The sequence below is a fragment of the Epilithonimonas bovis DSM 19482 genome (assembly GCF_900108115.1).
Lineage (GTDB): Bacteria > Bacteroidota > Bacteroidia > Flavobacteriales > Weeksellaceae > Epilithonimonas > Epilithonimonas bovis.
Window position 1 is genome coordinate 57,672 of record NZ_FTPU01000010.1, and the last position, 46,263, is coordinate 103,934.

Genomic DNA, 46,263 nt, shown 5'->3' on the forward strand with positions numbered 1-46,263 from the left:
TCACTTCGTTGATAATCCTGCTGGAAACGGTGTCCAGAAACTCATAAGGCAGTCGGCTCCAGGTTGCAGTCATAAAGTCGATCGTATTGGCAGAACGTACCACCGCAGTATATTCATAGGTTCTCTCATCACCCATTACACCGACAGATTTTACCGGCAATAGTACGACAAAAGCCTGAGAGACTTTCTCATAAAGACCATTTTTATACAACTCCTGGATGAAGATATCGTCCGCTTCCTGCAATATTCTCACTTTTTCTGCGTCTACGGCTCCTAAAATACGGATACCCAATCCCGGGCCCGGAAAAGGATGCCTGTACACCAAATGATGCGGAATACCTAGCTCCTCGCCCACTTTTCTTACTTCATCTTTGAACAATTCTCTTAGAGGTTCCAGTAATTCAAACTCCATTTCTTCAGGAAGTCCGCCTACGTTATGATGCGATTTGATAACAGCAGAAGGCCCGTTAACAGACTGCGATTCGATAACATCAGGATAGATTGTTCCCTGTGCCAGGAATTTTGCGCCTTCTATTTTGTGAGATTCTTCATCAAAAACATGTACAAACTCATTACCGATGATTTTACGTTTCTGTTCGGGATCATCTATACCAGCCAGTTTTGAAAGAAAGCGCTCCGAAGCGTCAATCAGTTTGATATTAAGATGAAAATGTTCGCCATAATTCTCCATGACTTTCTGCGCTTCATCTTTTCTCAAAAGCCCGGTATCTACAAAGATACAAGTCAGCTGATCACCAATAGCTTTATGAATCAATACAGCAGCAACAGAAGAATCTACACCGCCGGAAAGCCCAAGAATCACTTTTTGGCTACCCACTTTTTCTTTGATCTCGGCAACTGTTTTTTCTATATAATTGGTTAGTTTCCAGTTTTTATCGGCTTTACAAATCCCGAAAACGAAATTCTCCAGCATTTTCCCTCCTTCTTCGGAATGAGAAACTTCCGGATGAAACTGGACACCATAGATCTTCTTATCAGGATTAGAAATGGCTGCGATGACACCCGATTTGGCATTCAGTTCAAAACCTTGCGGCAATGCTGCAACCTCGTCAAAATGGCTCATCCAAATAATAGAGTTCTGGCTAACGCCTTTTAACAAATGGTTTTCTTTGATAATGTCCAGATGGGCTTTGCCATATTCGCCTTTTTCGCCTTTTGCCACTTTTCCGCCTAAAAGGTGGGCTGTCAACTGCATCCCATAGCAGATCCCAAGAACAGGAATCCCCTGTTCGTACAATTCTTTTTCTACGAGATGAGCATTTTCTGCGTTGACAGAGCTTGGCCCTCCGGAAAGTATAATTCCTTTTGGCTTTTTTGCCAATATATCCGATAGTGGTGTATTGAATGGCAATATCTCCGAATAGACCTCCATCTCACGGATTCTTCTCCCTATTAACTGATTGTATTGTGAACCGAAGTCTAAAATGATAATTCCGTTTTGCATATTTATAATTGATAGTTGATAGTTGATAGTTGATAGTTGATAGTTGATAGTTGATAGTTGATAGCGAAATTAATTCTTAATTCTTAATTCTTAATTCTTAATTCTTAATTCTTAATTCTTAATTCTTAATTCTTAATTCTTAATTTAATATATGAATTGCCAACTAGCCCCGATAGAAGCGGCATCCTTTTTTTGCGAGGCGGCGGAGCGTAGCGGAGCTGACCGAGTAAAAAAAGATATAGCGGATAGCGGGAAATAGCTCCAAAAATAAAAAAGACGCTGGTTGCCCAACATCTTTTTATATTTAGAATTTTGCAATATCATCGCGGTAAAAGGCGTAGTCAAAATCGACTGGCACAACATCTTCGTAAACTTTTTTCCGAGCCTCCTCGAAGGTATCGCCCAGAGCAACGAGGTTCAGGACGCGGCCACCCGAAGAAACAATTGTGTCTCCTCTGTAATCTGCACCGGCATACAGCAACATGCTGTTTTTCACCTTATCAGCGCCGGTAATCTCGAAGCCTGTTTCAAAGTTTTTGGGATAACCACCAGAGCAAACAACCAGGCATACTGCTTTTTTATTTTTGAATTTAAGTTCCAGTTCACGGCCATTGAGGCAGTCATCTATAAGATCCAAAAGATTGTTTTCTAAAAGCGGTAACAGTACCTGAGTCTCGGGATCACCTAATCTCATATTGTACTCCAGAAGATAAGTCCCGTTTTTGGTAACCATTAATCCAAAGAAAATAAAACCTTTAAAGTTGAGGGCTTCTTTTTTAAGTCCTTCTACTGTTGGATTCATAATATTCTGAACAAAATCCTTGTAGTTCTCGTCCGAAAACTCCGGGCTTGGCGCAGCAGAACCCATACCACCTGTGTTAGGGCCTTTGTCGCCGTTTCCGGCTTTTTTATAATCTTTTACAGGAATACACGGGAACAGCTTTTCACCGTTGGAGAAAGCAATGATTGAGGCCTCAAATCCATGAAGGAATTCTTCTATAACGACCTTGATCCCGGCATCTCCATAGATTCTTCTGATCATAAAATCGTGGATGGTGCTCTCAGCTTCTTCCAGGTTTTCGGCAATCACCACGCCTTTTCCACCGGCAAGCCCGCTGGCTTTGATAACCACAGGATAATTGTGGTGTTGCAGGTGATCTTTGGCTTCTGCATAAGAATCAAAAACAATAGCCTTAGCCGTTTTGATATTATTATCCAACATAAATTTTTTGGAAAAAGCCTTGCTGCCTTCCAAAGACGCTGCTTTTTTGGACGGGCCAAAAACTTTGAGATCTACTTTTTTGAACTCGTCTACAATACCGTCTACAAGCGTAGCTTCGGGACCAACAATGGTAAGATCAACTTTGTTTTTAAGCGCAAACTCTTTAAGTGCCACAATATCTGTCTCACTGATATTTTCTCCCAACTTCTGGGTAGTGGCATTTCCGGGAGCAAAAAACATCTTTGTAACTCTGCTGTCCTCGCTTAGTTTTATAGCCAAAGCCGATGCTCGGCCGCCATTTCCAACAATAAGTAATCTCATTTGTTAATATTTAAAGTTTTGTCCTTTGGCCAATATATGCTTCTATTTTGGCATCCGGTAATATTTATGTTTATTTTGAAGTTCCAAATTTAAGTTTTTTTGCGGACAAATCTAACACCCTTTTTATGGAAATTTCTTAAAAAAAATATAAAATTAATGCTTTAAGAAGGCAACTTCATAGGAACTTCCATTAATAAGATTTCAGAATTTTCTTCAGCTTCCAGTACAAAACTTTCTGTATCCCAAATACCTAAACCGTCTCTCTCATCCAGTATTTGGTTGGCTATTTTCGCTTTTCCTTTGATTACAAAAACGTATACGCCATTACCGGATTTATGCATTGCATATTCTTTAGAAAAACCTTTGTCAAACCTTGCCAGATTAAACCAAGCATCCTGATGAATCCACACGCCGGCATCATCCGGATTTGGGGACATAATCTGCTGAAAATCGTTCTGAACCGCATTTTCTTCGATATTGATTTGGTCGTATCTTGGCGTAACATCGGTTTTGTTAGGGATAATCCAGATTTGTAAGAATTTGACAGGTTTTTCATTCGCATTTTCCTCGCTGTGCATAATACCTGTTCCGGCAGACATCACCTGGATATCGCCTTCTTTGATCACTCCGGAATTACCCATATTATCGCCGTGTCTCAACTCGCCCTCTAACGGAATCGAAATAATCTCCATATCGCGGTGTGGATGTCTCCCGAACACCATTCCGCCTTCTACATAATCATCATTCAGGACTCGTAGAACTCCAAAATGCATTCTGTCTGGATTGTGGTAATTGGCAAAACTGAATGTGTGATGGCTTTTTAACCAACCGTGATTGGCGTAACCTCTGCTCTCTGATTTGTGATATACTGTTTTCATTTTAAATTGATTTAATTGTTAGACTTTTTGTTAATACAAATTTCCAGCTTTTAACATCTTTGCGCATTGATGTACGGTAAGAACGAAAAAACTCCGATGCTTGTCGGAGTTTTGTATTGTTAACGCAGAGCTTTTACTAACTGATCTGTCTGTTTTAAGGCGAAAGATTTTTCTTTGTTAAAATTAAACAAGCATATTCAGAACATCCGGATTGTCATTAAGGTAAGATTCAAAGTAACCAAGTTTTTGCATTCTTTGTTTAAGGCCTTCAAAATCATTTGGGTTAGAAAGTTCGATTCCAACAATGGCCAGCGCCGTTTCTCGCGAGTTTTTCTTGGTATATTCAAAATGAGTGATATCATCATCAGAGCCCAGCACGTTTAGCACAAAATCTTTCAGAGAACCCGGGCGCTGCGGGAATTTCACCAGGAAATAATGCTTCAAACCCTTGTAGAGCAATGCGCGTTCTTTGATCTCCTCCATCCTGGTAATATCATTGTTGCTCCCGCTAACGATGCAGACTACAGTTTTGCCTTTAATCTGCTCCCTGTACTGCTCCAATGCCGAAATAGACAAAGCTCCGGCCGGTTCCAAAACGATCGCGTCTTTATTATACATCTGCAGGATGACATCGCAAACTTTGCCTTCATCAACCGAAATACAGTCCGCCAGCGCATTTTTACAGATTTCAAAAGTCAGGTCCCCAACTTTTTTTACCGCAGCACCATCCACAAAACCGTCGATTTCCGGTAATTCTGTATTGAGATTATGATCAATGGACGTTTTCATCGAAGGTGCACCTTTTGGTTCCACGCCAATCAGTTTTGTATCTTTTGAAAGCTCTTTAAAAACCGTTGAAATGCCCGAAGCTAAACCACCGCCGCCAATCGGGATGAAAACAAAATCAATATTTTCTTTGTTCTGTTCCAGAATTTCCAAAGCCAAAGTGGCCTGTCCTTCAATAATCTGAACATCATCAAAAGGATGGATAAACGCCGCTCCCGTAGATTTGGCAAAATCCAAAGCCGCATTTTTGGAGGCATCAAAAGTATCTCCAACTAATTTGATTTCGGCAAAATTTCCACCGAACATTTCGACCTGTTCCAGTTTTTGCTTCGGCGTGGTCACCGGCATAAAAATCGTCCCTTTAATTTGAAGTTGTTTACACGAAAAAGCGACGCCCTGAGCGTGATTTCCGGCACTGGCACAGACAATTCCGTCCGAAATTCCGCCTTCATTAAAAAGGCTTTTGATTTTATTGTAAGCACCCCGCAATTTGTACGACCTTACCGGCTGCAGGTCTTCCCTTTTGAGGAAAATATTAGCTCCAAACTTTTCTGACAACCGGGCGTTGTATTGCAGAGGTGTGTAATTCACGACATTTTCTATGCTTTCCCGGGCTTCTTTTACTGCTTCCAGGGTTGGAAATATGAGCGTTCCGTTCATCTTCATTTATAATTTTTATTTTTTAAAACCACAAAAGTCACAAAAGATATTATTTTTATTAAAGTTCAAGTAATTGAAAATAAAAAGTTCACAAAACGTTCATCATTTTCACATTCTTTTTTGTAAACTTTAAGAACATGTTTTTAAAGCTTAAAAAACTTTTATGTCTTTTGTGGTTAAATGATTTTCATTTCGTTAATTTTTGTTTTTCCTTTTTCCAGAACAAGTTTGTGACTGAGTTTTTTGGGTAATTGAGATTCAAAATGGCCTACATAAATCAACGATTGCCCCTGATTGGCCAAATCATCAATCACCTGATTAAAATATTGCGTCTGTTCGTTATCCATTCCCTGACAAGGCTCGTCGAGAATCAGGAGTTTTGGTTTTTTAATCAATGTTCTGGCGAGTAAAGCCAGGCGCTGTTTTCCAAGTGGTAAAGTGTTTAATTTCCTGTTTTTATCTTCTTTCAAATCGAAAAAATAAAGAATCTGCTCCAGCTGTTGCTGCTGGTCAAAACTGAGTTTCTGATACAAACTCATCGAATCAAAAAAACCGGAAGCGATGGTTTGGCCGACAGTCGCATTCATATCAAAATACCAATGCAGTTCGGGCGAAATCATCCCGATTTTTTCTTTGATGTCCCAGATACTTTCGCCACTTCCCCGCTTTTGCCCAAAAAGATAAATTTCATTGGCATAAGCCTGCGGGTGATCACCATTCAGCAGACTCAACAAGGTTGATTTCCCCGAGCCGTTGTGACCCTGCAACAGCCATTGCTCCCCGGAATTCACTTCCCAGTCGATATTTTTCAGGACCTGTTTTTCGCCATAGGAAACATTGATATTCTTTAACCGGATGAGGCTTTCCTTTTCACTTTCCTGATTATTCTGAAGGAAAAAAGGCAACGGTTTTGGTGTTCTTTCTTCGCCTTTGGAAAAGTCTTTTGGCGAATTACGATGAAACAATTTCCCGTTTTTTATTTCTACAAAATACTGAACGCTTTCGGGATATTCATCATCATTATTAATCAAAATCAAGGTGACATTTTCTTTAACTAAATCATCAAATGCCTGATTCAGAAACTGTCTCGATCTGACATCCAATCCTGTGTACGGCTGGTCGATTATGAGAATTTGAGGTTTCAGCCAGAGCGCTTTTAACAGCTGTAACTTCTTGTGCTCGCCACTCGACAATTCTATGAGTTGCTGATTCTTAAAATTCTCAAATCCAAATGGTTCTAAAAAGTATTCTAATATTTCAAAATCCAGATTTTCTTCTTTCCCGAAATGATTCAGTTCCGCAAAAACCGTGGCCGTCTCATTTTTTGCCAGCTGATTATAACGCTGCTGGTAATAAAAATTACGGTCGCCTTCCAGATTACTGAACTGGAACCAGTTGGAAACATAAAGAACTTTCTTCGGCAACTCTGAATTTTCATCAAAATTGACCACAACTTTTCCTTCGAAGTTTTTTATTTCTCCGGAAATAATTTTGGCTAAAGTCGTTTTCCCGCTTCCGCTCAATCCGCCTAACATCCAGCATTCTCCGGCAGAAATTTCCCAGTCGAAACAGCTCAGCAAGGGTTGATTGTACTGAAAATTGAGATTTGAAATTTTGATGATAGGGTTTGACATTATTTTATTTTTAAACGCAAAGGGCGCAAAGTTTTTTTATAATCTTATTGAAAATATTTTAAGGTTCGCAAAGGCGCTTCGCTCAGCAAAGAACAAATATCCAATTTGTCACTGACTTCGTCGAATCTTTGATTTCCGTAGGAATCTCAACAGTTTTAAACCACCTCGTTAGGTTTCCTACGGAAGGACAAAATTTGAGTTTAGGACAACTTTTCTTTTATGCTGAATCTGCAACCCGACTTGAGCGGAAATCCTTTTTACGCAACGAAGTGGAGTGAAAAGATTGGGAGCGTAAGGCGGATTAAGTTGCCCAAATAATTAGTTTAAACTGTTTTAATAGATTTCATCGCGGTCATGGCCTGGCGGAGTTTTTTGCCGACAACCTCAACAGGATGATTCCTTAAAACATCATTCACATAGACCAGTTGGGCATTGTCAACAGATCCGTCTTTCCCTTCGTTAAAGTTTTTGCCAACCAAATCTGTATCTACCGACTTCATAAAATCTGCCAACAAGGGTTTGCAGGCCTGGTCGAAAAGATAACAGCCGTATTCCGCAGTGTCGGAAATCACACGGTTCATCTCGAACAGTTTTTTTCTTGCAATCGTGTTGGCAATCAAAGGCGTCTCGTGAAGCGATTCGTAGTAAGCCGATTCCGGTTTGATTCCGGCTTCAACCATCGTTTCGAATGCCAGTTCCACGCCGGCTCTGATAAACGCAGACATCAGAAGATAGTTATCAAAATATTCCTGCTCATCGATTTTCACATCGCCGGCAGGGGTTTTCTCGAAAGCGGTTTCGCCCGTTTCGGCACGCCATTTCAGGAGATTGGCATCGCCATTTGCCCAATCTTCCATCATTGTTTTGGAAAATTCACCTGAGATAATATCGTCCTGATGTTTTTGGAAAAGTGGACGCATAATATCTTTCAATTCTTCTGACAACTCGAAAGCTTTGAGTTTTGCAGGATTGGAAAGTCTATCCAACATTCCGCTCACACCGCCGTGTTTCAAGGCTTCTGTGATGACCTCAACGCCGTACTGAACCAGTTTGGAAGCGTAACCGGGATCGATGCCTTTTTCCACCATTTTATCGAAAGAAAGAATAGAACCCGTTTGTAAAAGTCCGCACAAAATAGTTTGCTCACCCATCAAATCGGACTTCACTTCGGCAACAAAAGAGGATTTCAAAACGCCCGCTTTGTGACCGCCAGTTCCTACGCAATATGCTTTTGCTTCTGCCCAGCCTTTGCCTTGCGGGTCATTTTCGGGATGAACGGCAATCAGCGTCGGAACCCCAAAACCACGCAGATATTCGGCACGGACTTCGGAACCCGGGCATTTTGGAGCGACCATAATTACGGTGATGTCTTTACGAATCTGCATCCCTTCTTCCACGATATTGAAACCATGGGAATAGGACAAAGTCGCGCCTTGTTTCATCAAAGGCTGAACGGCATTGATCACGGAAGTATGCTGTTTGTCAGGCGTTAAATTGATGACCAAATCCGCCGTTGGAATCAGTTCTTCGTAAGTTCCGACTTTGAAATTATTTTCGGTGGCGTTTTTCCAGGAATCTCTCTTTTGGTCGATTGCTTCCTGACGCAAAGCGTAAGAAACGTCCAGTCCGCTGTCTCTCAGATTCAGCCCCTGATTGAGCCCTTGAGCTCCACATCCGACAATTACGATTTTCTTTCCTTTCAGCGCAGAAACGCCGTCGGAAAACTCTGAACTGTCCATAAATTCCGCCTGTCCTAACTGATGCAACTGGTCTCTGAGTGATAAGGTATTGAAATAATTTGCCATATTTATTTTGTCTTGATTTTATTAAGTTTTGTTTTGAATATGTATCGAAAATTGAACACAAAGCGCACTAAGATTTTTTTTAAAAACTGAATGTTTTTAAGTTTACAGAGGCGCTTACGCTCAAAATTTTGATAGTTTTTTTACATTGTGAAAACGTCGTCTCTTTTGTCTAAGTATTCGTTTTCCACAATCTCGTGAGAAGGTTCTCTTTTTTCGAACTCAAGGACTTTTTCGTGGATTCCTGCGCTGCTTTTAATGATTGCGATTCTTGCTCCACGAACAAACTCGATGAGTCCGTATTTGTTGAGCTCCTCTGTCAGGCGGTCGATTTCTTCGCGGTGGCCGGCTGTTTCGAAAACAATATAATCTTCCCGAATCACAACCGTAGAAGCGCCATATTGGCGGAGTAAACGTTCTACGTAAACTTTTTCTGTTACTACTTTTGTCGGCACTTTGTAAAGTGCCTGTTCCTGCCAAACAATCTCATCATCGGTATTGAAATAAGCTTTCAGAATATCGATTTGTTTTTCTAATTGACGACAAAGTTTTCTTACAACTTCTTCGGTTTCATTGATCACAATCGTGAACCGGTGAATGCCGTCCACTTCCGAAGGTGAGGTATTCATACTTTCGATATTGATTTTTCTCCGTGAAAAAATCCCCGAAATCCGGCCGATCAATCCAACAGAATGTTCGGTATATAAGGTGATGGTAAATTCCTGTTTTTCCATTTTTGTTTTGTTAAATTGGACAGGATTGTCATCCTATCCTTTGTTAAACCGTCCCTTCGGGACTGTATTGAAAATTATTTTAAACGAATCTCTGAAACTGAAGTTCCCTGTGCTACCATTGGGAATACGTTATTTTCTTTCCCAACCATTACTTCCAGAAGATAGGCGCCGTCGTGATTTATCATTGTCTCCAAAGCTGTTTTCAGGTCTTTTCTTTCTGAAATTTTCTGGCCGTCGATGTAATATCCTTTCGCCACGGCCACGAAATCAGGGCTTGTGATGTTCACAAAAGAGTAACGTCTGTCGTGGAACAGCTGTTGCCATTGCCTTACCATTCCGAGGAATTCATTATTGAGGATCAGTATTTTGACTTTGGCTCCGAACTGCATAATCGTTCCCAATTCCTGCAAGGTCATCTGGAACCCGCCATCACCAATAATTGCAACAACTGTTTTTTCTGGTGTGCCATACCAAGCTCCAATCGCCGCTGGCAAACCAAATCCCATTGTTCCCAAACCTCCTGATGTTACGCTGGATTTAGAGTTATTGAAATTCGCATATCGACAAGCAACCATTTGATGCTGACCGACATCTGTTGTAATAATTGCATCGCCATTTGTCAATTCATTCAGAACTTTAATCACTTCTCCCATTGTCATGACATCTGTTGCGGGATTGAGTTCGTCCTCGATTACTTCTTTGATTTCCTCTTTTTCCAGTTCACGGAATTCATTTAACCAAGCAGAATGGTCTTTTTCTTTAAGACGAGCCGTCAGCATTGGCAAAGTCTTTTTGCAATTTCCCCAAACCGGAACTGTCGTCTTTACATTTTTATCGATTTCGGCTGGGTCAATATCAAGATGAATAATTTTTGCTTGCTTAGCATATTTGTCCAAACGACCTGTAACCCTATCATCGAAACGCATTCCGACTGCAATGAGAACATCGCATTCGTTGGTCATTACATTGGGTGCGTAATTTCCGTGCATTCCTAACATTCCGACGTGCAATTTGTGATTCGTTGGAAGTGCGCTTAGTCCCATTACTGTAGCTCCAGCAGGAAGATTGACTTTCTCAATAAAAGCTTTGAACTCTTCCTCGGCTTTTCCTAAAATCACCCCTTGTCCAAAAAGAACAAATGGTTTTTTAGCCTGATTAATGAGTTCTGCCGCTTGCTCGATGTATTCATTTCTGATTTCCGGTTCGGGACGGTAACTTCTGATATGATTGCATTTTTTATAACCTAAATATTCGAATAATTGTAATTGAGCATTTTTTGTAATATCAATCAAAACAGGACCTGGACGACCTGTACTTGCAATATGAAAAGCTTTGGCAATAGCTTCGGGAATTTCTGTTGCATCGGTAACCTGATAATTCCATTTTGTAACTGGTGTTGTAATATTGATAACATCAGTTTCCTGAAAAGCATCGGTTCCCAAAAGCGAGGCGAAAACCTGACCTGTAATGCAGACAATCGGGTTGCTGTCTATCATCGCATCCGCCAAACCTGTCACCAAATTGGTTGCACCGGGACCACTGGTTGCGAATACAACTCCAGTTTTTCCTGAAGTTCTTGCAAATCCCTGTGCAGCGTGAATTGCGCCTTGTTCGTGGCGAACCAGTATATGTTTCAGTTTTTCGGAATAGTCGTACAAAGCATCATAAATCGGCATAATTGCTCCACCGGGATAACCGAAAATCGTTTCCACATTTTCCTGTAACAGAGCTTCTAAAACAGCTTTTGAACCTGAGATTTCTACCGGTTTGGGTTGTTCTAATTCTGTATTTTCCTTTACTTCAAGCGTACTCATATTATTTTCAATTTTACTTTTAAATTATAAATCGGTTACACAACCTTGTGAAGCATCCGCTACAGATTTAGCGTATTTGTACAACACACCTCTTTTCACTTTGTATTCGGGTTGTTGGAACTCGGCTTTTCTTTTGGTGATTTCTTCTTCTGACAATAGTGCGTTGATGGTATTTTTCTCTGCATCTAATTCAATCACATCGCCGTCTTTAATTAAGCCAATCAATCCTCCGGAAAAAGCTTCAGGTGTTATATGACCAACGACGAAACCGTGTGTTCCTCCTGAGAATCTTCCGTCTGTAATCAAGGCAACATTTTTACCTAAGCCTGAACCCATCAAAGCGGAAGTTGGCTTTAACATTTCCGGCATTCCGGGAGCACCTTTTGGGCCTTCATTTTTAATCACTACGACGTTTCCTTCCTTGATTTTTTTATCTTCAATTCCCTTAATGAATTCTTTTTCGCCGTCAAAAACGATTGCTGTTCCTTTGAAATAATCGCCTTCTTTTCCTGTAATTTTTGCAACAGAGCCTTTCTCGGCGAGATTTCCGTACATGATCCTAATGTGCCCGGTTTCTTTAATCGGGTTGTTGATATCGTGAATGATATTCTGCTGCCTGTCGATAATCGAAGTGACGTGTTTCAGATTTTCGGCAATGGTTTTTCCAGTTACCGTCAGGCAATCGCCGTGAAGCAAGCCTAAATCCAGTAAATATTTCATCACCGCCGGAACGCCGCCCACTTTGTGAAGGTCTTCCATCAGGTATTTTCCGCTTGGTTTGAGATCAGCAAGAAATGGCGTTTCATCACTAATTCGCTGGAAATCATCTAAAGTCAAATCGTAGCCGATAGATTTTGCAATCGCTATGAAATGGAGGACAGCATTGGTACTTCCTCCCAAAATCATAATCAGCCTTAATGCATTTTCAAACGCTTTTGGCGTCATGATATCGGATGGTTTAATGTCTTTTTCGAGAAGGATTTTAACGTAATGCCCGGCAAACTTACATTCTTCTTTTTTCTCCCGGCTGAGCGCAGGGTAAGACGAAGAATAGGGCAAGCTCATCCCAAGCGCTTCAATCGCGGAAGCCATGGTGTTTGCGGTGTACATCCCGCCACAGGCACCTGCACTCGGACAGGAATTCTGTATCACGCCCTGAAAATCTTCTTCAGAAATTTTACCTGCGATTTTATTCCCCAACGCTTCGAATGCCGAAACGATATTGAGATCCTGGCCTTTGTAATGCCCAGGCGCAATACTTCCGCCGTAAACCATGATCGAAGGGCGATCCAGCCGCGCCATCGCGATGAGGGAACCCGGCATATTTTTGTCGCAACCGGGAACGGTAATCAACCCGTCATAATATTGCCCTGCACAAACCGCTTCGATAGAATCTGCGATAATGTCGCGGCTTACGAGGGAATAGCGCATCCCGTCGGTACCGTTGGTCATTCCGTCGCTGATGCCGATGGTGTGGAACATCAATCCAACTAAATTCTGGTCTTTGACGCCCTGTTTTACAATTTCTGCCAAACCATTCAGGTGCATGTTGCAGGTATTGCCGTCGTAGCCCATACTTGCAATCCCGATCTGCGCTTTGTCGAAATCTTCTTTTTGAAAACCAATCCCATAAAACATGGCTTGCGTGGCGGGTTGCGTCGGGTCTTTGGTTAAGGTTTTGGAATATTTATTCAGTTCTGTGTTACACATATTGCAAGTCTGATTTTAAATAAGAATAATCTTCTTCTAACACAAGGTGACGGTAAGCCTGTTGAATTTTTGATGATAAACTTTCTTCCCAATTCAGTTTGAAGGGAATGTTATCCAAAGAATCCAATGCAACAATCTCCGCTGCTGTTCCACAGAAAAATCCGGCATCTGCGCCCTGCATTTCTTCCGGTTTGAAGAGTTTTTCTTCGTAAGGAATTCCAAGATTATCACAGATTTCAAAAACTGTTGCTCTGGTAATTCCGGGAAGAATACTTCCTTTTGACGGAGTGAACAGTTTTCCCTCTTTCTCGAAGAAGATATTGGCTCCTGAACTTTCTGCTACATTTCCATCTGCATCTAGAACCAAAGCTTCATCAAAACCTTTATCTTTCGCTTCCTGACAAGCCAAAATCGAGTTGACGTAATGACCGCTCACCTTGGCTTCCACTTTAAAGGCTTTTGGGTTGGGACGTTCAAAAGACGAGGTCATAATTCTCATTTTGTTGGCGAGATAGCCGTTATCCCAGTTCCAGACTTCTATCACAAGGTAACTTTTCTGCCCTTTTGACAAAGACATATTGGGAGAACAAATGACGATTGGACGGATATAAGCGTTGCTCAGATCATTCATTTCCAATAATTTGTAAGTGGACTGAATCATTTCCTCCGTGGAATAATCGAACGGGATCATCATTATTTCGGCAGACTTGCGAAGCCTGTCGTAATGTTCCTCTGCTTTGAAAATTTTGGTTCCGTTGGCTGTTTTGTAAGATTTAATGCCTTCAAACACGGCATATCCGTAATGCAGGGACTGGCCGTAGAGATTTGTTTTCGCATCCTTTGCTTTCATATATTCCCCGTCAAAAAAGAGAACACTGTTGTCATTGTAATACATATTGTATCGATTTTATTTGTTTTGTTAGATTTTGGTCAATAAAAAAACCATCCTCGTGATGAGAATGGTTTGTATTATTTTGAAATCAAATATTATCACAAGCCATTGCTCACCATCGGAATCCGATAATGACAAGAATGACAAGAATAATAATTGTGTTATTCATTTGTTTGTGTTGAACATGACAAATGTATAAACTTTATTATTACAAACAAGACATTCTGTTATTTTTTTGACAAAAATACCGTTAAAAATGTCTGAAAAAGGCACTGATAAGTGCTTATAATACGATATTCATTAAAACTAAAATGAATTATAAAGTATTGATAATCAACCAATCTTCTGAGTAAAAATTACGATGTCTAAAATTTATAAGGTTTGAAATATATTTTGATTTTAAATTTAAATATAGAGGTTATAACCAAATATATACTGAGAAATATAATGTCTCGCTAATGAGGTAGATTTTACGGATCAAAATTTCAGAATCTGCGTAATTTTTTTTATCTGTGAGAATTAAAAATAACCAGCAATTATTTTAATAAAGAATATTTAGTGATATGAAAATATGTTATGTCCTATTTTAATATTTAGTTTAGCATTCTTTAAACAAAAAAATCCGCTGATGGCGGACTTTATATAAAAATGGTAGAGCGAAAATTAATATACTATCAAAAATGAACCTGTTGTATTTCTTCTTGAATTTCTTTTGGTGTTTCGTCCTCAGATTTGATAAAAAGCATTGTTACAACAGCACCAATCAACATACAGATTCCACCGACAACAATATAATCGATTGCCATTTTTCCAAAAATATTGGAGACAATTGGACCACCGAAAATCCCGTTGATGATTTGAGGAATTACAATAAAGAAATTGAAAATCCCCATATAAACGCCCATTTTACGCTGCGGAATGACTTCTATTAGCATCGCATAAGGCATTGCCAAAATACTTGCCCACGCAAATCCCAATCCTATCATCGAAATCCAAAGCAACGATGTATCTTTTATAAAATACATCGAGATCAGTCCCAAACCTCCCGATAATAAAGCCAAAGCGTGAGTCTGTTTTTTGCCGAGGAATTTGGCAATCGGAGTCAATAAAAATGCAAACGGAATTGCCCAAAGATTATACATTCCAAATAATTTTCCTGTCAAATCTCCAGCATTATTAAACGCTTCGGAATGTGTATCGTCCGGAGACAATCCAAAATGATGTGTTGCCAAAGCACTCGTTGTGAAAACCCACATTGTAAACAATGCAAACCAAGAAAAGAACTGAACAATTCCTAATCTCTTCATCTGAGTCGGAATGTTAGCAAAATCCTTGAATATATCAGAAAATTTGGACGGTTCTGCAACTTCTTTTCCGTCTTCAAATGATGCAAATTCTTCCGGAGAATATTCTTTGGTTGTGAAAATCGTGTAAAGAATGGTTAGAATCAAAAATCCTGCACCAACATAGAAAGAGAAAATAACGTTATCAGCTACAAATCCTTCTGGCGCAACATTCGAGATTCCTAATTTGGTCAGCCAATCCGGAAGATAAGAACCGATTACAGCACCAATCCCTATCAAAATCGTCTGTACGGAAAATCCGATTGTTCCCTGATGTTTCGGTAACATATCGCCCACCAAAGCACGGAAAGGTTCCATAGCCACGTTGATAGAAGCATCCATCATTGCCAAGAAAATCACTGCGAGCAATAATACATTAGCAGCAATAAGATTAGTAACCGAAGCAGCGTTTGGTAGTAAAACCAATCCAATTGCGCACAACACTGCGCCAATCAAAAAGTAAGGTTTTCTTCTTCCTAACGGACTCCAAGTATTATCTCCCATATGCCCGATGATTGGCTGAACAATTAATCCTGTAACAGGCGCCACCAGCCAGAACCAGGATAGTTCGTGGACATCTGCTCCCAGGTTTGCCAAAATTCTACTGGCATTTCCGTTCTGTAAGCCAAACGCCATCTGAATTCCGAGAAATCCCATACTCATATTGATAATCTGAGCCATGGAGAGATTCGGTTTTATTTTTTTTGCCATTTCTTGTTGTATTAATGTAAAATGTATTAATGATTTTTTAATTCGGAAATTAAAGCATCTTCTATCGGAGATTTTGTTTTTATCACTTCACTCATCACTTCATTGGGAACGGTGGCTGACAGGACATACTGCCGGATTTTCCATTTTCCGCCGATTTTTTCGAGAACGCCGGAACCTCTGCAGATTTTCATCTGGGTATCCAGAATCTCATCAAACCAGGCATAAGTCCCGTCTTTGCTGAAATAGATATTTCGTTTTAAGGATTTGAAACTCCAACCTTGTCCTTTATCAAAATGAGGTTTTGCATAATCCATAAATTGTTTTTTATCCCAAACTTCTGTAGCGTCAGTTCCGATATAAGTAGATTCGTCAGCAAACAAAGCAAAATACTTTTTGAAATCTGCTTTTGCTGCATATTCATTAAGATTATCCAAAACCAATCCGACATTTTTCTTTTGAACACCTTCGTAGAAGCCTTTTTTCTGAGCAGAAACTGGAATTGAAAATATTAAAAAAGATAATAGGAAAATGGAAATTATTTTTTTCATTTTAATTTTATTTAAGTTCTAAAATTAATGAAGATTTCCCGGCAACAGACAAATTTGTTTTCAAATCAAAATCTTTATCAGAAATAATATCAGTTCCTGAAGTATAATTTTTAATTCCCTCAGAAAAACGCTTCAAATCTAAGTTTTGAGTTTCTTTATTGTTATTAATTACAACCATTACTCTTTTGCCATCTGTATAGCGGAAATAAACATAAACGTTATTATTCGGGATGTAATGCAAGGTTTTCCCGGTGTGGATCGCTTCGTTTCCTTTTCTCCAGTTCAGGAGCTTTTTGGTAAAATCAAAATATTCGTTTTGTTCTTTTGTCCTTCCAGATTTTTTAAATGCATTATTGGCATCGCCAGCCCAGCCGCCTGGAAAATCTTTGCGAATCTCGCCATCGCCACCATTATTTTTGTCACCAGTCATTCCGATTTCGGAACCGTAATACAATTGTGGAATTCCACGAACGGTCAGAATCAAACTCATTGCCAGTTTGTAGTCTTCTATTTTGGGATAGATTTGATTCAGTCTGTTTGTATCGTGATTCTCAGCAAAAACCAAGATATTATTGATATCAGGATAAAGAAAATCATTAGCAAAATTGTCATAAACCCTCTGCATCCCGGAATCCCAACCGGAATCTTCACGGAAAACCTGACCAAGAGCATCGTGAAGCGTAAAATCCATCACAGACGGCAGATAAGAATTATAACCTTCTATCGCTGCAATTTTGGAATCTTTCTGCCAATAAGACATCTGCGCTTGGTCGTGCATCCAGACTTCGCCGACAATATTGAATTTTGGATATTCGTCAGTGATTTTTTTTGTCCAATCTGCAATGCCTTTTTTGTCATTGTAAGAATAAGTATCCACACGGAAACCGTCCAAACCTGCATATTCTATCCACCAGATTGCATTTTGCGCCATATAAGTCACAACCATTGGATTGCTCTGGTTCATATCCGGCATTGTCGTATCAAACCAGCCATCCATACAATCTGCAGCATCAACTTTTGAAGCATTGATATCAAACTGGGTTGTCATTTTATAATTACTTCGTTTGAAACCATTTTCCTGCCCTTCCCAATAATGAATCCAATCTTTCGAAGGCAAATCTTTGATAATCCAGCTTTTTGAACCCCAATGATTGGTCACATAATCCATCACGAGTTTCATTTTTCTTTTGTGAAGTTCGTCTGCCAGGTTTTTGTAATCAGCGTTGCTCCCGTATCGAGGATCTATCTTGTAATAATCGCTCTGCGCATAACCGTGGTAAGAATAAGAAGGTTCATTATCCTCCAGCAAAGGCGTGTTCCAAATAGCTGTAACGCCCAGATCCTGAAGATAATCCAGATTTTTTACAATTCCAGCAATGTCTCCACCGTGACGTCCTCCGGTTTTGGTTCGGTCGGCTTTTTCGGCTGTGTCTGGCGTGTTATCATTTTTTGGATTTCCGTTCGCAAATCTATCAGGCATTATCAGATACATCACATCCGAAGATGTGTAAGAATCTCTGTTTGCAGAATTCTGTTGTCTTTGCCTGAATTCGTAATCGATGGTTTTAACGGTTTTGTTTCCGTTTTTGAAATTCAGTTTTGTTTTTCCCGGCTGAACGCCGTTGGTATCAATCGTTACGAAAAGGTAATTCGGATTTTCTACTTTTTTAACTTCTTTGATTTTGATTCCGTTTGAGAACTCTGGTTGCAGATTTTGGATATCTTTTCCGTAAACTAATAATTGTAGTTCAGGATTTTTCATTCCGCTCCACCAAAATGCCGGTTCTACTTTCTGTACTTGAGAATAGAAAATAGAAGAAAATATGATGGAAGAAATCGTGAATATTTTTTTCATAGTATTGAATTTTTGAAAAACTTTGTCAACAGTTTAAACTTTGGCTGCGCCGAATCTTTGGTTGACAAAGTTTTTATTAATGTAGAGACCCATAGCCCCGATAGTAGCGGCATCCTCTTTCTTTTTTTTAAAAAAAAGGAAGAGATATAGCGGATAGCGGGATTAAGCTCCTAAACAATTAACGAACAAGTTTTCTGAAAAAGTTCGAAAATCTCCCTTCGCGTCAGGGGAGATTTTTTATTTTATTGGTTTCACAGAAATAGCATAACCACCACTTCTTACCAAATGAACTGGCAATTTTGTTTTGCTAGTAATTGTCTTTTTGTAAATATGATAGCTCTGTGGATTGTTGATGTAATCTGCATCTTTCCCGTCTTCGTAGATAGTTGCTTCATACTTTTTACCTTTGTCCAAGAATGAGAAATCTACTGTGAAATCTCTTGGATTTTCATCGGTAATCCCACCTACAAACCAGTTATCTGTACCTTTAGCTTTTCTTGCGGTATGAATGTAATCTCCCGGTTCAGCAGTAAGAATCTTGGTGTCGTCCCAATCTGCCGCTACATCTTTGATAAACTGGAAGGCATCCATATGTTTGGCGTAATTCTCCGGCAAATCTGCTGCCATCTGTAATGGCTGATACATTACCACATATAATCCTAGCTGCTTAGCTAGCGTGGTTTTTACATAGCGTTTATCACCTGGGAAATAGTAATCAAACTTTGTTTGGAAAATGCCTGGGGTGTAATCCATTGGTCCACCCATCCATCTTGTGAAAGGTAAAATAGTCTGGTGATCCGGATTGTTACCGCCAAAAGCCTCGAACTCTGTTCCACGCGCCGCTTCCGCAGCAATCCAGTTTGGATAGGTCCTGCTTTCCCCGGTTGGTCTTACTGACTCGTGGGAATTCACCATAATTTTATATTCGTTTGCTTTTTCTATTATTCTACGGTAATGGTTGATTGTCCACTGGCTGTAATGGTGCTCACCTCTTGGGATGATGTTCCCTACGTATCCGGTCTTCACGGCATCGTATCCGTAATCATTCATCAGCTTGAATGCCTTGTCTGCCCATCTCTCATAATTGGTAGCAGAACCAGAAGTCTCGTGGTGCATAATTAGTTTTATACCTTTTGAATGGGCATAATCATTCAGCATTTTGATATCAAAGTCCGGATAGGGTGTGATGAAATCAAATACAAATTCTTTAGAATGCCCGAACCAATCTTCCCAGCCCACATTCCAGCCTTCAATCAATAATCCTTGGAAACCATTTGCAGAAGCAAAATCAATATATTCTTTAACTTTGGTGTTATTCGCAGCGTGTTTTCCATTCGGTGTCAATTTTGTAAAATCGGTTTCGCCAATGTGCACATTATTGGCTGTAGAATATGCCCATTGTGATTTTCCGATGATCATCTCCCACCAAACGCCCATATATTTTGTAGGGTGAATATAAGAAGTGTCGGTATATTTTGTAGGTTCATTAAGGTTAAACAACATTTTAGAATCCAAAACTACTTCAGCTTTCGGAGAAACGATGATGGTTCTCCAAGGTGTAGTAGAAGGTGTTTGCATATAACCTTTAGCACCTTGTGCATCGGGTGTAAGATGGGTTTTGAATTTAAAATTATCTGCATCCAATTCCAGATTGGCCGCAGGATAATTAATTACTGCTGCTTCTCCAAGGTTGATGTAAAGCGGACTTGCACCTTCTTTTTTCATCATCAATGGAATCTGAACCCCATTTTTTACTAAATTCTGAGAAGCATTTCCCTCAAACGAAGTAGGCCATTTTGCAGGGATTTCCGATAATTTGGAAGTTTGTGTCTGGTACTCTTCGGTGTCATAATCCCCCGCTAACCACCACGCCTTCATATCCCAAGGCAAATCAATTTCTGAGTCCTCCTCCTTGATAATGAAATAGTTGAGATTTTTTTGTTGAGGAAATTCGTATCTAAAACCTAAACCATCATTGAATAATCTGAATTTGATGACGATGCTTCTGTCATTTTCAGGCTGATTAAGCGTAACAGCCAGCTCATTATAATTATTGATATAGTTTTTCTTCTCGCCAAGAACAGGTTGCCAAGTTTCGTTTTTAGAATCGAATTTTTCCGCAGTCTTCACAAATCCTGAATTAAGATTTTTACCTTGGTTATTTTTATTTTCAACTTCTGACGCAAACTGAATATCGCCATCTTTTAGCAATCTCAATCCTAATTTAGAATCTTCTACTACAACAGCGCCGTTGTATTTCAGATTATAAAAAGGAATACCCGATTTCAGTTGGAAATTCATCTCGAATTTTCCGTCCGGAGATTTTAGAGATTGCGCAGAGAATTGATTAAACATCAAAGTGAGCAAGACTGCTCCAATGGTGAATTTTTTCATTTTTTATAAATTTTTTAAGGTCTAATGACAGTTTTGATTTTCTAAAAAAGAATTAAACAACGTCATTTTTTATAAGGTTTATATTGGTTTACAAGATAAAAAAAGTGCTGCTGGTGGGCAACACTTTTTTCTGAAATATGATTTGATTTTATAGTTTGGTAACGGTTAGTTTATAGTTAGCCGAGTTATGGAGATCTAACTCAATTTTATAATTACCAGTAACATCTACTTTATAGCTAGAGTCTCCGGTAACAGTGCCTTCTGAACTTAGATATGTCACGACACTTGTCCCAGAAGTTAACGTCTGATCCGCAGCTGCCGGCTGAAACTTGATATCCCATCCATCATTGGCTCTAAATTTGAAAACACCGCCACTGTTCAAAGCAATAGAACTGATGACATACGTCTTTGTAGCAGGATTGTAAACAAAATCTGTATCTGAGTTCCACCCCGTTGGTGTAGCATCACCAATAACACCGAAGTTGGCTAAAACAGCACTATACGTATTAGCAGCCCAATCAACTTTTAAATAATATGTCCCAACTGACGACGCTGTGATATTGGCACCATCTACAACCAGTTTTCCAGATTTTGTCCCATCATCCCCTTTATTTCCTGGCCAATCTTCATTAATGGTAAATTTAAACTCACTGTCGGCTGTTGTTACATAAATAAAACCTCTGTATTTATCATCTTTACCAGGAGAGAACAAATTAGGAGAGTTGGATGGTTTCCAATCTTCATAACCTGCAGCACCTGCATAACCTCCGGGAACATTGATTTTTGGATAAACCAAATCCGGATTAGGAGTGTATGGTGTTACTGTAATTGTCAAAACATTAGAATAGAAAACACTAGATCCTACAGAGGTTTTCAAACGTACTTCTATCTGGTTGATAACATCCGGCTTGGCACCCAAACTGTACATAATTGCATTGAATGCAGAATGAGTAACCGGTAATTTTGTTAAATCGGCACTTGCATCCAGAGATTGGCTGTTCTTAAAATTATCCCCTTTGATCCCAAACTCCAAAACTTGTATTGGTACAATTACAATATCAAATGAAGGCTTTGACCACGTAAAATTAATAGCAGCCTGGTTAGCAATCACCTCATCCAAAACAATACTTGTTTTGTCGGATGCCAGACTGGCAGCAGTTTTTTGATTAAGAATTGCCTGATCCTCATCTTTATCACACGAAACGATTAAAAAAGCTACTAAGGCAACTGTTAAAATTTTAAATATGTTTTTCATTGTTTATCGATTTAATTAATACCCAGAGTTCTGGATAAGGTTACGGTTTGCAATAATATCTTTCGCAGGGATTGGATAAAGATTTCTGTAATCAGCCACTGCAGCGCCGTCTTTTACACCACCTTTCCATGGCCAAAGATAGGCTGAGGTAGTAAATTTTTTGTACCTGATAAGATCAGTTCTTCTTGTCATTTCCCAACCCATTTCCCGGCCTCTTTCATCAAGAATAAAATCACTGTTTATACTGCTAACTGCAGGTGCTCCTCCTCTTTGTCGCAGAGCATTGACGTAAGTAAGGGCTTTTGCACCATCACCACCACCACCTCTGGTATAAGCTTCTGCATACATAAGATAAACATCAGCCAGTCTAAGTAATGGGATATCTGCATCTACAAAGTTACCGGCAGCGTCTTTGCCTTTTGTTCCGGCACTTGTAATATTTTTATACTTAATGTAACCATAACCATCTGTGAAGGAGCCCAGATCATTAATTTCAAGATTTTGGCCGTCTTTGTAAAAATTACCTCTTGTATCTGTTGAAGGGAAAAGGGATACATAGGCTTTTGTTGTTCTGAGTCCACCCCATCCACCATTGATTCCAAAGTCGTCCGCTTTCATAGATCCGCCTACAGCCGCATGTACGAGATATGTTGTTCCCCCGTAAGTCTGAATCCTAAGCCCATCGAAAGCAACCGGAAAAATCACTTCCGGATTATTTTGGTCGTTATCCGCTAAAAAGAGATCTGCATATTTAGTCTTTAATGAGTAGCCGGATGAAGTTACTTTATCGCAATAAGTTATTACATCTTTGTACCTCTCTGTACCGGTATAGACTTCTGCATTAAGATAAAGCCTTGCCAACAAAACCCACGCAGCAGCTTTGTCTGCTCTTGCATATTCGTTGGTCCTGGCATCCTTAAGATCTGTAGAACATGCCAAAAGTTCTGCCTCCACAAATTTAAAAAGATCAGGGCGGGCAATCCTTTCAGGTGGTGTTACAGAGCCTGGTAAATAATCCTCTTTTACAAAAGGAACGTTGCCAAAAAGGTCTAACGCATCATAATAGGCCAATGCTCTTAGAAATCTGGCTTCTGCTCTCATGTATTTGGCTTCTGTCAAATTAGCACCTGTGATATTGTTACCAGCCAGTTTTTCATCAGTAGTATTTCTCAAAAATTCGTTACAGAAAGCTATTTCTGTGTAAATCCTATAGTACATAGCCCCCACAAATTCATTCTGAGAATCCCATGTCATTTTATGAAGGGTTTGCAGATTGCCATCATTCCAGGCAATTACAGCTTCATCCGTTGGCAAACTCTGCAATGTAAAAAGTTGTCTGGTATATTGGGAGAAGTTACCATCTATCCCATTGATATCAGGATTTCCGCCACCGCCTTCTTGGCCACCATGTGCAAGACCTCCATATAATTTAGCTAGTGCATTGGGATAATTAGCAAAATCCGAAAAAACACTTATCGAAGTTACATCCGTAATTGGAACCTGTTCCAGATCATTAACACAAGATGTGGTTGCAAACGTTCCAAAAATGACCGCTGCTATTGTTATTGTTTTATATTTACTGTATTTCATTGTTTTTAGAATTGAAAGTTAAGTCCTAGTGAATAAATTCTTGGCATCTGATAATAACCATTATCAATCCCATTGAAAACCTCTGGATCTACGCCCGAATATTTTGTAATAACAAAAACATTTTGTGCCATCCCATAAACTCTAAGGCTGGATCCCGGTGAAAAAATGTCTTTGAAATTGTACCCCAGGTTAACATTGTCTAATCTCAGAAAAGAAGCATTTTCTACAAATAGGTCTGAAAATAACCTTGGCGTTGCAAATTTGTAATCTATAGCAGAACTGTATATGTTTTGAAGATAATCATTGGTAGCCGCGGATTGAAGTGAACTGTTGGATGCTGCATTATTATAAACATAATTTCCTATAATAGCCCTTGCACTTAATCCTAGATCCCAAGCTTTGTAATTGAATTTGGTATTGAATCCTAAAATAACATCTGGCTGTGTAGATTTGTAGAAATACATATCTTTTGCATTAACTACACCATCCCCATTCCTATCTACATAAACACCGTCCAATGGTTTGCCAGCATTGTCATAAACTTGTTGATAAACATAGTATGAGTAAGGTTGTCCACCAACATAATGGGCTTGAATTGTGTTACCTACACCTCCGGCAATACCAGGATTGGTTACAGGAATATTAAAACTGGCATCTGCATTATCAATCAACTTAGTAATTTTTGAATTATAATGCGTTGCATTAAAGGAGAATTCCCATGTTGTATTTTCATTTTTTACAGGGACAAACGTAATATTACCCTCGATTCCCTTGGTTTCCATATTACCCACATTCAGGATATTATGATTACTGAGATCTCCCGCAGGAATAGCACTATCCAATATCAAATCATTAGTATTTTTTTGATAAATCTCAACAGACCCGGAAACCCTGTTTTTTAAGAACCCAAAATCCAATCCTATATTTTTGGTAATGGTGGTTTCCCACTTTAAGTAGGGGTTATAAATATCAGCACGGTACATAAAGTAATAAGAGCTGCCAAACTGGTAAGATGCCCCTGTATTACTAGGATTGTATGAAGCAAAAGCTGGATAAGGTTTATCCTGTGTTATCTCTTGATTACCGGTTTTACCCCAACCTCCTCTTAATTTTAGATTTGAAAATCCTGAGTCTTTTAGGAAATTTTCTTCATTAATTTTCCAAGCCACAGAAACCCCTGGGAAAACACCCCACAAATCACTTTTGTTCACTCCATCCCAAAATCTGGATGATCCATCTCTTCTTAATGATCCGGAAATGATATATTTATTAGCAATGGTAAATATTGCCCTACCATAAAAAGATAGTAGTACACGCTTTGTTTTTACATCATTGCCCTGCACTGGTTGTATATTATTACCGTTAAAAGTTGGTGCAAACGGCACATAATTTTGGAATGCCTGATAAGAATAACCTGCAACCAAATCAACATTGGTATTTATTGCATCAATAGTTTTAACATAGTTCAGGTACGTTTCCAACAGTTTATTCTTTCTCTCCTGAGAATATTCCCTGTAGGTACCTTTGTCATTATAACCAATTTTATAAGCACCACTCACAGTCTTTGCACCTTCACTTTTGGTATAATCTATACCCGCATTGACATTAAAGTGCAAATCTGGCAAGAAATGGAATTTATAATCTAACTGCACATTACCTAAACCTCTCCAGATTGATGATACATCTCTGGTTGCAGCTAACATACCCAGCGGGTTAGCCGTAGCGTTAACATTAATAGGATTGGAAGGATCAGCAGTTAGCCATTCGTAATAACCACCTAAGTTTGAATTGCCGGAATAGATTGGCTGCGTAGGGTCAAAATAAGTTGCACTACCGATAACACCTTCTGCAGGGAACCTATTGTCTGTAAAAGTTCCTTTACCATTGATATTTACCGTCAGGTGGTTATCAAAAAATTTTGGATTCAAGTTTAAGCCTAGTGAAGTTCTTCTAAAATTGTTGGTTTTTACGATACCATTCTGTTCATTGTATCCCAATGACAATCTGTATGGCAAACCTTTTATACCTCCTGATAGAGAAATATTGTTATCTGTTCCCCATGCTTTTTGATAAATTTGATCCTGCCAGTTGGTACTAGCCGTTCCTAATTTATTTTTGTAGGATTGAGGAGCATTAGAATTTAGAACAAAACTCCTGAATTCATCTGCACTTAAAACATCTACATTTCCCATCTTTGTAGAGATCGATGCCAATGTCGAAAACCCAATTTTCAATTTCCCGGCGGAACCCTGCTTAGTTGTAATCAAAATAACACCGTTAGAAGCCCTATTACCATAGATAGCAGCAGCGGAAGCATCTTTCAGGATATCAAAACTCTGAATATCATTTGGGTTGATGAGTGATAACGGATCAGAAGCTCCGGAGACTCCATTAAAATCCTGAGGAACTCCGTCAATTACGATTAAAGGGGAATTGTTCCCCGTTAAAGAAGAGATACCTCTTACCCGGATAGAACTACCCGCTCCGGGTGCACCACTGTTATTTGTAATCTGTACACCAGGCGTTTTACCTTGGATCAACTGGGCGGGTGAAGTTGCACCACTATTGAAATCTTTTGCAGTAACAGAAGTGATAGAACCGGTTACATCGGTTTTCTTCTGCTTACCGTAACCAATCAGCACAACCTGTTCGATTGCGGTTTCCTGTTTCACCGAATCATTTTGTTGTGCATGCAGCATTGATCCGAACAACAAAAATGCAGGAGCAATTTTCAGTACATTATAGTTTCTCACAAAAAATAAATTTTTAAGGTTTGTATAAATTAAAAGCGTAAGGTTTATTGTATCCTTATCCTGATTGCTAATTTAAAAAAAAAACAATACCATCATAAAATATCTTAAAAAATCAGGTTTTCAGCCTTATTGTGACCCATTAAAACTCAATATAATACATATAATTAATTGATAGCCAATTATTTAATTAACAAATATGTTTTTAACTATTTTTTAAATTTTAACATTTTTTTAAGCAATTGTTTAACTATTTCTTGTACTAAATTAACCAAAATGAATGCTATATTAACAAAAAATGAAGTTTAGGTAAACAAACGGATATCTTATTATTATTAAAATCTTAACATATTAACCCAATTGCAATTAAATTAATAATATAAAATCTTTCAAACTAAAATCGTAATTTTGCAACTCAAATTATTCAAACAAAATGTCAAACAGAAAGATGATAACGGCGGCTTTGCCTTATGCAAACGGGCCGGTTCATATAGGGCATTTGGCGGGTGTTTATATCCCGGCAGATGTCTATGCAAGATTTCAGAGAAGATTAGGTAAAGATGTCGCTTTTATATGCGGGTCTGATGAACATGGTATCCCAATCACTATAAGAGCAAAAAAAGAAGGTGTTACACCACAGGATATCGTGGACAAATACCATGGCATTATCAAAAAATCCTTTTCGGACTTGGGAATTTCGTTTGATGAATACTCCAGAACCACATCCAAAAATCATTACGAAACCAGTCAGGATTTCTTTAAGGTGCTTTATGAAAAAGGGAAATTCACGGAAGAAGTTTCTGAACAATATTTTGACGAACAAGCCAATGAATTTTTGGCAGACAGATACATCGTGGGAACTTGCCCGAATTGCGGTAACGAAAATGCTTACGGTGACCAATGTGAAAAATGTGGTTCTACCCTTTCTCCATCGGAGCTAATCAATCCAAAATCGATGTTGAGCGGTAATGTTCCTGTTCTAAAGGAAACCAAAAACTGGTATCTTCCTTTGAACGAATATGAAGATTTCCTAAACGAATGGATTATTGAAGGTCATAAAGACGATTGGAAACCGAACGTCTACGGACAAGTAAAATCCTGGCTCAATGATGGCCTCAAGCCGCGTGCCATGACCAGAGATCTCAACTGGGGCGTGCCGGTACCTTTGCCTAATGCTGAAGGTAAGGTTCTTTATGTTTGGTTTGATGCACCAATCGGTTATATATCTTTCACCAAAGAATGGGCTGAGAAAAACGGTAAAAACTGGAAAGATTACTGGCAAAGCACAGACAGTGATCTGGTACACTTCATCGGTAAAGACAATATTGTTTTTCACTGTATTATTTTCCCAAGTATGCTAAAAGCGCACGGAGATTATATCTTGCCAAAAAATGTACCTGCGTTTGAATTCCTGAATCTTGAAAATGATAAAATCTCTACCTCCAGAAACTGGGCCGTTTGGGCCCACGAGTATGTAGAGGATTTTCCCGGTCAGCAGGATGTATTGCGCTATGCACTGCTTTCTTCAGCTCCGGAAACCAAAGATAACAACTTTACATGGAAGGATTTCCAGACCAAGAACAATTCAGAATTGGTTGGGATTTTTGGGAATTTTATCAACCGTGTAGCGGTTTTGATTCATAAATATTATGACGGCGTGTTGCCTCATGGTGACGTGACTACACCGGAACTTAAAGAAATCAATAAAACGGCTAAAGAAATTGCGGCCTATCTGGAAAATTACGAATTCAGGAACTCATTAACAGCTCTGATGAACCTGGCAAGGTTCGGGAACCAATTTCTTCAGACGGAAGAACCATGGAAAACCATCAAAGATCAACCGGAAAAAGCCGCTCAGTCTTTATTTGTTGGTGCTCAGATTGCCGTGGCACTGGCACAGTTGTGTGAGCCTTTTATGCCTTTCAGTTCAGAGAAATTATTGAAGATGTTTAATGTTCAAAAATCTGACTGGAGTGTTGTAGAAAGCAATTCGGTTTTAATTGAAGCCGGCCATCAGATCAATGCAGCATCACTTCTTTTCTCCAAAATAGAAGATGATGTGATCGAGGCTCAAATCCAGAAATTAGAAAAAACCAAAGAGAATAATAAAAAAACCAATCCTAACGCCCAACCTATGAAAGAACAGATCAACTTTGATGATTTTGCTAAAATTGATTTGAGAACAGCCACCATTCTGGAAGCAGAGAAAGTAGAAAAAGCAGATAAACTCCTTAAATTCAAAGTAGATACAGGCGTGGATATCAGAACCGTTGTTTCGGGTGTGGCAGAGAGTTTTTCACCAGATGAACTGATTGGGAAACAGGTGATGATTTTACTGAATCTAGCACCGAGAAAAATCCGTGGCATAGAATCCCAGGGTATGTTCCTGCTGACAACCAAACCGGATGGTAAACTGTCGTTTGTAACGCCGGACGACAGCAATGTAGAAAACGGTATCGAGATCGGATAACATCCTTATCAGGTAATAATAAAAAAAGAGAGCAAAATAATTGGAATCCCGTCAATTTTGCTCTCTTTTTTATATGATATTATTGCCTTCTCAGACTTTCGTTACTGCTGCTCCTATTTTCCTGCTGTTGCTGAGCAGGTTGTTGTTGTTGTTGTTGTTGTTGTTGTTGTTGTTGTTGTTGTTGTTGTACCTGAGGCTGAGATCTCTGTGGCTGAACGCGCACATTATTCTGATTATCTCGTGCAGGCTGCCTGACAGTATTTTGTTGTACTCTGCCGTTAGATTGAGAGCGGTAATTAGTATTGGGATCTGTTCTCACCCTAGATTGCGGCCGTACAGTTTGATTGTGCATGGAGTTCCTTTTTGGGGAAATAATGACATTATCTCGACTGTTTCTGGAATTGTAAGTTCTGCCGTTTCTATAATAGCTGCCATTATTATCAAGATAGATAACATTGGGCGCATACCAATAACCATCAGGAGATTGGTAATAACCTGCCCTGTAACCATCAGAAAAACCTTGGTAATATGGATCATTATTCCTGTAACTGCCACTGTTCTGATATCTGTAATTGTCGCTTGTAGCTCAACATGAAATCATGCTCAGAGTGACTAAGGCAACAACTATTGTAACTGAATTTTTCATTGCTTGGTATTTATATTTGTAATTAATTACAAAGAATCTGCCAAGATAAAATGCGGTTTTTCAGGGAACAACAAATTAAGGTCTACTCCTCTGGCGAAATTCCTAAAACGTAATAGAAAACAGCCAGAACTCTGGCAAAAAATTCTCGGGTATGATTCCTGTAAAAGCTCTCATTTTTGCTGACATCCTGAGCATCAAAGCCAAGCGCATTCATACCATTATTTCTTGCAAAAAATAACGCACGCAGATTATGGAAACCCTGTGAAACAATTATCACATTTTTCTGCTTATAGATATTTTTGCATCGCAAAATACTTTTATGGGTGTTAAAACCTTTAGGATCCTGGATGATGATATCCTCAGGAACGCCCTCGTTATACACCAAAAATTTTTTCATAGCGGCCGGCTCATCGTAATTTTCGCTTTTCTCGCCACTCACGATAATTTTTTTGATTTTACCATGGTGGTATAAGGTTCCCACTGCATCCATACGGGCTGTAAAATAAGGATTGGCAATCCCGGAACGCATTTTGGGAGAAGTCCCCAATACCAGCGCACAGTCACGTGGCGGCACTTTGCTGATCTTGGTATAAGTCCTGCCACTTGTCAACGCAACTACCCAGAAGTTGGCTAATACCATCAGCAAAACGGCTAGTTCTACCAGCCGGAAAGCTATTCTGAAAATATTGACAAGTGCCTTTATCATAATTAATACAAATCAAAATCTAAAGATACATCTTTGCTCATTGCAATGGAAACACAAGGCAAAATTTTTCCCTGTTGTTTTTCTTTTTCCGTCAGATATTCATCTTCTGTCATTACCACTTCACCTTTTTTCAGGTAGCAAAGACAACTTCCGCAGATCCCGGATTTGCAGGAGTAAGGCAGTTTATAACCCAAATCCAGCAATTGCTGAAGAAGTTTGCGCTCATTATTTTTGAGAATAATCCCTTCTTTTACAATATGATTGAACTGGATCGTAACATTTACATTCTCAATGAGCGGAAACTCTTTTTCGGTAGGGTAAATATCCTCGTTGAAAGCCTGGAACAATTCGAAATGAATATTTTTTTTAGGAATACCATGGTTGTAGCAAGCATTGGCAACCGATTTTATCATAGCGCCGGGACCACAAATCAGGACTTTATCAGTGCTGTCCCAGATCGTAGACTCTTCATCATCCTCATCCAGATGAAGGATTTGATTAATAATCAAAGAGATCTTTTTCTCATCTAATCTCCCCTGGAATAATTGGTCTTTCACCTTTTCCTGAGACAGAAAATAATAGACAGATAATCTGCCATGCGCTTTTTTCTGCAAATCTTCCAGCTCATCTCTCAGGATAATATCCTCATAGCTTTTATTCCCGTAGAAGAGGAAGATCCTCGTAAGCCCTTCTTCCTGCAGAATATTTTTGATATGGCTGATGATCGGAGTAATCCCAATTCCCGAAGCAAAAGCAAGGACGGTACGTTTTTCATTGGGCTTGTAAGGCAGGAAAAACCGACCAGCCGGTTCGCTGACAGAGATCTCGTCTCCCTCTTTATAATTGTTGAAAAGAAATTGAGTGGAACTGTTTTCTCCATTTATTTTGATAGCAAGACTTAGGTTTTTTTCAAATGGTGCCGAAGTAAAAGAATAATCATTCTGGATTTCTTTCTCAAAAAACGGATATTTAAGCGTTACATATTGCCCGGCCCGATAGCTGTACCGCGGTTTCAGTTCATCAGGAACCTCCAGCTCCAGTGCAAAAGCATTTTTGGTCAGTTGCTTTTTTTTAGCTATTTTTAGCCTGTGAAACTGAGGCTGATTCGCGATTGTTAATTGATTCTCCATTATCAAGAATCAAATTTAATGAAATTTAATAAAAGAAAAAATCTAAATTAGTTTTATAAATTATCTCAATCTTGCTCAACCATTCATAGTCTTCGACTCCTCTCAGACTGATAACGCTTAAAAATTATAATTGGTTTTTGCAAGGTCACGCTGAGTTGAGCCAAATTGTATTTTAACTATTATTAAAAAAAATGAAAAAAATATTACTATATTCTTCTCTCGCCATCAGCCTGTTAGCGTGTAAAAAAAATGACGAAAAAGTGGCTGAAACTGAAGCAAAAGAAGACTCGATAAAAGCGGAAACAACTAAATCTGAAGCTGATGTTGCTGAGCTGAAAGAACTTTCTCCCGAAAAAATTACCGACGTTTTGAAATCCAATCATTCCGACACACTTTATGTAACGAATTTTTTCGCAACCTGGTGCGGGCCATGTATGCAGGAGATTCCACATTTTAGGAAAAAGATGGACGAACTGGCCAATCAGCCTGTAAAATTTACGTTTGTAAGCCTGGACAATAAAACAGATTGGGCAACTGATGTCAGCGATTTTGCCGATGAATATAATATCCGCAAAAATGTGATCTTGCTGGATGGCACATTACTGAAACCTGATTTCTTCAAAAACAATTTTAAATCCTGGAATGGGGAATCTATTCCGTTTACATTGATCAGAAAAGGTGATCAATCTGACGAAACTATTGGTTCTATGAGCGAACAAAACCTAGAACTTAAACTCAAAAAGTTTTTAAAATAAAACCAATTTATTGATGAAACGCTTTCCTGTTTTGGTAATTTTGATAATCGTCCTGGCGATTATTGCCTTTTTCATCAATCTCAATATAGGTTTTGCAAAACTCACTTTTTCTGATTTTTTCAGTTCAGGAACTCAAAATTTCCAGATTGCGGGATTCAGGATCAACCGGGCTTTGGCAATGCTTTTGGCAGGGATTGCCATCCCAACAAGCGGATTTCTTTTGCAGGAATATTTCAAAAATCCTTTGGCCGGTCCGGACGTTTTGGGAATCACATCGGTTTCCAGCTTATTTGTCGCATTTTATATTTTCTTTTCACAGAATATGGTGATCCCGGATTTTTTGCAAAATAGTTTCATCAGTCTATCATCAATACTGGGAAGCATTGTATTGATGATGGTTTTACTGCTGTTTTCCAATCGTTTCCGGGATAAAAGCTTCATCATCATTTTCGGGTTTTTGATTTCAGCTTTAGCTGGTGCTATTGTTTCATTTCTTCAGTTTTATGTGGAAAGTCAGAGCCTAAAAAATTACATTCTCTGGACTTTTGGATCAAACAATCAGACCAACCTGATTCAGATTTCGATCCTTACCATTTTAATTCTTATCGGATTGATTTTCACTTTTAGATCCATAAAACCTTTGATTGGCAATGCTTTGGGATCGGCTTATGCACAAAGTTTCGGCATCAGCCAACCCAAACTGAAAATCAGCATTATTGTTGCTTCCTCGCTGCTTTCCGCTTCGGTTACGGCGTTTCTCGGCCCTATTTTATTTATTGGTGTTGTTGTACCACATTTTTGCAGAATGATCTGGAATCCGGCGCAGCTGTGGCATCAATGGATTCTGAATATGGTTTTAGGAATTTTGATTATGGAAGTTTTCTCGATTATTTCAGAATTGAGCCAATTCCCTATTAATATTATTACAACCTTTTTCGGGATTCCTGTGATATTATTGATGTTGATGAAAAAGAAGGTTATATAAGAAAAAATGAGCAAGTTCTTAGAAATAAAACAATTGACAATCGGTTATTCCAATCCTTTGGTTTCTGGGATTGATTCATCTTTGGAACTGGGAGAAGTTGGCCTGCTGATAGGCAATAACGGCATTGGTAAAACAACGCTCATCAAATCAATTCTTGGACAAAACAAATTGCTGAATGGCGAAATTCTCATCAACGGAAAAGCAATTCAGGAGTTAGATGAAAACCAAATTGCACAACAAATAGCCATTGTCTTTTCCAAAGCAGAAATACCTGATAACTATACCGTTACGGATTTGATTTCGCTCGGCAAATACATCCATTACCCTTATTATTTTCAACTCAATGAAGCTGATAAAAAAGAGATCACCGAAATCCTCAGAAAACTCAATTTGTCAGAATTTGAAAATAAAAAACTGACCGAACTATCCGACGGCAATCTTCAAAAAGCCTTTATTGGACGCGCTTTGGCTCAGAATTCCCCTTTTATTATCCTGGACGAACCCACAACGCATCTGGATGAAGAAAACAAGCTCATGATTCTGTCCCTGCTCAGAAATCTGGCAAAAAATGAAAACAAATTGATTCTTTTCTCTTCTCACGACTGGCGTCTGGCAAAAGAATTCGCTGATAAAATATGGTGGATAAAAGATCAAAAACTCATCAGCGGGATTGCAGAGGAAGTGATTCTCAGTCATCCGGAATTGAGCCAACCAACAATTTTAAACTTTAATCAATCTTTTTTTCCCCCAATGATTGATGCCCCCGAACTGGAAAAGGAAATGATGTTTTCTTACCTTCAGAAAAATTTTGATAAAGATTTGCGAAAATTTAAATTGACGTTTAAAAACGATTTTTGGGACTTGAATTCGGATAAATTTTATGACAATTATCATACTTTCCAAGAAATTAAACAGGCTTTGGAAAAGCTTTTGGATACAAGGGATATTAATTAAATACAGTTTTTAAGCTAATAAAATAATAGGTTTTGCATAACATTTAAAACACTATTAATCAACACATTAAATAAGTTAAAACAAAAATACTATGCATGCATAGTATTTTTTTTATATTTGTAAAAGGCACATCAAGATATGATTATGGAAAAGAAAAATTCTGAAAAAGTTGAAACAGTAGATCTCATGCTCAAGTCGGCCTGGATTGCAGTTTCTAAGATGTATTCTGAGCAGGCGTCTTTGTACAATTCCACAGCTGTCCAGGCACTCACATTGCTTAAGATCGACCCAAAAGAAGGAACAAGAAGCACCAATCTTGGCCCAAAAATGGCGATTGAACCCACTTCTTTGACCAGAATTATCAAACTTCTGGAAGATAATGGCTATATCTATAAAGAAAAAACAACAACCGACAAGCGGGAAGTCATTATAAAACTGACCGATAAAGGTATCAATTCCAGAAACTTATCCAAAGAAGTTGTCCTTAATTTCAACAAAAAAGTGTTGGAAAATATTGCGCCGGAAAAATTTGCAGTTTTCAAAGAAGTAATGACAGATATTCTTAAAATTGCTAACGAACTCAATAAAAGAAAATAAACCAAATTATAATTTTAAACAATAAAATCTTAATAAATGAACAGAAAAATAAAACACGTTACGGTCCTGGGATCGGGTGTTATGGGTTCCGGGATTGCCTGTCATCTGGCAGGGAACGGCATTCAGGTTTTGATGTTGGATATGCCTCCGAAAGATTCGGAAAATACAGACAAAAAAACAAGAAACAGTGTGGCGCAAGGCCATCTTAACAATGCGCTGAAGAGTAATCCTTCGCCTATCTACGACAAATCTTTTGCATCCAGGATCACTGTTGGAAACTTTGAAGATGATTTGGAAAAGATCAAAAATTCGGATTGGGTGATTGAAGTGATAGTTGAGAGATTAGACATCAAACAATCGATGTTTGAGAAAGTGGATAAACTCCGCAAACCGGGCACTTTGATTACTTCTAATACCTCAGGGATACCTATTCATCTGATGTCAGAAGGCAGGTCAGAAGACTTCCAGAAACATTTCTGCGGCACGCACTTTTTCAATCCACCGAGATATTTGAAATTATTTGAAGTGATTCCAGGTCCGAAAACGGATCAATCTGTGATTGATTTCTTTATGTCTTACGGCGAAAAATTCCTTGGAAAAACCACCGTTCTTTGTAAAGATACTCCTGGATTTATCGGAAACAGAATCGGTGTTTACTCGATGGCAAAAATTATGGAATTGACGGAAGAAATCGGTTTATCGATTGAAGAAGCTGATTCATTGACCGGAGATTTACTGAACCGCCCAAAAACCGGAACTTTTAAACTGGGAGATCTGGTTGGATTGGATACGGCTTTTAACGTAACCAAAGGACTTCAGGCGAATCTGAAAGACGATGAAATGGTTCAGGCGCTTAAAGATTCCAAAACTCTGAATTTCCTGATCGAAAATAAATTTCTTGGTGATAAATCTAAAAAAGGTTTCTATTACAAAGAGAAAGATGCAGGTGGCAACGTGAACCGTTTTGTCCTTAATTATGAAACGCTTGGCTACGAACCTACTCAACAGCCAAAACTTCCGATCGTAAAAACAGCGAAGGAAGCCGGAAGTCTCAAAAACCGTTTACCGATTTTGTTGAAAGACCAATCCAAAGCCGGAGAGTTGATTAGAAAACATTTTGCTTCATTGTTCGCTTATGTTTCTCAAAGAGTTCCAGAAATCACGGATGTCTTCTACTCTATTGATGATGCGATGAAAACCGGTTATGCCTGGAAGTACGGGCCTTTTGAAAACTGGGATTTTGTTGGTGTTCAGAAAGGGATTGACCTGGTAGAAAGCGAAGGTTACAAAGTAGCCGATTGGGTAAAAGAAATGGTTGCTGCAGGAAACGAATCGTTCTACAAGCTGGAAAACGGTAAGCAGTTATTCTACAACCAAAATACCAAAACCTACGAGCCAATCCCGGGTCAGGATGCGTTTATTATCCTTAATAACATCAGAAAAGAAAAAACGGTTTGGTCTAATTCCGAATCTGCTTTAATTGACCTTGGCGACGGTATTTTGAATTTCGAATTCCGTTCAAAAATGAACTCTCTTGGAGGAGGCGTTTTGGAAGGTCTTAATAAATCTATCGACATTGCTGAGAAAGATTACAGAGGTTTGGTTATTGGTAATCAGGCTGATAATTTCTCAGTGGGTGCAAACCTCGCAATGGTAATGATGATGGCCGTTGAGCAGGATTGGTATGAACTGAATATGGCGATTGCAATGTTCCAGCAGACTTCTATGAAGTTAAGATATTCAGCAATTCCAGTAATCGCTGCTCCGTTCGGAATGACGCTTGGTGGTGGCTGCGAATTCTCTATGCACGCCGACAAAATCGTTGCAGCAGCGGAGACGTATATCGGTTTAGTAGAAGTTGGCGTTGGTTTGATTCCAGGTGGTGGCGGAACAAAAGAATTTGCTTTGAGAGCACTTAAAGGAACTCTTCCCGATGATGTTAAAACCAATCATTTGAGAAATTACTTTATGAATATTGCAACTGCAAAAGTGGCGACTTCTGCCTGGGAAGCTAAACAAATGGGAATCCTGACTGATAAAGATATCATCGTTGTGAACAAAGACAGACAAATTGCAGAAGCCAAACGTCAGGCGATTGTTTTGGATGAATTAGGATATACACCGCCGGTTCCTGAGAAAGTTAAAGTTCTAGGAAACGAAGCAATGGGAATGTTCTACGTTGGAACTGACCAAATGGTTGCAGGTGGTTACGCATCGGAACACGACAGAAAGATCGCCAACAAAATCGGTTATGTAATGACTGGCGGTAATCTATCTGAACAGACAGAAGTTTCTGAGCAATACTTATTGGATTTGGAAAGAGAAGCATTCTTGTCACTTTGTGGAGAAAGAAAAACGCTTGAAAGAATTGGTGGAATGTTAAAAACAGGAAAACCGGTAAGAAATTAGAAAAGCTCCGTAGGAGCGAACTGTTAATAGATAATGATTTATCGTTAAGCGGAGCCTCGTAGAGGCGACCTGATAATTAATCAAAAATGGCAAATACCTACACCCAAATTTATATTCAAATTGTTTTCGCTGTCAAAGGAAGACAACACTTGATTCCCAAAGAGAATCGGGAAGAATTGCATAAGTTTATTTCAGGTATTGTTTCCAATAGAGGACAAAAATTATTTTCAATCTTTGCGATGCCAGACCACGTCCATATTCTTGTAAGTTTGAGTCCGAGTATTTCTATTTCTGATTTAGTAAGAGATATTAAAGCAGGTTCTTCTAAATTTATTAATGACAAAAATTGGATTAATGGAAAATTTAGTTGGCAAGAAGGCTATGGTGCATTTTCATATTCTAAAAGCAGTGTGGATGCTGTCGTGAAATATATTTTAAATCAGGAAGAACATCATAAAAACAAATCTTTTAAAGAAGAATATTTAGATTTTCTCAACAAGTTTGAAATTGAATATGATTCAAAATATTTATTCGATTGGATTGAATAAAATTATCAGGTCGCTCCTACGGAGCTCCGCTAAAAAAACAAAACATTTGCTATTCACAGTTTACCTCTACGAGGCATAATAAAATTAAAACAACAAAATAATATGGAAGCATATATAGTAACAGGATACAGAACAGCAGTTGGTAAAGCGCCGAAAGGTTCTTTGCGTTTTATCCGTCCGGATGATATGGCGGCAACTGTAATAGAACGTCTGATGAAAGATGTTCCAAACCTAGACCCGGCACGCATCGATGACCTGATTGTCGGTTGTGCAATGCCGGAAGCAGAACAAGGGCTTAATGTCGCAAGACTCATCTCATTAATGGGATTGGATACCGACAAAGTTCCTGGCGTGACAGTCAACAGATATTGTGCCTCAGGTTCAGAATCAATTGCGATCGCAGCGGCAAAAATCAAAGCCGGAATGGCAGAATGCATTATCGCAGGTGGTGCAGAAAGTATGTCTTATATCCCAATGGGAGGCTACAAACCAATCCCGGACACGGATCTGGCCAAGAAACATCCCGATTATTATTGGGGAATGGGATTGACGGCAGAAGCGGTGGCCAACGAGTTCAAAGTGAGTCGCGAGGAGCAGGATCAGTTTGCTTACAACTCTCATCAGAAAGCAATGAAAGCCATCAAAGAAGGAAAGTTTGAAAACCAGATTGTTCCGATTGATGTGAAATATAATTTCCTTGACGAAAAGGAAAAAGTTCAAACCAAAGAATATGCGTTCAAACAAGATGAAGGTCCGCGAGCTGATACATCGGTTGAAGCTTTAGCAAAATTACGTCCTGTTTTCGCAGCAAATGGTTCTGTAACGGCAGGAAATTCTTCTCAAACTTCTGATGGTGCTGCATTCACAATGGTAATGTCTGAAAGAATGGTAAAAGAATTAAACCTAACTCCGGTTGCAAGGCTTCTCTCCTATTCTACTGTCGGCGTTCCGCCAAGGATTATGGGAATCGGGCCAATGTACGCCATTCCAAAAGCTTTGGAACAGGCAGGTCTTAAACAGTCAGACATCGATTTATTTGAACTGAATGAAGCTTTTGCTTCCCAATCAGTAGCGATCCTGAGAGAATTAAACATCAACCCTGACATCGTGAATGTTAATGGAGGTGCCATTGCTCTTGGACATCCGCTTGGTTGCACAGGAACAAAATTGACAGTTCAGCTTCTTGACGAAATGAAACGAAGAAACGGCAAATACGGTGTTGTAACCATGTGTGTAGGTACAGGTCAGGGTGCCGCAAGTGTGTTTGAGTTGCTTTAAGACTAAGAGATAATAGACAAATAGATGATAGACTGGTAATAGATTAAAAACATATCAAATGAATGAATTCAAAAGACATAATTTAAAAAGCTTAAGATTTGGCAAATGGCGATGGAATTATCAAAATTGACTTTAGACCTGACTGACACTTTTCCAACGTATGAAAAATATGGTTTGAAAAGTCAAATGGATAGATGTTCAATTTCAATTCCGTCAAATATTGCAGAAGGTTCAAGCAGAACGAACAAATCTTTCAGTCACTTTTTAGATATTTCTTTAGGCTCATCATTTGAATTGCAAACTCAAATTTTATTAGCAAATCATCGAAAATATTTATCCAACGAACAAACTGAAATCTTCGAAATTAAAATTGAAGAATTTCAAAGAACAACAATGGTATTTCAAAATACATTAAAAGACTAAAGAGATAATAGACTTATAGAAAGTAGACAAATTCAGATTTTAAAGGTCTATCATCTATCCGTCTATTATCTATAATCTCAAAAAAATTTAAAATCACAATAAAATGTCCACAGAAACCAAAACAATAGACGGCGGAGAATTCCTTGTAAAGGAAGTTCTTGCGCAGGAAATCTTCAGTATCGAGGAACTTTCCGAAGAACAAAAAATGCTTCGTGATTCTGCAAAAGACTTTGTAGATAAAGAAGTTGTACCGAACAAACCAAGGTTCGAAGCCAAAGATTATGCATTAACGGAGGAGTTGATGCGCAAAATTGGAGACTTAGGATTCTTAGGAATTGCAGTTCCAGAATCGTATGGCGGATTAGGAATGGGATTCGTAACTACCATGTTGGCTTGCGATTATATTTCAGGAGCAACAGGCTCATTAGCAACTGCTTATGGCGCTCATACAGGAATCGGAACTTTGCCAATCCTACTTTACGGAAGCGAATATCTAAAAAATAAATACCTTCCGGATTTAGCTGCCGGAACCAAGTTTGGTGCTTACTGTTTAACTGAACCGGACGCCGGATCTGACGCCAACAGCGGAAAAACCAAAGCCAGATTGTCTGAGGATGGCAAACATTACATCATCAATGGACAAAAAATGTGGATCTCCAACGCAGGATTTGCAGATACATTCACTTTGTTCGCCAAGATTGACGATGACAAAAACATTACTGGTTTTGTGATCAACCGTTCAGAGCTGGAAAACCCGGAGAGTCTAACACTAGGAGAAGAAGAACACAAACTGGGAATCCGTGCATCATCTACGCGCCAGGTTTTCTTCAATGATATGAAAATACCTGTAGAAAACCTTTTGGGAGAAAGAAACAACGGTTTCAAAATCGCTCTTAATGCGCTTAACGTTGGCCGGATCAAGTTATCTGCAGCTTGCCTGGATGCACACAGAAGGATTTTGGACCACGCCATCCAGTATTCTAGTGAAAGAAAACAGTTTAAGGTTTCTATCAATACGTTTGGAGCGATCCGCAAGAAACTGGCTGAAATGGCAACTCTGACTTACGTTTGCGAATCTGGAGCTTACAGAGCGGCTAAAAACGTAGAAGACAAAATTGAGGAATTGGTGGCTGCTGGCGAAAACCATCAGGCTGCTGAGCTGAAAGGTGTGGAAGAATTTGCTGTAGAATGTTCTATTCTCAAAACTTTTGCATCTGACTCTGCACAACACGTTGCGGATGAAGGCATCCAGATCTATGGTGGAATGGGCTTCTCCGAAGAAACACCTATGGAATCTGCATGGAGAGACTCCAGAATCGGAAGAATCTACGAAGGTACCAACGAGATCAACAGACTTCTTTCTGTAGGAATGTTGATCAAACGTGCGATGCAAGGCAAAATCGATCTTTTGACGCCTGCTAAAAATGTAGGTAAAGAATTGATGAGCATACCGTCTTTTGACATTCCTGATTATTCAGAATATATGTCTGAGGAAAAAGAAGTGATCAAAAACCTGAAAAAAGTATTCCTGATGGTTTCCGGTTCCGCGCTTCAAAAATACATGATGGAGATCGAGAAGCAACAACATTTGCTATTGAACGCTTCCGAAATCCTGAACCAAATCTATATGGCAGAATCTGCGATTTTGAGAGCTGAGAAACATTTCTCAACCGATTCTGTACAGGCTGCAATGGCAAGACTGAATCTTTACAAAGCGGTAGATATTATTGCTACCAATGCAAAAGAAGGTATTGTTGCTTTCTCCGAAGGTGACGAGCAAAGAATGATGTTAGCCGGATTGAGACGTTTTACAAAATATGTCAATACACCGAATCCAATTGCTTTGACAGAACAGATTGCCGCTCATTATATTGAGAAAGGTTCTTACTAAAATTCATTAAATATTATGAAAATCCCGCGCTTTGCGGGATTTTTGCATTAAAATTTCACCTCTTATGACACACATTTTTTTACAAAAATTAGAAAATAATCCGGAGCAAATCAGCTTTGATGAAACCATTGCTTATATCGATGAAAATTACGACTTCTCACCAACAGCGTTCATCAATGGTGAACTAAGAAACGAGGCCAATCAAAATAACGGATCTTGTAAAATCTTTGGTTTTGCAAAACTCAAGAATCTTTCAAAAGATACCACCTTACAACTTTTTGGAGATTTTTACAGATTGGATGTCCTCAACAATCCGAACGGATCTGACCACCTGAATATCAGGAATTTTATAAAATTCGGTTGGGAAGGTTTAACATTTGAAAATGATTCGCTTGCTCTAAAATAACTGAATGGCTTACTTCTTGTAACTGTTTTCCTGAAATTGTAAAAAATAAATACCTACATATGAAAACAAGACTTTTAAGAATGGCTCTAACATGGGCTGCCCCGTTTGTCATCGGTTACATTGTCAAAAAATTTGAAGAGAGATCCAGTAAAAATAAGCTTAAAACATTACCTGTCAATAAACAGCAATAAGCTTTTATTTGTATTAAAATAGATTCTGGATTAGGTAAAGTTGATCGAAATTAATAAATTATGAAATCGCTATCAATCATTTGATATGAAAACAGTTGCGAAATTTAAGGCGATTGCAAATGACCATCAAAAAAGAAAAATATACATATGAAAAAGTATCTTAATATTTTACCATTATTCCTAATTTTAGGATTATTGACAAGTTGCGAAGCCGTTGAAACAATTTTTAAAGCCGGAATGTGGTGGGGAATCATCCTCGTTGTTGGTGTGGTAGGGCTTGTAATATGGTTATTGACCCGGGGTAAAAACTAACAAAAGAAATTTTAATCTAAAGAAAAATGGCCGGATAATTTCCGACCATTTTTGTATTATATTATCAAAAAATTTAGATTTCTAAAGCTTTCTGATATGCGTTTTCTATTCCGTCTATATTTTTACCGCCAGCCGTGGCAAAACCAGGATTACCGCCGCCGCCGCCCTGGATTTCTTTTGCCAGCTCTTTGACGATATTTCCGGCATGATAAGATGACTCAAGATCTGCAGAAACGCCTATAGTAATCATTGGTTTTTGGTTTGCATCAGAGATAATAATGATAACAGAACCCGGGACATCCTTTTTGAGCTGAAAAACAATATCTTTTACCGAACCGGCATCCAGAGATGTTTTCTTAACCAAAAGTTTTTTGTCGCCTTTATCAACAAATTCATTGTTCCAGTTTTGGATTTCTGCTTTCGCTTTTTCTTTTTTATAGGATTCAGCTTCTGCCTTTAGCACTGTATTCTCTTCAAGAAGTTTTTCTACCGCTTTGGTAACATCCTTTGATTTTAAAAGCTGGGATAATTCTGAGATCTGATCTTCGATTTTTTTGAAATATTCGTTGGACTTATCTCCTGAGATCGCCTCTATCCTTCGGATTCCTGCAGCAGTCGAACTTTCGGAAGTGATTTTTAAGTGGCCAATTTCACTCGTCGATTTTACGTGGGTTCCGCCACAAAGCTCTTTTGATGAACCGAATTGGATCATTCTTACACTATCGCCGTATTTTTCTCCGAAAAGCGCCATTGCCCCTTTATCCAAAGCTTCCTGAATAGGGATATTTCTGAATTCCTGCAACGGAATATTTTCTTTGATCTTTTCATTGACTTTCTGCTCTACCAACTTCAGTTCATCTTCGGTCATTTTAGAAAAATGCGAAAAGTCAAAACGCAGATAATCCGGACCAACATAAGAACCCTTCTGCTCTACGTGCGTTCCCAAAACTTCACGCAAAGCCTCATGTAAAAGATGCGTACCAGAGTGATTCGCCTGCGAATTTTTTCTTTCCGAAACATCAACCTTGGCATAGAAAACAGCGCCGGCATCTTTGGGAAGTGCATTGACTAATGAAATGATTAACCCGTTTTCTTTTTTGGTATCCAAAACCTCAAGGCTTTCCACTGCATTTTCCAAAACACCTTTATCGCCTACCTGGCCGCCACCTTCCGGATAAAAAGGCGTATTATCCAACACAATCTGATAAAATTCGCCGTCTTTGTTTTCCACCTTTCTGTAACGTGTAATGTAAGCTTCGGTTTCCAACTGGTCATAACCCACAAATTTTTCCGGCTTTTCTTCCAAAACCACCCAGTCATAAACTTTGGCAGCGGAATCTTTTTTGGAGCGCTGTTTTTGCTTTTGCATCTCTGCCTCAAAACCGGCTTCGTCTATGGTCAAACCTTTTTCTTCCGCAATAATTCTTGTTAAATCATCCGGGAAACCATAAGTATCATATAACTCAAAAACCTCCTCGCTTGGCAAAGTCGTCTGCTTATCTGAAATAGTCTGCTGAATGAGTTTTTCTACACGGATGAGGCCATGTTCTATCGTTTTAAGGAACGATGTTTCTTCTTCCTTAATAACTTCTGTAATCAGTTTTTCCTGCTTTACCAATTCCGGGAAAAATTGTCCCATCTGTTCCTTAAGCACCGAAACAAGCTCGAAAAGAAACGGCTCCTTCCTGTCCAGAAAACGGTAGGCATAAGAGATTGCCCTCCTAAGGATTCTTCTGATGACGTAACCTGCCCCATTATTGGACGGCAATTGGCCATCTGCTATGGCAAAAGAAACGGCGCGGATGTGATCTACCACCACACGGATGGCGATGTCTTTCTCATTATCTAAAATGCCGGTGTATTTTTTCCCGGACAGTGCTTCAACTTTTGAAATTAATGGGGTAAAAACGTCGGTGTCATAATTGGATTCTTTGTGCTGAAGAGCCATACAAAGTCGCTCAAATCCCATCCCGGTATCAATATGCCTTGCAGGCAGGTTTTCCAAAGTCCCGTCTGCCTTTCTGTTGAACTGCATAAAAACGAGGTTCCAGATTTCTACTACCTGAGGATGATCGTTATTAACGAGTTCCAACCCTGATATTTTAGCCTTTTCTTCTTCGGATCTTAAGTCAACATGAATCTCAGAACAAGGTCCGCAAGGCCCGCTGGCGCCCATTTCCCAGAAGTTATCCTTTTTATTCCCGTTGATAATACGGCTTTCATCAATATGTTGTTTCCAGAAATCGAACGCTTCCTGATCACGGCCCAGGTTTTCTTCGGCATCTCCCTCGAAAACTGTAACATAGAGGTTTTCCTTCGGGATTTTATACACTTCTGTGAGTAATTCCCAAGCCCAGCCAATGGCTTCTTTCTTGAAATAATCACCAAAACTCCAGTTTCCAAGCATCTCAAACATGGTGTGGTGGTAGGTATCACGACCCACATCATCCAGATCGTTATGCTTTCCGGAAACTCTTAGACATTTTTGGGTATCGGCAATTCTTGTCGCTTTTGGTTCCTTATAGCCCAGAAAATAATCCTTAAACTGTGTCATGCCGGAGTTGGAAAACATCAGCGTTGGATCATCTTTGAGAACGATTGGCGCAGAAGGTACAATCAAATGGCCCTTGCTCCGGAAAAAATCTAAAAATTGCTGTCTTATCTCTTGTGAAGTCATATTTGTTGGCTTTTTTGCTAATAGCTCTATACTATTAGCGTTTTGGTTCGCAAATTTAGTGAAAATCTGTGATTTCCTGCATGTTTTTATTAAATAGAAAAAGTGAAAAGATGCGCCAGCTGCGGCCGGGATAGTAAGGGCGCGAGTGCAGCGAGCGGTGCCGCCGGAGGCGGTACGGAACCCCTGAATAGCCCGAAATGCCGCCCAAAAAAAATGATATTAGTAGGATCTGCTAAATTTCAGACAATCGAAATTTTAATATAAAGGTCATAAGATATTTTCATATTACCAAATATTCTTTATTAAAAGTATTTCTGATCAATTTTAATTCTCGCAGATTATTCTGATTATGCAGATGCGAAATTTAAATCTGTAAAATTTGCCTCATCAGCGAGAACATTATATTTTTCAATATGTAATTAAATGATGACCTCTATTTTTATATTTAATATTATATGACCGTCTATTTATAATGCCTGAAGATTCCAAAATCTGTGGCTGTCCATAATGCTGCTTTTTGGCCTGCTACTTTGAGCCCGTCGTTGGCCCACGTGTTGCAGGTATAGGTAAAGTTATAACTGCCTTTGGCATCATAAAAGGCATCGTCATCCCCATAGACGGCAATGGTGGGAACAAGAATGTAATGCCCAGCGGCATCTTTATCAAACCTACTGTCTATGAATTGGATCAAATCCTGATATTGCTGTTCTGTCAGCATCATTTTTTTGCAGTCGTTACCTTCTTTCATCTGCTTGTAATAGGTGCAGTGCATAGCAGAATCACTGAGCCAAAATGCCGCTTTGAAGGCTGTAGAAAACTTGAGCTGTGACCAGGTGGGCGTATCCAGATAGAATCCCTTATCTCCCCAACCAAAGGCAATGTAACGAAAGTCTGTTTTCTGGCCTTTGGTATTTTTGAAAGGCAATTTTTGGCTCCAGTCTATCTGCGATGTCCTGACAGGCAGAACCAGATCTGTGTGCACACCATTGGTGAGAATATAGAGCTCCACTACTTTTGGATCTGTTGTTTTTTTTGCATTGATGGGAATCAGCGGTAACAATAATGCCAGGATAACGTATAAAAAAACGACTCCAAGAAGGAAGCCGACCAGGATTAATAACTGACGAAATAATTTTCTCATTATTTGTTTTGTAGAAGGTTGAGAATTATAAAGATAATAAAATTTATGATCTGTTTTATAAATATTAATTTTCACTACTAACCGACAAAAAAAATATAAGGAGCCATCTGTTCAGGTAGCTCCTTTTTTCATATTTTAGTTTTACTACACACTAAAAATATGAGCCATAAAAATACAGAAAAGAATTTAGTCGGTCAGCCAATTTTCAAACAAATATTGCAATTTATCCCCCGCAACAAGTTTGATTTATTGGTTAACAAGCATCAATCAGACCGATATTATAAAACATTTGATTCGTGGACGCATTTGATGACGATGCTTTTCGGCATATTCAGCCGATGCGATTCTATGGGTGAAATATGCGATGGGATGCAAGGTTT

At 39.0% G+C, this 46,263-nt stretch carries 37 protein-coding genes (1 of these 37 cut by a window edge); 15 read left to right on the forward strand and 22 right to left on the reverse strand.

The features are described from left to right. The 17 genes from guaA to B0B05_RS06050 form a co-directional block, all read right to left on the reverse strand. Positions 1 to 1,465: the 5' portion of a glutamine-hydrolyzing GMP synthase gene (gene guaA, locus B0B05_RS05965; RefSeq protein WP_076782683.1), read on the reverse strand. It extends 65 nt beyond the left edge of the window; only the first 1,465 of its 1,530 coding nucleotides appear in the window; it begins with the start codon at positions 1,463 to 1,465; its stop codon lies beyond the left edge, outside the window. Positions 1,466 to 1,769: 304 nt separating this feature from the next. Continuing rightward, positions 1,770 to 3,008, reverse strand: a complete 1,239-nt coding sequence (gene purD / locus B0B05_RS05975; protein WP_076782686.1) for a phosphoribosylamine--glycine ligase — start codon at positions 3,006 to 3,008, stop codon at positions 1,770 to 1,772. Between the two features lie 161 nt (positions 3,009 to 3,169). After that, entirely contained in the window at positions 3,170 to 3,886 is a 717-nt protein-coding gene (locus B0B05_RS05980) for a pirin family protein (RefSeq protein ID WP_076782689.1), read from the reverse strand. 183 nt (positions 3,887 to 4,069) lie between these two features. After that, on the reverse strand, positions 4,070 to 5,332 hold the full coding sequence (ilvA, locus tag B0B05_RS05985; protein ID WP_143745954.1) for a threonine ammonia-lyase IlvA: 1,263 nt from the start codon (positions 5,330 to 5,332) through the stop codon (positions 4,070 to 4,072). Between the two features lie 176 nt (positions 5,333 to 5,508). Further along, entirely contained in the window at positions 5,509 to 6,966 is a 1,458-nt protein-coding gene (locus B0B05_RS05990) for an ATP-binding cassette domain-containing protein (RefSeq protein ID WP_173786340.1), read from the reverse strand. Between the two features lie 323 nt (positions 6,967 to 7,289). Continuing rightward, the gene (ilvC, locus tag B0B05_RS05995; RefSeq protein WP_076782697.1) at positions 7,290 to 8,771 is read right to left on the reverse strand and encodes a ketol-acid reductoisomerase; all 1,482 of its coding nucleotides are present in this window, start codon (positions 8,769 to 8,771) and stop codon (positions 7,290 to 7,292) included. A gap of 140 nt (positions 8,772 to 8,911) precedes the next feature. Further along, positions 8,912 to 9,502 carry an acetolactate synthase small subunit gene (gene ilvN, locus B0B05_RS06000; protein ID WP_076782701.1) on the reverse strand — a complete coding sequence of 197 codons (591 nt, stop codon included), beginning with the start codon at positions 9,500 to 9,502 and terminating at the stop codon, positions 8,912 to 8,914. 74 nt (positions 9,503 to 9,576) lie between these two features. Beyond that, entirely contained in the window at positions 9,577 to 11,316 is a 1,740-nt protein-coding gene (ilvB, locus tag B0B05_RS06005; RefSeq protein WP_076782703.1) for a biosynthetic-type acetolactate synthase large subunit, read from the reverse strand. Positions 11,317 to 11,340: 24 nt separating this feature from the next. Continuing rightward, positions 11,341 to 13,026 (reverse strand): dihydroxy-acid dehydratase, encoded by a 1,686-nt coding sequence (ilvD, locus tag B0B05_RS06010; RefSeq protein WP_076782706.1) that lies wholly within the window; start codon positions 13,024 to 13,026, stop codon positions 11,341 to 11,343. Then, a complete protein-coding gene (gene ilvE / locus B0B05_RS06015; protein WP_076782708.1) occupies positions 13,019 to 13,921 on the reverse strand; it encodes a branched-chain-amino-acid transaminase in 903 nt (300 codons plus the stop codon). The genes ilvD and ilvE overlap by 8 nt, the downstream gene beginning before the upstream one ends. A gap of 671 nt (positions 13,922 to 14,592) precedes the next feature. Beyond that, positions 14,593 to 15,972 (reverse strand): MFS transporter, encoded by a 1,380-nt coding sequence (locus B0B05_RS06020; protein ID WP_076782712.1) that lies wholly within the window; start codon positions 15,970 to 15,972, stop codon positions 14,593 to 14,595. A 26-nt stretch (positions 15,973 to 15,998) separates the two neighbouring features. Beyond that, on the reverse strand, positions 15,999 to 16,520 hold the full coding sequence (locus B0B05_RS06025) for a nuclear transport factor 2 family protein (protein WP_076782713.1): 522 nt from the start codon (positions 16,518 to 16,520) through the stop codon (positions 15,999 to 16,001). A gap of 7 nt (positions 16,521 to 16,527) precedes the next feature. Continuing rightward, the gene (locus B0B05_RS06030; protein WP_076782715.1) at positions 16,528 to 18,375 is read right to left on the reverse strand and encodes a glycoside hydrolase family 13 protein; all 1,848 of its coding nucleotides are present in this window, start codon (positions 18,373 to 18,375) and stop codon (positions 16,528 to 16,530) included. Positions 18,376 to 18,612: 237 nt separating this feature from the next. Then, positions 18,613 to 20,769: a glycoside hydrolase family 97 protein gene (locus B0B05_RS06035; RefSeq protein WP_076782717.1), complete on the reverse strand. Its 2,157-nt coding sequence runs from the start codon at positions 20,767 to 20,769 to the stop codon at positions 18,613 to 18,615. Between the two features lie 148 nt (positions 20,770 to 20,917). Next, entirely contained in the window at positions 20,918 to 22,024 is a 1,107-nt protein-coding gene (locus B0B05_RS06040) for a SusE domain-containing protein (protein ID WP_076782719.1), read from the reverse strand. A gap of 15 nt (positions 22,025 to 22,039) precedes the next feature. Further along, positions 22,040 to 23,614 carry a RagB/SusD family nutrient uptake outer membrane protein gene (locus B0B05_RS06045; RefSeq protein WP_076782721.1) on the reverse strand — a complete coding sequence of 525 codons (1,575 nt, stop codon included), beginning with the start codon at positions 23,612 to 23,614 and terminating at the stop codon, positions 22,040 to 22,042. Positions 23,615 to 23,619: 5 nt separating this feature from the next. Further along, positions 23,620 to 26,367, reverse strand: a complete 2,748-nt coding sequence (locus tag B0B05_RS06050; RefSeq protein ID WP_076782723.1) for a SusC/RagA family TonB-linked outer membrane protein — start codon at positions 26,365 to 26,367, stop codon at positions 23,620 to 23,622. 430 nt (positions 26,368 to 26,797) lie between these two features. On the opposite strand from B0B05_RS06050, the gene metG reads away from it, so the two are divergent. Next, the gene (metG, locus tag B0B05_RS06055) at positions 26,798 to 28,834 is read left to right on the forward strand and encodes a methionine--tRNA ligase (RefSeq protein WP_076782725.1); all 2,037 of its coding nucleotides are present in this window, start codon (positions 26,798 to 26,800) and stop codon (positions 28,832 to 28,834) included. 57 nt (positions 28,835 to 28,891) lie between these two features. After that, entirely contained in the window at positions 28,892 to 29,089 is a 198-nt protein-coding gene (locus B0B05_RS06060) for a hypothetical protein (RefSeq protein WP_076782726.1), read from the forward strand. A 60-nt stretch (positions 29,090 to 29,149) separates the two neighbouring features. Here B0B05_RS06060 and B0B05_RS06065 read toward each other — a convergent pair whose 3' ends face one another. The 3 genes from B0B05_RS06065 to B0B05_RS06075 all read right to left on the reverse strand — a co-directional run bounded on the left by B0B05_RS06065 (position 29,150) and on the right by B0B05_RS06075 (position 31,316). Then, entirely contained in the window at positions 29,150 to 29,389 is a 240-nt protein-coding gene (locus tag B0B05_RS06065; RefSeq protein ID WP_143745955.1) for a hypothetical protein, read from the reverse strand. A gap of 173 nt (positions 29,390 to 29,562) precedes the next feature. Then, positions 29,563 to 30,120: a SanA/YdcF family protein gene (locus B0B05_RS06070; protein WP_143745957.1), complete on the reverse strand. Its 558-nt coding sequence runs from the start codon at positions 30,118 to 30,120 to the stop codon at positions 29,563 to 29,565. A 68-nt stretch (positions 30,121 to 30,188) separates the two neighbouring features. After that, positions 30,189 to 31,316: a 2Fe-2S iron-sulfur cluster-binding protein gene (locus tag B0B05_RS06075; RefSeq protein ID WP_076782731.1), complete on the reverse strand. Its 1,128-nt coding sequence runs from the start codon at positions 31,314 to 31,316 to the stop codon at positions 30,189 to 30,191. Positions 31,317 to 31,507: 191 nt separating this feature from the next. Between B0B05_RS06075 and B0B05_RS06080 the strand changes: the two genes are divergently transcribed. The 12 genes from B0B05_RS06080 to B0B05_RS06130 all read left to right on the forward strand — a co-directional run bounded on the left by B0B05_RS06080 (position 31,508) and on the right by B0B05_RS06130 (position 42,065). Beyond that, a complete protein-coding gene (locus B0B05_RS06080; RefSeq protein ID WP_076782733.1) occupies positions 31,508 to 32,071 on the forward strand; it encodes a TlpA family protein disulfide reductase in 564 nt (187 codons plus the stop codon). A gap of 13 nt (positions 32,072 to 32,084) precedes the next feature. Further along, positions 32,085 to 33,056, forward strand: coding sequence for a FecCD family ABC transporter permease (locus B0B05_RS06085; RefSeq protein WP_076782736.1), 972 nt, complete (start codon positions 32,085 to 32,087; stop codon positions 33,054 to 33,056). Positions 33,057 to 33,062: 6 nt separating this feature from the next. Beyond that, entirely contained in the window at positions 33,063 to 34,010 is a 948-nt protein-coding gene (locus tag B0B05_RS06090) for an ABC transporter ATP-binding protein (protein ID WP_076782740.1), read from the forward strand. A gap of 144 nt (positions 34,011 to 34,154) precedes the next feature. Then, the gene (locus B0B05_RS06095) at positions 34,155 to 34,607 is read left to right on the forward strand and encodes a MarR family winged helix-turn-helix transcriptional regulator (protein WP_076782768.1); all 453 of its coding nucleotides are present in this window, start codon (positions 34,155 to 34,157) and stop codon (positions 34,605 to 34,607) included. Positions 34,608 to 34,643: 36 nt separating this feature from the next. Continuing rightward, entirely contained in the window at positions 34,644 to 37,016 is a 2,373-nt protein-coding gene (locus tag B0B05_RS06100) for a 3-hydroxyacyl-CoA dehydrogenase/enoyl-CoA hydratase family protein (RefSeq protein ID WP_076782743.1), read from the forward strand. Positions 37,017 to 37,102: 86 nt separating this feature from the next. Continuing rightward, the gene (tnpA, locus tag B0B05_RS06105) at positions 37,103 to 37,564 is read left to right on the forward strand and encodes an IS200/IS605 family transposase (RefSeq protein ID WP_076782745.1); all 462 of its coding nucleotides are present in this window, start codon (positions 37,103 to 37,105) and stop codon (positions 37,562 to 37,564) included. Positions 37,565 to 37,666: 102 nt separating this feature from the next. After that, on the forward strand, positions 37,667 to 38,842 hold the full coding sequence (locus tag B0B05_RS06110; protein ID WP_076782748.1) for an acetyl-CoA C-acyltransferase: 1,176 nt from the start codon (positions 37,667 to 37,669) through the stop codon (positions 38,840 to 38,842). A gap of 105 nt (positions 38,843 to 38,947) precedes the next feature. Beyond that, positions 38,948 to 39,265 (forward strand): four helix bundle protein, encoded by a 318-nt coding sequence (locus B0B05_RS06115; protein WP_245799225.1) that lies wholly within the window; start codon positions 38,948 to 38,950, stop codon positions 39,263 to 39,265. A gap of 103 nt (positions 39,266 to 39,368) precedes the next feature. Beyond that, a complete protein-coding gene (locus B0B05_RS06120; RefSeq protein WP_076782750.1) occupies positions 39,369 to 41,156 on the forward strand; it encodes an acyl-CoA dehydrogenase family protein in 1,788 nt (595 codons plus the stop codon). Positions 41,157 to 41,220: 64 nt separating this feature from the next. Beyond that, positions 41,221 to 41,562 carry a HopJ type III effector protein gene (locus B0B05_RS06125; protein ID WP_076782753.1) on the forward strand — a complete coding sequence of 114 codons (342 nt, stop codon included), beginning with the start codon at positions 41,221 to 41,223 and terminating at the stop codon, positions 41,560 to 41,562. Positions 41,563 to 41,621: 59 nt separating this feature from the next. Continuing rightward, positions 41,622 to 41,753, forward strand: coding sequence for a hypothetical protein (locus B0B05_RS17000; protein WP_262488141.1), 132 nt, complete (start codon positions 41,622 to 41,624; stop codon positions 41,751 to 41,753). A gap of 147 nt (positions 41,754 to 41,900) precedes the next feature. Further along, positions 41,901 to 42,065, forward strand: coding sequence for a phosphatidate cytidylyltransferase (locus tag B0B05_RS06130; protein ID WP_076782755.1), 165 nt, complete (start codon positions 41,901 to 41,903; stop codon positions 42,063 to 42,065). A 73-nt stretch (positions 42,066 to 42,138) separates the two neighbouring features. Here the strand turns inward: B0B05_RS06130 and alaS are convergent, their stop codons facing one another. Continuing rightward, on the reverse strand, positions 42,139 to 44,742 hold the full coding sequence (gene alaS, locus B0B05_RS06135; protein ID WP_076782757.1) for an alanine--tRNA ligase: 2,604 nt from the start codon (positions 44,740 to 44,742) through the stop codon (positions 42,139 to 42,141). Between the two features lie 463 nt (positions 44,743 to 45,205). Continuing rightward, the gene (locus tag B0B05_RS06140) at positions 45,206 to 45,883 is read right to left on the reverse strand and encodes a TIGR02117 family protein (RefSeq protein WP_076782770.1); all 678 of its coding nucleotides are present in this window, start codon (positions 45,881 to 45,883) and stop codon (positions 45,206 to 45,208) included. Positions 45,884 to 46,042: 159 nt separating this feature from the next. Here B0B05_RS06140 and B0B05_RS06145 point away from each other — a divergent pair. Further along, positions 46,043 to 46,263 (forward strand): DUF4372 domain-containing protein (locus B0B05_RS06145; RefSeq protein WP_143745956.1); only part of this gene is annotated, 221 nt, incomplete at its 3' end.

What these genes read in the sequence shown, in the direction of transcription:
- purD (WP_076782686.1), bottom strand. Translation starts at nt 3,008, where the DNA reads ATGAGATTACTTATTGTTGGAAATGGCGGCCGAGCATCGGCTTTGGCT.
- B0B05_RS05980 (WP_076782689.1), bottom strand. Translation starts at nt 3,886, where the DNA reads ATGAAAACAGTATATCACAAATCAGAGAGCAGAGGTTACGCCAATCAC.
- ilvA (WP_143745954.1), bottom strand. Translation starts at nt 5,332, where the DNA reads ATGAACGGAACGCTCATATTTCCAACCCTGGAAGCAGTAAAAGAAGCC.
- B0B05_RS05990 (WP_173786340.1), bottom strand. Translation starts at nt 6,966, where the DNA reads ATGTCAAACCCTATCATCAAAATTTCAAATCTCAATTTTCAGTACAAT.
- ilvC (WP_076782697.1), bottom strand. Translation starts at nt 8,771, where the DNA reads ATGGCAAATTATTTCAATACCTTATCACTCAGAGACCAGTTGCATCAG.
- ilvN (WP_076782701.1), bottom strand. Translation starts at nt 9,502, where the DNA reads ATGGAAAAACAGGAATTTACCATCACCTTATATACCGAACATTCTGTT.
- ilvB (WP_076782703.1), bottom strand. Translation starts at nt 11,316, where the DNA reads ATGAGTACGCTTGAAGTAAAGGAAAATACAGAATTAGAACAACCCAAA.
- ilvD (WP_076782706.1), bottom strand. Translation starts at nt 13,026, where the DNA reads ATGTGTAACACAGAACTGAATAAATATTCCAAAACCTTAACCAAAGAC.
- ilvE (WP_076782708.1), bottom strand. Translation starts at nt 13,921, where the DNA reads ATGTATTACAATGACAACAGTGTTCTCTTTTTTGACGGGGAATATATG.
- B0B05_RS06020 (WP_076782712.1), bottom strand. Translation starts at nt 15,972, where the DNA reads ATGGCAAAAAAAATAAAACCGAATCTCTCCATGGCTCAGATTATCAAT.
- B0B05_RS06025 (WP_076782713.1), bottom strand. Translation starts at nt 16,520, where the DNA reads ATGAAAAAAATAATTTCCATTTTCCTATTATCTTTTTTAATATTTTCA.
- B0B05_RS06030 (WP_076782715.1), bottom strand. Translation starts at nt 18,375, where the DNA reads ATGAAAAAAATATTCACGATTTCTTCCATCATATTTTCTTCTATTTTC.
- B0B05_RS06035 (WP_076782717.1), bottom strand. Translation starts at nt 20,769, where the DNA reads ATGAAAAAATTCACCATTGGAGCAGTCTTGCTCACTTTGATGTTTAAT.
- B0B05_RS06040 (WP_076782719.1), bottom strand. Translation starts at nt 22,024, where the DNA reads ATGAAAAACATATTTAAAATTTTAACAGTTGCCTTAGTAGCTTTTTTA.
- B0B05_RS06045 (WP_076782721.1), bottom strand. Translation starts at nt 23,614, where the DNA reads ATGAAATACAGTAAATATAAAACAATAACAATAGCAGCGGTCATTTTT.
- metG (WP_076782725.1), top strand. Translation starts at nt 26,798, where the DNA reads ATGTCAAACAGAAAGATGATAACGGCGGCTTTGCCTTATGCAAACGGG.
- B0B05_RS06070 (WP_143745957.1), bottom strand. Translation starts at nt 30,120, where the DNA reads ATGGTATTAGCCAACTTCTGGGTAGTTGCGTTGACAAGTGGCAGGACT.
- B0B05_RS06075 (WP_076782731.1), bottom strand. Translation starts at nt 31,316, where the DNA reads ATGGAGAATCAATTAACAATCGCGAATCAGCCTCAGTTTCACAGGCTA.
- B0B05_RS06080 (WP_076782733.1), top strand. Translation starts at nt 31,508, where the DNA reads ATGAAAAAAATATTACTATATTCTTCTCTCGCCATCAGCCTGTTAGCG.
- B0B05_RS06085 (WP_076782736.1), top strand. Translation starts at nt 32,085, where the DNA reads ATGAAACGCTTTCCTGTTTTGGTAATTTTGATAATCGTCCTGGCGATT.
- B0B05_RS06090 (WP_076782740.1), top strand. Translation starts at nt 33,063, where the DNA reads ATGAGCAAGTTCTTAGAAATAAAACAATTGACAATCGGTTATTCCAAT.
- B0B05_RS06095 (WP_076782768.1), top strand. Translation starts at nt 34,155, where the DNA reads ATGGAAAAGAAAAATTCTGAAAAAGTTGAAACAGTAGATCTCATGCTC.
- B0B05_RS06100 (WP_076782743.1), top strand. Translation starts at nt 34,644, where the DNA reads ATGAACAGAAAAATAAAACACGTTACGGTCCTGGGATCGGGTGTTATG.
- tnpA (WP_076782745.1), top strand. Translation starts at nt 37,103, where the DNA reads ATGGCAAATACCTACACCCAAATTTATATTCAAATTGTTTTCGCTGTC.
- B0B05_RS06110 (WP_076782748.1), top strand. Translation starts at nt 37,667, where the DNA reads ATGGAAGCATATATAGTAACAGGATACAGAACAGCAGTTGGTAAAGCG.
- B0B05_RS06115 (WP_245799225.1), top strand. Translation starts at nt 38,948, where the DNA reads ATGGCGATGGAATTATCAAAATTGACTTTAGACCTGACTGACACTTTT.
- B0B05_RS06120 (WP_076782750.1), top strand. Translation starts at nt 39,369, where the DNA reads ATGTCCACAGAAACCAAAACAATAGACGGCGGAGAATTCCTTGTAAAG.
- B0B05_RS06125 (WP_076782753.1), top strand. Translation starts at nt 41,221, where the DNA reads ATGACACACATTTTTTTACAAAAATTAGAAAATAATCCGGAGCAAATC.
- B0B05_RS17000 (WP_262488141.1), top strand. Translation starts at nt 41,622, where the DNA reads ATGAAAACAAGACTTTTAAGAATGGCTCTAACATGGGCTGCCCCGTTT.
- B0B05_RS06130 (WP_076782755.1), top strand. Translation starts at nt 41,901, where the DNA reads ATGAAAAAGTATCTTAATATTTTACCATTATTCCTAATTTTAGGATTA.
- alaS (WP_076782757.1), bottom strand. Translation starts at nt 44,742, where the DNA reads ATGACTTCACAAGAGATAAGACAGCAATTTTTAGATTTTTTCCGGAGC.
- B0B05_RS06140 (WP_076782770.1), bottom strand. Translation starts at nt 45,883, where the DNA reads ATGAGAAAATTATTTCGTCAGTTATTAATCCTGGTCGGCTTCCTTCTT.